At 64.7% G+C, this 57,162-nt stretch carries 51 protein-coding genes and 1 pseudogene (1 of these 52 running past the window's edge); 25 read left to right on the plus strand and 27 right to left on the minus strand.

What is annotated here, in order from left to right:
- The 5 genes from MF134_RS12895 to MF134_RS12915 all read right to left on the minus strand — a co-directional run.
- Positions 1 to 29, minus strand: partial view of a GNAT family N-acetyltransferase gene (locus tag MF134_RS12895; RefSeq protein WP_255339873.1) — the 5' portion only. Its footprint begins 445 nt before the window's first position; only the first 29 of its 474 coding nucleotides appear in the window; its start codon is at positions 27 to 29; its stop codon lies beyond the left edge, outside the window.
- Between the two features lie 68 nt (positions 30 to 97).
- Positions 98 to 235 (minus strand): hypothetical protein, encoded by a 138-nt coding sequence (locus MF134_RS12900; protein ID WP_255339874.1) that lies wholly within the window; start codon positions 233 to 235, stop codon positions 98 to 100.
- A 149-nt stretch (positions 236 to 384) separates the two neighbouring features.
- Positions 385 to 531 (minus strand): hypothetical protein, encoded by a 147-nt coding sequence (locus tag MF134_RS12905; protein WP_255339875.1) that lies wholly within the window; start codon positions 529 to 531, stop codon positions 385 to 387.
- Between the two features lie 174 nt (positions 532 to 705).
- Positions 706 to 1,047 (minus strand): hypothetical protein, encoded by a 342-nt coding sequence (locus tag MF134_RS12910; protein WP_255339876.1) that lies wholly within the window; start codon positions 1,045 to 1,047, stop codon positions 706 to 708.
- A gap of 140 nt (positions 1,048 to 1,187) precedes the next feature.
- Complete coding sequence (locus MF134_RS12915) at positions 1,188 to 1,808, minus strand: hypothetical protein (protein WP_255339877.1); 621 nt, start codon at positions 1,806 to 1,808, stop codon at positions 1,188 to 1,190.
- 167 nt (positions 1,809 to 1,975) lie between these two features.
- On the opposite strand from MF134_RS12915, the gene MF134_RS12920 reads away from it, so the two are divergent.
- Entirely contained in the window at positions 1,976 to 3,325 is a 1,350-nt protein-coding gene (locus tag MF134_RS12920) for a DUF2252 family protein (protein WP_255339878.1), read from the plus strand.
- Between the two features lie 39 nt (positions 3,326 to 3,364).
- On the opposite strand, the gene MF134_RS12925 is transcribed toward MF134_RS12920, so the two are convergent.
- Together MF134_RS12925 and MF134_RS12930 are read right to left on the minus strand one after the other, a co-directional pair.
- On the minus strand, positions 3,365 to 4,396 hold the full coding sequence (locus MF134_RS12925; protein ID WP_255339879.1) for a glycosyltransferase family 4 protein: 1,032 nt from the start codon (positions 4,394 to 4,396) through the stop codon (positions 3,365 to 3,367).
- A complete protein-coding gene (locus MF134_RS12930; RefSeq protein ID WP_255339942.1) occupies positions 4,397 to 5,233 on the minus strand; it encodes a UDP-2,3-diacylglucosamine diphosphatase in 837 nt (278 codons plus the stop codon).
- A 218-nt stretch (positions 5,234 to 5,451) separates the two neighbouring features.
- On the opposite strand from MF134_RS12930, the gene MF134_RS12935 reads away from it, so the two are divergent.
- Positions 5,452 to 7,758, plus strand: a complete 2,307-nt coding sequence (locus MF134_RS12935) for an NADP-dependent malic enzyme (protein ID WP_255339880.1) — start codon at positions 5,452 to 5,454, stop codon at positions 7,756 to 7,758.
- Between the two features lie 151 nt (positions 7,759 to 7,909).
- On the opposite strand, the gene MF134_RS12940 is transcribed toward MF134_RS12935, so the two are convergent.
- The 4 genes from MF134_RS12940 to guaB form a co-directional block, all read right to left on the minus strand.
- Complete coding sequence (locus MF134_RS12940; protein WP_255339881.1) at positions 7,910 to 10,090, minus strand: methyl-accepting chemotaxis protein; 2,181 nt, start codon at positions 10,088 to 10,090, stop codon at positions 7,910 to 7,912.
- A 199-nt stretch (positions 10,091 to 10,289) separates the two neighbouring features.
- Entirely contained in the window at positions 10,290 to 10,907 is a 618-nt protein-coding gene (locus tag MF134_RS12945; RefSeq protein WP_255339882.1) for an MliC family protein, read from the minus strand.
- 111 nt (positions 10,908 to 11,018) lie between these two features.
- A complete protein-coding gene (gltX, locus tag MF134_RS12950; RefSeq protein WP_255339883.1) occupies positions 11,019 to 12,392 on the minus strand; it encodes a glutamate--tRNA ligase in 1,374 nt (457 codons plus the stop codon).
- Between the two features lie 132 nt (positions 12,393 to 12,524).
- On the minus strand, positions 12,525 to 14,024 hold the full coding sequence (gene guaB / locus MF134_RS12955) for an IMP dehydrogenase (protein ID WP_255339884.1): 1,500 nt from the start codon (positions 14,022 to 14,024) through the stop codon (positions 12,525 to 12,527).
- Positions 14,025 to 14,380: 356 nt separating this feature from the next.
- Here guaB and MF134_RS12960 point away from each other — a divergent pair, with 356 nt between their 5' ends.
- Positions 14,381 to 15,088 carry a hypothetical protein gene (locus MF134_RS12960; RefSeq protein WP_255339885.1) on the plus strand — a complete coding sequence of 236 codons (708 nt, stop codon included), beginning with the start codon at positions 14,381 to 14,383 and terminating at the stop codon, positions 15,086 to 15,088.
- A 163-nt stretch (positions 15,089 to 15,251) separates the two neighbouring features.
- Here the strand turns inward: MF134_RS12960 and MF134_RS12965 are convergent, their stop codons facing one another.
- Genes MF134_RS12965 through MF134_RS12975 form a run of 3 tightly spaced genes read right to left on the minus strand, consistent with a single transcriptional unit; the run spans position 15,252 to position 19,226 of the window.
- Complete coding sequence (locus tag MF134_RS12965; protein WP_255339886.1) at positions 15,252 to 16,763, minus strand: cytochrome P450; 1,512 nt, start codon at positions 16,761 to 16,763, stop codon at positions 15,252 to 15,254.
- Entirely contained in the window at positions 16,760 to 18,004 is a 1,245-nt protein-coding gene (locus MF134_RS12970) for a hypothetical protein (RefSeq protein ID WP_255339887.1), read from the minus strand. Before MF134_RS12970 ends, MF134_RS12965 begins: the two co-directional genes overlap by 4 nt.
- Before the next feature lies 1 nt (position 18,005).
- Positions 18,006 to 19,226 (minus strand): hypothetical protein, encoded by a 1,221-nt coding sequence (locus tag MF134_RS12975; RefSeq protein WP_255339888.1) that lies wholly within the window; start codon positions 19,224 to 19,226, stop codon positions 18,006 to 18,008.
- Between the two features lie 469 nt (positions 19,227 to 19,695).
- On the opposite strand from MF134_RS12975, the gene MF134_RS12980 reads away from it, so the two are divergent.
- Complete coding sequence (locus tag MF134_RS12980) at positions 19,696 to 19,992, plus strand: hypothetical protein (RefSeq protein ID WP_255339889.1); 297 nt, start codon at positions 19,696 to 19,698, stop codon at positions 19,990 to 19,992.
- 104 nt (positions 19,993 to 20,096) lie between these two features.
- Here MF134_RS12980 and gyrB read toward each other — a convergent pair whose 3' ends face one another.
- Positions 20,097 to 22,535, minus strand: a complete 2,439-nt coding sequence (gene gyrB, locus MF134_RS12985; RefSeq protein WP_255339890.1) for a DNA topoisomerase (ATP-hydrolyzing) subunit B — start codon at positions 22,533 to 22,535, stop codon at positions 20,097 to 20,099.
- Positions 22,536 to 22,830: 295 nt separating this feature from the next.
- On the opposite strand from gyrB, the gene MF134_RS12990 reads away from it, so the two are divergent.
- The 4 genes from MF134_RS12990 to MF134_RS13005 all read left to right on the plus strand — a co-directional run bounded on the left by MF134_RS12990 (position 22,831) and on the right by MF134_RS13005 (position 28,140).
- The gene (locus MF134_RS12990; protein WP_255339891.1) at positions 22,831 to 24,237 is read left to right on the plus strand and encodes a cytochrome P450; all 1,407 of its coding nucleotides are present in this window, start codon (positions 22,831 to 22,833) and stop codon (positions 24,235 to 24,237) included.
- Between the two features lie 564 nt (positions 24,238 to 24,801).
- Positions 24,802 to 25,038, plus strand: coding sequence for a 30S ribosomal protein S21 (gene rpsU, locus MF134_RS12995; RefSeq protein WP_255339943.1), 237 nt, complete (start codon positions 24,802 to 24,804; stop codon positions 25,036 to 25,038).
- A gap of 429 nt (positions 25,039 to 25,467) precedes the next feature.
- The gene (locus MF134_RS13000) at positions 25,468 to 26,271 is read left to right on the plus strand and encodes an HpcH/HpaI aldolase family protein (RefSeq protein WP_255339892.1); all 804 of its coding nucleotides are present in this window, start codon (positions 25,468 to 25,470) and stop codon (positions 26,269 to 26,271) included.
- A 336-nt stretch (positions 26,272 to 26,607) separates the two neighbouring features.
- Positions 26,608 to 28,140 carry a YifB family Mg chelatase-like AAA ATPase gene (locus tag MF134_RS13005; RefSeq protein WP_255339893.1) on the plus strand — a complete coding sequence of 511 codons (1,533 nt, stop codon included), beginning with the start codon at positions 26,608 to 26,610 and terminating at the stop codon, positions 28,138 to 28,140.
- Between the two features lie 179 nt (positions 28,141 to 28,319).
- On the opposite strand, the gene pheT is transcribed toward MF134_RS13005, so the two are convergent.
- The 5 genes from pheT to rpmI all read right to left on the minus strand — a co-directional run bounded on the left by pheT (position 28,320) and on the right by rpmI (position 33,584).
- Positions 28,320 to 30,734, minus strand: a complete 2,415-nt coding sequence (pheT, locus tag MF134_RS13010; RefSeq protein ID WP_255339894.1) for a phenylalanine--tRNA ligase subunit beta — start codon at positions 30,732 to 30,734, stop codon at positions 28,320 to 28,322.
- A gap of 234 nt (positions 30,735 to 30,968) precedes the next feature.
- Positions 30,969 to 31,337: a hypothetical protein gene (locus tag MF134_RS13015; RefSeq protein ID WP_255339895.1), complete on the minus strand. Its 369-nt coding sequence runs from the start codon at positions 31,335 to 31,337 to the stop codon at positions 30,969 to 30,971.
- Positions 31,338 to 31,712: 375 nt separating this feature from the next.
- On the minus strand, positions 31,713 to 32,795 hold the full coding sequence (gene pheS, locus MF134_RS13020) for a phenylalanine--tRNA ligase subunit alpha (RefSeq protein ID WP_255339896.1): 1,083 nt from the start codon (positions 32,793 to 32,795) through the stop codon (positions 31,713 to 31,715).
- 124 nt (positions 32,796 to 32,919) lie between these two features.
- Positions 32,920 to 33,339 carry a 50S ribosomal protein L20 gene (rplT, locus tag MF134_RS13025; protein WP_255339897.1) on the minus strand — a complete coding sequence of 140 codons (420 nt, stop codon included), beginning with the start codon at positions 33,337 to 33,339 and terminating at the stop codon, positions 32,920 to 32,922.
- Between the two features lie 44 nt (positions 33,340 to 33,383).
- A complete protein-coding gene (gene rpmI, locus MF134_RS13030; protein WP_255339898.1) occupies positions 33,384 to 33,584 on the minus strand; it encodes a 50S ribosomal protein L35 in 201 nt (66 codons plus the stop codon).
- A gap of 302 nt (positions 33,585 to 33,886) precedes the next feature.
- On the opposite strand from rpmI, the gene trpS reads away from it, so the two are divergent.
- The 16 genes from trpS (at position 33,887) to trmB (ending at position 48,344) form a co-directional block, all read left to right on the plus strand.
- The gene (gene trpS, locus MF134_RS13035; RefSeq protein WP_255339899.1) at positions 33,887 to 34,951 is read left to right on the plus strand and encodes a tryptophan--tRNA ligase; all 1,065 of its coding nucleotides are present in this window, start codon (positions 33,887 to 33,889) and stop codon (positions 34,949 to 34,951) included.
- 73 nt (positions 34,952 to 35,024) lie between these two features.
- Positions 35,025 to 35,516: a universal stress protein gene (locus tag MF134_RS13040; protein ID WP_255339900.1), complete on the plus strand. Its 492-nt coding sequence runs from the start codon at positions 35,025 to 35,027 to the stop codon at positions 35,514 to 35,516.
- Positions 35,517 to 35,631: 115 nt separating this feature from the next.
- The gene (locus MF134_RS13045; protein ID WP_255339901.1) at positions 35,632 to 36,204 is read left to right on the plus strand and encodes a NifU family protein; all 573 of its coding nucleotides are present in this window, start codon (positions 35,632 to 35,634) and stop codon (positions 36,202 to 36,204) included.
- Between the two features lie 63 nt (positions 36,205 to 36,267).
- Positions 36,268 to 36,519 (plus strand): type II toxin-antitoxin system Phd/YefM family antitoxin, encoded by a 252-nt coding sequence (locus MF134_RS13050; protein ID WP_255339944.1) that lies wholly within the window; start codon positions 36,268 to 36,270, stop codon positions 36,517 to 36,519.
- Positions 36,516 to 36,914 (plus strand): type II toxin-antitoxin system VapC family toxin, encoded by a 399-nt coding sequence (locus tag MF134_RS13055; RefSeq protein WP_255339902.1) that lies wholly within the window; start codon positions 36,516 to 36,518, stop codon positions 36,912 to 36,914. Before MF134_RS13050 ends, MF134_RS13055 begins: the two co-directional genes overlap by 4 nt.
- Positions 36,915 to 36,969: 55 nt before the next feature.
- Positions 36,970 to 37,689, plus strand: a complete 720-nt coding sequence (gene tsaB, locus MF134_RS13060; RefSeq protein ID WP_255339903.1) for a tRNA (adenosine(37)-N6)-threonylcarbamoyltransferase complex dimerization subunit type 1 TsaB — start codon at positions 36,970 to 36,972, stop codon at positions 37,687 to 37,689.
- A gap of 130 nt (positions 37,690 to 37,819) precedes the next feature.
- Positions 37,820 to 38,344 carry a GNAT family N-acetyltransferase gene (locus MF134_RS13065; RefSeq protein WP_255339904.1) on the plus strand — a complete coding sequence of 175 codons (525 nt, stop codon included), beginning with the start codon at positions 37,820 to 37,822 and terminating at the stop codon, positions 38,342 to 38,344.
- A gap of 57 nt (positions 38,345 to 38,401) precedes the next feature.
- The gene (olsA, locus tag MF134_RS13070) at positions 38,402 to 39,178 is read left to right on the plus strand and encodes a lyso-ornithine lipid O-acyltransferase (RefSeq protein WP_255339905.1); all 777 of its coding nucleotides are present in this window, start codon (positions 38,402 to 38,404) and stop codon (positions 39,176 to 39,178) included.
- 112 nt (positions 39,179 to 39,290) lie between these two features.
- Entirely contained in the window at positions 39,291 to 40,706 is a 1,416-nt protein-coding gene (gene miaB / locus MF134_RS13075; RefSeq protein WP_255339906.1) for a tRNA (N6-isopentenyl adenosine(37)-C2)-methylthiotransferase MiaB, read from the plus strand.
- A gap of 41 nt (positions 40,707 to 40,747) precedes the next feature.
- Positions 40,748 to 41,746: a PhoH family protein gene (locus MF134_RS13080; protein WP_255339945.1), complete on the plus strand. Its 999-nt coding sequence runs from the start codon at positions 40,748 to 40,750 to the stop codon at positions 41,744 to 41,746.
- A gap of 2 nt (positions 41,747 to 41,748) precedes the next feature.
- Positions 41,749 to 42,288 (plus strand): rRNA maturation RNase YbeY, encoded by a 540-nt coding sequence (gene ybeY, locus MF134_RS13085; protein ID WP_255339907.1) that lies wholly within the window; start codon positions 41,749 to 41,751, stop codon positions 42,286 to 42,288.
- A 128-nt stretch (positions 42,289 to 42,416) separates the two neighbouring features.
- Positions 42,417 to 43,514 carry a hemolysin family protein gene (locus MF134_RS13090; protein ID WP_457589984.1) on the plus strand — a complete coding sequence of 366 codons (1,098 nt, stop codon included), beginning with the start codon at positions 42,417 to 42,419 and terminating at the stop codon, positions 43,512 to 43,514.
- Positions 43,515 to 43,686: 172 nt separating this feature from the next.
- Positions 43,687 to 45,393 (plus strand): apolipoprotein N-acyltransferase, encoded by a 1,707-nt coding sequence (gene lnt / locus MF134_RS13095; RefSeq protein ID WP_255339908.1) that lies wholly within the window; start codon positions 43,687 to 43,689, stop codon positions 45,391 to 45,393.
- Positions 45,394 to 45,651: 258 nt separating this feature from the next.
- Positions 45,652 to 46,077: a helix-turn-helix domain-containing protein gene (locus MF134_RS13100; protein WP_255339947.1), complete on the plus strand. Its 426-nt coding sequence runs from the start codon at positions 45,652 to 45,654 to the stop codon at positions 46,075 to 46,077.
- A 195-nt stretch (positions 46,078 to 46,272) separates the two neighbouring features.
- Entirely contained in the window at positions 46,273 to 47,541 is a 1,269-nt protein-coding gene (metK, locus tag MF134_RS13105) for a methionine adenosyltransferase (protein WP_255339909.1), read from the plus strand.
- Between the two features lie 101 nt (positions 47,542 to 47,642).
- Complete coding sequence (gene trmB / locus MF134_RS13110; protein ID WP_255339910.1) at positions 47,643 to 48,344, plus strand: tRNA (guanine(46)-N(7))-methyltransferase TrmB; 702 nt, start codon at positions 47,643 to 47,645, stop codon at positions 48,342 to 48,344.
- Between the two features lie 8 nt (positions 48,345 to 48,352).
- Here trmB and MF134_RS13115 read toward each other — a convergent pair whose 3' ends face one another.
- Both MF134_RS13115 and MF134_RS13120 read right to left on the minus strand, forming a co-directional pair.
- Positions 48,353 to 49,231: a GNAT family N-acetyltransferase gene (locus MF134_RS13115; protein ID WP_255339911.1), complete on the minus strand. Its 879-nt coding sequence runs from the start codon at positions 49,229 to 49,231 to the stop codon at positions 48,353 to 48,355.
- Positions 49,228 to 50,040, minus strand: coding sequence for a polysaccharide deacetylase family protein (locus MF134_RS13120; RefSeq protein WP_255339912.1), 813 nt, complete (start codon positions 50,038 to 50,040; stop codon positions 49,228 to 49,230). The genes MF134_RS13115 and MF134_RS13120 overlap by 4 nt, the downstream gene beginning before the upstream one ends.
- Positions 50,041 to 50,304: 264 nt before the next feature.
- Between MF134_RS13120 and MF134_RS13125 the strand changes: the two genes are divergently transcribed.
- Entirely contained in the window at positions 50,305 to 50,619 is a 315-nt protein-coding gene (locus MF134_RS13125; RefSeq protein ID WP_255339913.1) for a hypothetical protein, read from the plus strand.
- A 114-nt stretch (positions 50,620 to 50,733) separates the two neighbouring features.
- On the opposite strand, the gene infB is transcribed toward MF134_RS13125, so the two are convergent.
- The 5 genes and pseudogenes from infB to rimP form a co-directional block, all read right to left on the minus strand.
- Positions 50,734 to 53,640 (minus strand): translation initiation factor IF-2, encoded by a 2,907-nt coding sequence (infB, locus tag MF134_RS13130; RefSeq protein WP_457589987.1) that lies wholly within the window; start codon positions 53,638 to 53,640, stop codon positions 50,734 to 50,736.
- Between the two features lie 150 nt (positions 53,641 to 53,790).
- Positions 53,791 to 53,937, minus strand: a pseudogene (locus MF134_RS24020) (translation initiation factor IF-2 associated domain-containing protein); the annotation flags it as partial.
- 95 nt (positions 53,938 to 54,032) lie between these two features.
- A complete protein-coding gene (locus MF134_RS13135; protein ID WP_255339915.1) occupies positions 54,033 to 54,692 on the minus strand; it encodes an RNA-binding protein in 660 nt (219 codons plus the stop codon).
- A 49-nt stretch (positions 54,693 to 54,741) separates the two neighbouring features.
- Positions 54,742 to 56,352: a transcription termination factor NusA gene (gene nusA, locus MF134_RS13140; RefSeq protein WP_255339916.1), complete on the minus strand. Its 1,611-nt coding sequence runs from the start codon at positions 56,350 to 56,352 to the stop codon at positions 54,742 to 54,744.
- A 115-nt stretch (positions 56,353 to 56,467) separates the two neighbouring features.
- The gene (gene rimP / locus MF134_RS13145; RefSeq protein WP_255339948.1) at positions 56,468 to 57,079 is read right to left on the minus strand and encodes a ribosome maturation factor RimP; all 612 of its coding nucleotides are present in this window, start codon (positions 57,077 to 57,079) and stop codon (positions 56,468 to 56,470) included.
- Between the last annotated feature and the right edge of the window lie 83 nt (positions 57,080 to 57,162).

Here is a 57,162-nt window from a genome sequence, read left to right on the forward strand (position 1 = left end):
GTGAAGTCGGACACGATCAGCGTTCCCATGACACGTCTTGGAGGTTCATGGCCGCGCGGTCTTGCACGGACTGACCGCACCCTTCAACCGCCAGGACTCAATAGAACAGGGAATTGTCCATCATCTCGGCCTGCTTGGCCCATTTGCCGCCTGGATCGTGCGGCGGCGTCGATGCACAGGCACCGAGGAAAACGGTAGCGAGACCAAAGATCAGGATTTTCATATATGTCGCCAAGCAAGTCCATCCTTCTGTTCGCTGCGAACCTGAGAGAGGGATTGGCGGGGCGAGATGGCACTTTCAAGACACGTGCCGATATGAAAAGCCCGCCCGCCTCCCCATTGGGGGCCGGCGGGCGGGCAATCGATCGAGAGAGAGTTTCAGGCTTATTCGGGCGTCTGGCCGTCGATGATCCCGTTGGAGGGCGTGGTTCCGGTGTCGGTGCTATTGGCAGCAGCGAATTCGCTGTTCGAGGCGCAGCCTGCGAATGCGAGGGTCGACAGGATCATGCTGAGGCCGAGGAAATATTTCATGGAGAACCAACTCTTTTCGTTCACGTGTGACATACAAGCCGGTTCAACACGATGAACTCGCAAATCGTTGCTGCAGGTGCTCACACGAAATCGTGACGTCCCTTCAAGGAGTTGGCTGAGGCTCACCGCGAGCTGCTCATCCCTGACCGGACTGCAGCCCGAATGCGGCGCTCCTCAGCGCGGATCCTGGCCCGGAATGATCCCGCCCGACGGGGTCGAAGCAAGGACGGAGGGCGTCGCGCCATTGACCAGGGGCAGGCCCGAAGCCTTGCCATAGACGTCACCGAGGCCGAACAGCCAGGTGATCCCCCCGTTGCCGGCCCGCTCGACCACACGCCCGTTCGGCAGCCGAACCGAATAGGACTCACGCCGCTCCCGGTCGGAAAGGATCACGCCCTGGCCGCGCACACCGGTGCGGTAATCCTGAGCGCTCGCGGATGATGGAACGAGGCCCGCCGTCAGCGCGAAGGCCGTGGCGCAAAGAAGGCTGGCGGTCGAAAATCTCTGCAGCGTCATTGGCTGATCTCCTCATGTTCATCCGTCGGAACGGGTGAACGAGGCTCCAGTTGCGCCCTCGATCTTCAAGCTCTTGCGAGAAAACGCAAAGCGGCCGCCGCGGACAGGCAAGCCCCCAAGTCCGATCTCATGCAGATCGATCAGGACTCGTCGGCGTCCTCGGATTCTTCAGGCCGAAGATATTGCAGCAGGGCACCGATCTGCGGTCTGGCCTGGCGGGCAACCTCGACGGACGGGGCGTGAACGCAGAACATGACGGCCAACCGGCCCTTCACCGTCCAGAAATAAGCCGGCAGCATGTAGCTGTTCCGCTTCGACACGATGCCGTAGCTACGGGTGACGTACTCGCCGCTCTCCAGATCGACCGCCGTCGCCGGCGTACGGCGCGCGAAGCGATCGCTGCGCACCAGCGGATCGTCGGCGAGCACCGGGCGCAGAGCCTTTGCCTTCGCGACCAACCAGAATTCGAAGTCCGACCACGGCATCTTCTCCTCGTCGAGCATGAATTCCGTGGTCACCGGCCAGGAGCCCGGCGGCCGGTTCGGCCCCAGGGCGTAGAGGCAGGACAGGCCGGTCGGACAGTCGGGACCGACACAGTCGAAGCGCTGGCCAATCTCCATGACCGCATCGTCGCTGGGCCCGGCGCGCCAGTCCTTCAGATCTTCGGTCTGCGCCCTCGCCATACTACCGGCCGAAAGCCCGATCGCGGCGGTCACCGCCACGAGAATGCCGATCACCGATCGCCGCCAGTTCCCGCCCATGCGCAAAACCCCTCTTGCCTCGAATCGTCCTCCTTCCGCTGCACAGCGCGGAAATCGCCCCATCATGCCAAAAACGGCTTGCCACGCGCTGACCTCTCTGTTCGTCGGCCAGCTTGGCAGCGCCAGCCGATCTTGCCGCAAGCATCGACTGGCACACTTGCTTGTCCATGACCCAGTCGACCCACGATCGCACCGAACTGATCGCCAGCGAATTGGAGCGCATCGACGGCGCCCGGCCCGGCAGGGACGCCCCGGGCCGAAAGCATCGCAAGATGGAAGGCAACCCGTTCCACTTCTTCCGAGGCTCGGCCCAGCTCTTCTACACCGATCTTCACGACGGAGTGCTGACGCTGCCGAAGGGCTTCACCGACTGGGTCAAGCCGACGGCGATCATGGGCGACTGCCACATGTCGAATTTCGGCTTCGTCACCGAAAAGGGCTTGCACGGCAATCTCATCGTCTTCGTGCCGAACGATTTCGACGATGCCTGCATCGGCCACGCCGTCTGGGATATCGCCCGTTACCTGACGAGCATCTTCCTTGCTTCCCACTACGCCCATGGCGTCTTGGACGGTCAGTACGAGACCGATGAGGTGGACGACCTGTCGGGGCTCTCGGCTCCCTCGGAAAAGGACCAGGTCAAGGCCGCACGCGCCTTCCTGAAGTGCTATCGCAAGACCGCAGAGGCGATCGTGGCCGACCCACGCGAGAGACGGCGCGTACTCAGTGGTTTTCCCAAGCATCACCTCCTGCACAAGGGCATCAAGAAGGCCCAGAAGCGCGCGATCGGCGGATCCAAATTCCAGTCGAAGAGCACTCTCGGCAAGGCGGTCACCATCACCGACGAGGGCCTGCGATTCCGAGACCGCCCTGGTCGCTACAAGCGCCTCGATGCGGCCACGGCCGCGCGAATTCAGTCCGAATTCCGGCCCTATGTGGATGACGAGATCCTGGACGTGGTCGAGCGGCTGGGGGCCGGCACGGGCTCGGTCAATGTCGAGCGCTACTATCTCCTGGTCGGGCCCAAAGGAGCGTCCACCTACGCCGAACTCGCCATGTGCCACATCGTCGAGGTGAAGCAGCAGCGCCATGCCGCGCCCCTGCACCATTTCGCCGAAATCGATCCGCGCAACCGCCTCTCCCCGGCGCACCTGACCGTCGACCTGCAGCGTCTCATGCAGCGCGAGCCGGACCTTCTTCTCGACGAGGTGTCATGGGAGGGCGCCCAGTGGCTGGTTCGCTCGCGCCATCATGCCCGAGTCTGTCTCGATCCCGAAGAAATCTGTCTGCGCAAGAAGCGCCCCGGCAAGGCCCTGCGCCAATATGCCGAAGCCTGCGGCGAGACCCTGGCGCTGGCCCACGGCCGCACCGACCATCGCTCCACCGCCTTCGAAACGGCCATCGCCGCGCGCATTGCCGATTCAGGTGAGGCCCTGGTGGAAGATACGATGCGTTACGCCGAGCGGGTGATCGAGGATCACGCGCTGTTGCGCGATCTCGTCGCGCAAGCGGGCTGAGTCTTTCTGCCCGACGGTTCCAGACAGAAGAGTGCTGACTCAGGCCGCGACGTCGACCATGTTCTCTTCGCTCCGCCCCTCGAAGGCATGCTCGAGGAAGATGTCGGCGCAGGCCTCCCAGTTGAAATCGAGCGATCGGCGATAGGCGTCCTGCCGGTCGAGGGACAGCGCGGCGAGACAGGCCTCGCGCAGATCCTCGGAGATCACGCCCGACCGCGAATCGGCGATGACGTCAATCGGGCCGGGCTCCGGATAGGCCGCCAGCGGCACGCCACAGGCGAGCGCTTCGATCAGCACATTGCCGAACGTGTCGGTCTTCGAAGGAAAGACGAAGACGTCGGCCGAGGAATAATAGCGCGCCAGAGCTTCGCCCGTCTGAAGGCCGGCGAAATGAGCTTGCGGATAACGGCGCAGGAGCTCCGGCATCGAAGGTCCGTCTCCCACGACGAGCTTCGAGCCAGGCAGGTCGAGATCGAGGAAAGCCTCGAGGTTCTTTTCCGGAGCAAGCCGGGAGACGGTCAGGAAGATCGGACGCGGCAGGTCAAGAACGATCGGCTCCAGCGGCCTGAACACCTTCCGGTCGATGCCGCGCGTCCAACTGACGAGGCCGCCGAAACCCAAGGGCTCGAGCTGCCGGCGCATGGATTCCGTCGGGACGAGACAGGCCGTCGCCGGCTCGTGAAACCAGCGCAGCACATTGTAGGTGAGGCGTTCGGGAATCGGTGCGCGCTTGCGCAGATATTCCGGGAAGCGGGTATGCAGGCTGGTGGTGAAGGAGCGTCCTTCGCGCAGGCAGGCGCGTCGCGCTGCGAAGCCGAGCGGCCCCTCAGTCGCGATGTGGATCGCATCGGGCCGGAATTCGGCAAAGATGCGCGCCATGGCGTCGGCGCTTGCCAGGGCCAGGCGGATTTCCGGATAGGTCGGACAAGGCAGAGAGCGAAAATCCTGAGGTCCCACCACCTTCGTGACGACGCCGCGATCCGCCAGTTCCGACACCAGACATTCCAGCGTCCGCACGACCCCATTGATCTGAGGATGCCAGGCATCGGAAATGATCAGAACACGACGCATTCACGCAGCCTCCGTTGGCCGGACCAGTCGCGACCGTTCCGGCACCTTGCGAGCCGTCCCGAGTTTGGCGAGCGCCCGCTCCCTGACGACCTCGCTCCACCGGATCAGTTCGAAGGAGCCGTCGTAGCGCTCGGCGATCGCGGTACAGCTTTCGACCCAGTCGCCCGTATTCACATAGCTTACCGTTTCATACTCGGCCAGTTGCGCGTGGTGAATATGTCCGCAGATCACGCCGTCGCAGCCGGCTTTGGCGGCTTCCTCGGCGAGCGCCGTCTCGAACGCCCCGATGAAGTTGACGGCGTTCTTCACCTTCAGCTTCGCCCAGGAAGAGAACGACCAATAGGGAAAGCCGAGCCGCCGGCGCACCTTGTTGAAGACGAGGTTGATCGCGATCGCCGCGTCATAGGCCCAGTCGCCGAGATAGGCGATGATCCGGGCGTTGCGGACGACGACGTCGAACTCGTCGCCGTGGATCACCAGAAAGCGGCGTCCATCGGCGGTGATATGCACATCGCGCAGCTTCACCTCCACGCCGCCGAAATGGCGCCCGACGAAGTCGCGCAGGAATTCGTCGTGATTGCCCGGGACGTAGATGATGGTGGCCCCCTTGCGCGCCTTCCGCAAGAGTTTCTGCACCACGTCATTGTGGTTCTGTGGCCAGTTCCAAGACCGTTTCAGCCGCCATCCGTCGACGATGTCGCCGACGAGATAGATCTTCTCCGCGTCGTGGAAGCGAAGAAAATCGATCAGCATGTCGGCCTGGGCCGCCTTCGATCCGAGGTGGATATCGGAAAGGAACAGCGTCCTGAAATGGCGCGTCGCCGCCTGATCGTCCATAGTCGCAGCCTCGCGCTCGTTCTCGTCTGCCTCGATCACCACGCGTCGCAAATGCCTGAATCGCATTGCAATCATGTGACGGAGCGCAATTTAGCCGTCTCTCGAATGTCACACTCCACAGGTCGTTGCCGGTTTGCCGAAGCGACAGCATTGGCTATGACTTTTCGCGCCAGGGCAAGGCCCATGCGCCAAGAGAGACGGGATAAAGGGGGGCACCCATGTCGACGAACGAAGCCAAGGACGGCGAGGGCAAGAAGAGCGATCTCGACGAACAGGCGCTGTTCTTCCATCATTATCCGCAACCGGGAAAGCTGGCGATCCGGCCGACGAAACCTCTCGGCAACCAGCGCGACCTGGCGCTGGCCTATTCCCCGGGCGTCGCGGCGCCCTGCCTCGAGATCGCCCGCGACCCGAAGCTCGCCGCCGACTACACCAGCCGCTCCAATCTCGTCGCCGTGGTATCCAACGGAACGGCCGTTCTCGGCCTCGGCGATATCGGTCCCCTCGCTTCCAAGCCGGTGATGGAAGGCAAGGCGGTCCTGTTCAAGAAGTTCGCCGACATCGACGTCTTCGACATCGAGATAGACGCCCGGGAGATCGACCATGTCTGCGACGTGGTGGCGGCGCTGGAGCCAACTTTCGGCGGCATCAATCTGGAAGACATCAAGGCGCCGGAATGCTTCGAGATCGAGACGCGGCTGCGCGAGCGCATGGGCATCCCGGTCTTTCATGATGACCAGCATGGCACGGCGATCATAGCGGCGGCGGCCATCAGAAACGGGTTGCGGCTGGCCGGCAAGAAGCTCGAAGACGTCAAGATCGTCGCGTCTGGAGCCGGCGCCGCTTCGCTGGCCTGTCTCAACCTGCTCGTCTCGCTCGGCGCGAAGACCGAGAACATCCTCGTCACCGATCGCGAGGGCGTCGTCTATGAGGGCCGCAACACCGGCATGGACCGCTGGAAGTCGATCTACGCTCGCAAGACCGACAAGCGCACGCTAGAGGAAGCGTGCGAAGGCGCCGACATCTTCCTGGGGCTTTCGGCCGCTGGCGTTTTGAAGCCCGACTATCTGAAGTCTATGGCCGAGCGGCCGATGATTCTGGCGCTGGCAAACCCGGTCCCGGAGATCATGCCCGACCTTGCCAAGGAGGTTCGGCCGGACGCGATGATCTGCACCGGACGTTCGGACTTTCCGAACCAGGTCAACAACGTCCTCTGCTTCCCCTTCATCTTCCGCGGTGCGCTGGACTGCGGCGCGACGCATATCACCGAGCGGATGAAACAGGCGGCGACCGACGCCATCGCCGAGCTTGCCCGCGAGGAGGTGTCGGAGGTCGCGGCCAAGGCCTACGGTTCCGAGACGCCGGTCTTCGGGCCGGACTATCTGATCCCCTCCCCCTTCGATCCGCGCCTGATCCTCAAGATCGCGCCAGCGGTCGCCGAAGCAGCGCGAGCGGATGGCGTCGCCTCCCGCCCGATCGAGGACATGAACGCCTATATGGAGCGGCTGAACCGCTTCGTATTCCGCTCCGGCCTGATCATGAAGCCGATCTTCCAGATCGCCAAGGATTCGGCCAAGCGCGTCATCTTCTCCGATGGCGAAGACGAGCGCGTGCTGCGCGCCACCCAGGTGCTGCTCGAAGACAAGACCTGCGTGCCGATCCTGATCGGCCGTCCAGGCGTCATCGAGACCCGGCTTGAGCGCTTCGGCCTCAAGATCCGGCCTGGCAAGGATTTCGAGGTTGTGAACCCGGAGGACGATCCGCGCTACCGCGACTATGTCGACCACTATTTCGAGAAGGTCGGCCGCAAGGGCGTCAATCCCGACACCGCCCGCACCATCGTTCGCACCAACACGACGGTGATCGGCGCCATCGCCGTCTCGCGCGGCGAAGCCGACGCGCTGATCTGCGGGCTGGAAGGGCGCCTTCCCAAGCATGTCCGCGACATCAGCCAGGTGATCGGCATGCGGCCCGGCGTCAACAAGCTCGCCGCGATGAGCATCCTCTTGATGCAGGGCGTCACGAAATTCTTCGTCGACACCTATGTGCAGCGCGATCCGAACGCCGAGGAGCTGGCGGAAATGACCCGGCTCGCGGTGGCCGAACTGCTTCGTTTCGGCATCGACCCGAAGGTGGCGCTGGTCTCCCACTCCAATTTCGGCAGCGACGACACCGACGCCACGATCAAGCTGCGCGAGGCCTTGGCGATCATTCGCGCAGAGATGCCCGATCTCGAGATCGACGGCGAGATGCACGGCGATGCCGCCCTGAACGAGGCGATGCGCAAGCGGACGATGCCGAACTCGACGCTGTCGGGCGAAGCCAATCTCTTGGTGTTCCCCACTCTGGACGCCGCCAACATCACGCTGAACGTCGTCAAGAGCATGACCGACGCGCTGCATGTCGGCCCGATCCTGCTCGGCGCCGCGTCGCCGGCGCATGTGATGACGCCGTCGGTCACTTCCCGCGGCGTCGTCAATATTGCGGCCATCGCCTCGGCGCAGGCGGTGGGGCTCGAAGAATAAGAATCGGTCGCAGAGGAAGACCCCTCTGCGACCGATCCAGGCCCTTTGCGGCCAGAGCATGAGACCCGACTTCGCAGTCGGGGCTCATGCTCCAGTCTCTTGTTTTCGCATCGGATAGTCCGAAAACCGGGTCCACCTTTCGTCCGATGCGTCAGGCCGCCCTGGAAACAGGCATTTGGCGGCTGGAGTTGAGCGTGAAGGCGGCAATCTGCTCGCCCAGCACTTGAGCTTCCTTCGAGAGGCTGTGAGTGGCGGCCGTCGCCTCTTCCACCATGGCGGCGTTCTGCTGCGTGGCCGTATCCATCTGGCTCAGCGTATCGTTGACATGCGAGATGGATTCGGCCTGTTCACGCGAAGCGTCGACAATGGCCGTCACTTCCGCGCGGACCGTTTCGACCTTTTCGCGAATGCCGGCGAGCGCACCGCCGGTCCGCTCGAAAAGGGCGACGCCATTGTCGAGGGAAGAAACCGAGCGGTCGATCAGGCTGCGGATCTCGTGGGCCGCGGTGCCCGAACGCTGGGCGAGATCGCGGACCTCCTGGGCGACCACGGCAAAGCCCTTTCCGGCCTCTCCGGCCCGCGCCGCTTCGACCCCCGCGTTGAGGGCGAGAAGGTTGGTCTGGAAGGCGATCTCGTCGATGACGGAAACGATCTGCGAAATCTCCCGCGAGGAGTCGGCGATCTTTTCGATCACGGCGACGGACTCGTCGACCAGAGCGCCGGAGGACCGCGCATATTCCGAGGCTTCGGTCACGTATTTGCCGGCCAGACCGGCGCGCGATGCCGAGGACTGCACCGCAGTCGAGACCTCCGACATCGAAGCGGAGGTGGTTTCGAGCGCCGCCGCCTGCTGTTCGGTTCGACGAGCGAGGTCGTCGGACGCGACCTGCAGTTCGGCGACGCCGCGCTCGACACTCTCGGCCACGTCCTTGACGGCGTGGATCGTCTGCTCAAGCATTTCCACCGACCCGTTGTAGTCGCGGCGCAGGGCATCGAGGCTACCCGGCAGAACGCTCTGAATGCGGTAGGAGACATCGCCGCTCGAGAGCCGACGCAGGGCGCCTCCGACCTCGGCCATGGCCGCTTCCAGCTCCCGCGCCCGCTCTGCCCGTTCGGCTTCGATCTCCCTCTGCTGGAATTCCCGCTCGCGCATCCGCTCCTTTTCGGTTCGCAACCGCTCTTCAGCAGTCTGTTCGGTCGTGACGACGAAGGCCGAGACCGCTCGCGCCATCTGCGCGATCTCGTCCTCGCCGGACGTGTCGACCAGATCCATGTTCGTCTGGCCCTTGGCGAGATTGTTCATGCACTGGGTCAGGCGGCGCAGCGGACTGGTCACCGATCGCGCCAGCGAGATGGACGATCCGACGACGACGAGCACGGTCAGGAAAATGACCAAGGTCGCAGCCAGGAAGTACAACCAGCTCGTCGTGCTCTCGGCCTGGGCAATCTCGCCGATTTCATCGAGGAGTTCGTGTTCCATGTCGTTCATGACATTGATGACGCGGGTGGTCATCGCATACCACTCGCCGGCATCGAGGCCGGACAGGTCGGCGCCCACGCCGCCGCGCATGATGCGCGCGCGGATCGCCTTGGCGTCGCCTGCGCCGGCGGATTCAAGCCGCTCGGAAAGCTCTGCCATGCGGCTCATCGGCTGAAGATGCAGGAAGCGCTCGAAATAGGCCTTCGACCCGCCTGCGAGTTCCCAGAACCGATCGAAATGCACCTGGTCGGCATGGCCGGCTGCGATCATGCCCGCGCCCTCGCCCCGCTCGCGACCGGCCAGTTCCTTGGCCTGAACGATATTGTTGTAGGCGAAGATCAGGCTGGCGAGATGCACGGCCGCTTCCGAAATGCTCATGTCGTTCATGAGATCGGTAAGATTTTCGACCGCATGGTTGTAGTAGTCGAAAGCCTCCTCCCGGCCGATGGTCTGAGTGTCGATCTCATTGCGTCGCGAGTTCAGAACCTGCAAGGCCTTGGTCACGGCGGAAAGATGCGCCTGCAGGCGCTCGTCATCGACTGTCATAAGGGCCGCGGCTTCGGCCTCGAACCTGTCGAGGGCTGCATCGGTCGCCTCGCGGCTCGCCACCATCTCCTCCCGCATCTCGCTCCCGCGCGAGCCGAGAAAGCCTGCCGAACGGGCCCGCTCCACCTGGAGCGCGTCGACGACGTTGGTGACGATCTTCAGATCGGAACTCGTGCGGACGAGCGCGTCCATGCGGCGATACTCGTTGTAACTGTGCAGGATCTCGAGATCGCTCAGTACCGCGATCAAGACGATCGGCAGGAGCAAGGCCGCCGCAAGTCGCTTGTTGATGGAGAATCTGTTCATCTTCATGTCGTCTGCCCCGATTGCGGCCAGCGGCGCGCACATTGCCGCGGATTCACAATGAGCAATTGCATTCGGGAGGTTAACGAGGAATGAAGGCTTTACAGAATATGTGGGTAAGCCATTAAAAGCGATATATTTTACGACTTGAAAGCCACATCGCGAAACAGTTGCATAACTGACTTTCTCTTCGAAGGCCTTCTCAGTTCAGCGCGTAGCAAGTGTCTTCGATTCCGCCGAAATTGATGGAGACCTCGCCACCCTTGCCGCCCATCCAGTTGCGTCCCGACTGGAATTGCACACCCGAACCGGACGGAATCTGGACGAGGCGAACCTCGGGATAGGAATCGTGCGAGACATAGGCCACGAAGTCCCGCCCTTCGTTGCGATAGCGCACGTTCAGGGGAATGCCTTCGTTGCAGCTATAGGCCACGTCGCTTTCCGGCGCGCCGCTCGGCTGTGGTTGTTGCTGGCGGGGACGCAGGCCGGAGAGTTCCGCGTCCTGCTGCGAGCCGCAAATGGTGAGAATGCCGGTCTCCTCGCCGTCGGCACACATCAGACCGCCCCACTGAAAGCCCGTGCGCCCATTCGGCATCTCGATCAGGAACCAGTCATAACCATCCATCCGCACCGAACGCTCCAGGAGGATGATCCGGTCGTTCAGCCGCGTGGAGCCGATCTGGGAGTGGTTGAGGCCCGGTCCTGCCCGCACCTTGCCGCCATAGGACCGGCCCGGCAGGTCGAGCCGCTCAGCCAGCGCCGAGGACGCCGAAAGGCCAAGCATGGCCGCGACAAGGATTGCGCTTCTGAACAACGACATCGAACGACCTCCCGGAATCTTCCCTTAAGGAAGATGCATGGCAGTCGCCCGACCGCAAGCAATTTCGCCGAACGCACGGAAGGGTGATCGGACCGCTTGGCCCGCCGGGCCTTACTGCAACCGCGCGAGAAGGCGCTCACGACCGATCAGCGGCAGAAGAGGCCCCAGTTCGGGTCCATGGTCGAGGCCGGTGATCGCCCGGCGCAGGGGCAGGAACAGCGCCTTGCCCTTCACACCCGTCTCGCTCTTGATCCGCGCCGTCCACTCTTTGAAGGTCTCGGCGCCGATCTCGCCTTCCGGCAGAAGCCGCGCCGCCGAGGCGCGGAAGGTCGCTTCCCCGTCATCCTGCAGGGGCGGGGTTTCGATCGTGCCGAAGACGATTTCGGCCCAGGCCCAGGCGTCCCCCACCTTGTCGCAATTGGCCCGAACCGCGAGCCAGAACGCCTCGGCGTGTTCGGGGGAAATGTCCATGGTGGCGATACGCGTTGCCACGGCCTCGAATTCGAGACCATGCACGATCTCCCGATTCAGCCGGTCGAGTTCGGCCGGGTCAAATTTCGAGGCCGAGGCCGAGACCTCGCGGAAATTCAGCCGTTCGGACAGACGCTCGAGATCGGACACGGGCTCGATCGAACCGGACATGCCGACGAGGACCGCAAGCGACGCCACCGCCATCGGCTCGAAGCCTTCGTCGCGCAAGGTTTCGAGGGACAGCGCGCCAGAACGCTTGGAAAGCCCCTCTCCGCCCACTGTGGTCAGAAGATTGTGGTGGCCGAAAACCGGCGCCTTGGCACCCAACGCTTCGAAGAGCGCGTATTGGACGGCGGTATTGGTCACGTGATCGTCGCCGCGAATGATGTGGGTGACACCCATCTCCGCGTCGTCCACCACCGAAGGCAGGGTGTAGAGATAGCTGCCGTCGCCGCGGATGAGGACGGGATCGGAGAGCGAGGCCAGATCGATGGTCTGCGGCCCCTTGATCAGGTCGTCGAAGGTCACGTCGGTGCGCTTCGGCGCGAAGGGATCGCCCTTGAAGTTCGGCAGCAGAAAGCGCCAGTGCGGCTTGCGGCCTTCGGCCTCGAGCGCCGCACGCTCCTCGGGCGAAAGCTTGAGCGCCTCCCGGCCATAGACCGGCGGCAGACCGCGCGCCGCCTGCCGCTTGCGTCTGCGGTCGAGCTCGTCCGGCGTCTCGTAGCAGGGATAGAGGAGGCCCTTGGCCTTGAGCGTCTCGGCGGCGGCGTCATAGAGCGCGATCCGCTCCGACTGCCGGGCGACGCGATGAGGCTCGATCCCGATCCAGCGAAGATCGGTCTCGATCAGATCCGCATATTCCCGGCGCGAGCGCTCCCGGTCGGTATCGTCGAAGCGCAGAATGAACTGCCCGCCCTCCCGCATGGCGAACAGCCAGTTGAAGAGCGCGGTCCTCAGATTTCCGATGTGAAGCCGCCCGGTGGGCGACGGCGCGAAGCGAAGAATGGCAGACATGGGCCAGCGACCTACAGCAAAGCGTCCGCGGCGAGAAGAGGCGGGGCGATTGCTATCCCGCCGCTGGGAAGAGAGGCCGAGCCAGTACCTTGCCGCTCCCGGCGTGGCGGGGCCAATCGGCGCTGACGACGATCAATTGCCGGGATAGTTCGGGCTCTCACGGGTGATCGTGACGTCATGCGGGTGATTTTCCCGAAGACCCGCATTGGATATCCGGACGAAACAGGCCTTCTGGCGAAATTCCTCGAGATTCGCCGCGCCCACATATCCCATCGCCGCCCGCAGGCCGCCCGCGAGCTGGTGCAGCACCCCGGCGACCGGCCCCTTGTAGGCAACCTGGCCCTCGATCCCTTCCGGCACGAGTTTCAGCGTATCGCGCACTTCCGCCTGGAAGTAGCGATCGGCCGAGCCGCGCGCCATCGCTCCGACCGAGCCCATGCCGCGATAGGATTTGTAGGAGCGGCCCTGGTGGAGATAGATCTCGCCCGGGCTTTCGTCCGTGCCGGCAAGGAGCGAGCCGATCATGGCCGCGGCGGCGCCACCGGCGAGCGCCTTGGCAATGTCACCGGAAAACTTGATGCCGCCATCGGCGATGACCGGGATGCCCGACCGTGCGGCTTCCTCCGCGGCGCCCATGACTGCCGCGAGCTGCGGCATGCCGACGCCGGCCACCACGCGCGTGGTGCAGATCGAGCCCGGCCCGATGCCGACCTTGACGCCATCGGCGCCCGCGTCGATCAGCGCCCGCGTCCCGTCGGGGGTGGCGACGTTGCCGGCGATCACCTGAACATGGTTCGACAGGCGCTTGGCGCGGCCGACGGCATCGAGCACCTTCTGGGAATGACCATGGGCCGTGTCGATCACCAGAAGGTCGACCCCGGCATCGATCAGCCGCTCGGCGCGTTCGAACCCGTCGTCGCCGACCGTGGTCGCCGCAGCGGCCAGAAGCCGTCCATGCGGATCCTTGGCGGCGACAGGGTGAAGCTGCGACTTCTCGATATCCTTGACGGTAATGAGACCGATGCACTGGTCGTTGTCGTCCACCACGACCAGCTTCTCGATGCGGTGATGGTGAAGCAGGCGCTTGGCCTCCTCCTGATCGACCGACTCGCGCACGGTCACGAGGCCCTGCCGGGTCATCAGTTCGGCGATCGGCTGGCTGTCATCGGAGGCAAAGCGCACGTCGCGATTGGTCAGGATGCCGACCAGCCGGCCTCTCGTGTGTCCGCCACGACCGCCATTTTCCACGACCGGGATGCCGGAAATGTGATGAGCAGCCATCAGGGCGCGCGCATCGCCCAGCGTCGCTTCCGGCCCGATGGTCACCGGATTGACGACCATGCCGCTTTCGAACTTCTTCACCTGCCGGACTTCTTCGGCCTGTTCGGCAGGTGTCAGATTGCGGTGGATGACGCCAATGCCGCCGGCCTGGGCCATGGCGATGGCGAGCCGGGATTCGGTCACCGTGTCCATCGCAGCCGAGAGGATGGGCAGGTTCAGTTCGAGAGACTTGGTGATCCGCGTGCGGATATTGGTCTGGCCGGGCAACACTTCCGAGTGCCCCGGCTGCAGCAGGACGTCGTCGAAGGTGAGCGCCATGGCGCCCGTAGCGGTTTCGAGGATGCGGGCCATGGCTTGCCTCCGGAAAGTGCTGGCGCTGTTGCAGCGCGGCAAACGGGATGGCACGGGCTGCTACCACGCCCGTGTCGTAATGGGAAGCATGCCGCGTGAACGGATGCGGGCCTTGTCCGCGTCGTGCACAGGCGGGACGGACCGCCGAGCACCGCGGCAATCCGACGTGAAGCGACAGGGAACCTGCTGCCTGCTCTTGAACCTGGTGGCGGAGGCATGGCGCTGGCCCCTGTACTCCGTTGCGAAAAGCAAGGTGAGCACGGCTTCTTTCCATCGGTCGAATATCTGCATTGCTGTCGGAACCCAAACATAGTCGCGGCGTTTTTCTTGTTATTAATCAAAAAGAAAGACATGAGATGAAACGCCTGTCCTACCTTCTGGCGGGAGCCGCTCTTTGCGCGTTCCCCGCGACGATTGCCAATGCCGACTGCCGCCAGGAACTCGCCAGCCTTTCGGACGACAGTGCGGTGACCGCCTCGACGAGTGGCGGGGCAGCGACCAGTTCCGCGGCAACCGGCACGACGACCAATTTCGAGACGAATGAGGTCAGCGGCGCTGATGCCGGGGATGCCACGCAGTCCGCCGAGGTTTCGAAAGACGGGAGCCTGGCACCGCTGGAGAGTTCCAGCGAAGCCAGTTCCGCAGGCGGCCAGTCGGCCGACGCGCAGGCCGATTCCTCCCAGCAATCTTCGATGAGTGGATCCTCCGATGATACCGCCTCGAATGCGAGCTCCGAAGGCGTCGGAACCGGCGAAGTCTCGAAGGACGGCCAGACGATGCCGATGGCGAGCAGCCAGGGCGGAGGCGAGGAGAACATGGCGATGTCGGGCCAGGACGCGAACGCGCAGCAAGCCGGCAATGAAACGGCGATGGCCAGCACCGGCCAAGGGACGGACAACCCGTCCGATGCCTCGTCAAGCGCAACCGATGGCGGAAGCTATCAGATGGCTCTGAACAGGGCTCAGACCGCCCTTGACGAGGGCAATGAAGAAGCCTGCCTTGCCGCAGTCGAGGAAGCGCGCAACATGCAGGCCGAGGGCGCTTCCAACCAGTCTTCGCAGTAACGCTGCAAAACTCAGACACTGTGTTCAGCGGGCGCCGCATGACAGCGCCCGCTGAAGTCGTGTCGTAATCGTCAATCGCCGCAGCATCATATGTTTCACGGCGAGCGACGCGTGCCGCCACCGCTTTTCCTACCCGGCTCGATTCCAAGCAGCGGTTGACGCCTCAGGCGTGCGGCCTCCCGGATGCCTCAATCGGCTCCAGATAGAGGCGGATCCCGTTCTCCGAGCGAACCGTCAGGCGGGAGACCGGCTTGGGCACATGATCCGGGTCGGGTTTCACCACGAACCGCCGCAGGATCTCGGCGAGCACCAGCGTCGCCTCCTGCATGGCGAAGGACGCGCCGACGCAGACCCGCGCCCCCATCGAGAAGGGCATGTAGACCTGGCGGACGGTCTCGCGCGCCTCCGGGTCGGAAAAGCGGGCCGGCTCGAAGCGGTCGGGCCGCGGCCAGTAGGCCTCATGGCGGTGCATCAGCCACACCGGCACGCTGACGGCATGATCGCAGGGCACGGTAAGATCGCCGAGCGTTTCCTCGGCCACCGTCTCGCGCGGATAGAAGGCGATCGGTGGGTAGAGCCGCATCGCTTCCCGAAAGACGTTTCGGGTCTTCTCGAGGCGCTTGATGGTGGCGAATACGACCGGCCCCCCTTGGGTGGCGAGTTCGACTTCGGCGCGCAACTCTCTCTGCATCTCGGGATGGTGGGCGAGGAGGTAGAGCGTCCAGCCGAGAGCGGCCGCCGCCGTCTCGTGGCCCGCCAAGAAGAAGACGGCGATCTGGTCGAGGAGTTCTTCGTGGTCGAGCCGGGTACCGGTGACGGGATCGCGCGCCACAAGCAGCGACGAGAGGATGTCGCGGTCCGGCACCGGATCACCGGCCGCAATCGCCTTCAGGCGCTTGCGAAGCGGCATGTCCAGCGCCCGGCGGATCAAACGCGCCATGCGCCTCGACCTGGCGCTCGACCACATATAGGTCGGAGACAGGCCTGTCAGCGCGTTGATCGCCTGCTGCCGGAAGACAAGCTCCTGGAATATCTCGAAGGCCTCGAAGATCGGCTGTGCGACCTCGGAGGGCAGGCGCTCGGAATAGATCGTGCGGAAGATGATGTCGCCCGCATAGTGGTTCATCTCGCGGTCGATCGCGATCGGTCGCCCGTTCGCGGCCTCCGCGCCGAGCCTCTCGACAAGTTCGAGCGCTGCGCCGCTCATCAAGGGAAAGACATCGCGGACCCCTGCCGTTGTAAAGGCCTGATCGACGATCCGCCGTTGCCGCTTCCAGACCTCGCCGTTGGAGGCGAAGATGCCGTTGCCGATCAGGGGTGCCATCACGGCTGCGAAGCGGCGAGGCTTGGGAAAGGCGTCGGGCCGGCGCACCAGGACTTCGCGGATCAGCGCCGGGTCGCGCAGGAAATGCAGGACCTGCCGGGGGGCCGTGGGCAGCGCCGGCAGGGAATGCCGGCTGATGCCCACGAACTGATAGCTCTGACGCGTGTAGAGCCCGAGGGCCGAATATCGCAGCACCGCCTTCAACCAGACGAGGCGATTGGCCTTCCGATCGACGATCGGGGGCGCCGGAGCGACGAAATCGTCGCGGCCGCGCATCGCCGAGCGGACCGGGCATGTCTCGCCCGCCATCGGGGGGCCGCGGGGGGACTCGGCCGATCCGTTGCCGGTCATGGCGCCTCTCTCACAGCGCTCGTGAGCCGCTCCGGCCGGGAAAGCAGCTCGAAATAATCGAAGCGAAAGCCCCGCTCGGACGGCTTGAGATACTGAAAGTGGAAGTCGAGCGGATGCATGCGGATGTAGTCGAAGCTGTCGGGCTCCAGCATGTCGTGGAAATCGGGCTCGCGCTGGATGATCCTCACCTCTTCCTCCGGCACACCGAGATCCTGCAGGATCGGCACGCGGCAGGAGGAACAGGGATCGGAGCCGGATGTCACGTCGAAGAAGGTGAGCCGATCGGTGGTGCCGAGAAGGCGGAGATCCTCGCGAAACGCCGCATCATCGCCGAGCACATTGTAGAAGGGGATCGTCTGGCCGAGGGTCAGGATCACCACCCGCGGGCCGCGACGGCCGATCTCCGGTTCCTCGCGCAGCGCCCGCGCCATCATGCGCACCAGGAGAAGCGCACCGAAACTGTGGCCGACGACGACGATCTCCTCGGAGTCCGTCGCGCGCCACCGCTCGACGAAGCGGTCGGCGAAGAGGTTCGTGCGCTCGACCCCGAGATCGCGTTCGCCCTGCGCCGTCGCGAACTGGTGGTCGAGGCTCCGCAGGAGCCACAGGAGGTTCGTACGCCCCGCCGCAAAGCGCCAGAAGGCGACAGCGCCCGCGAGCGCACCGGCGACCGCGGCGAGACCGAAAGCCGTCTGCAATGCTCCGCCGCCACCGAGTGAAGCGACGAGTGCCGAGACCAGCGCATAGGCTGCCCAGCTTCCGAGGGTGGCGATCAGCGCACAGATCAGGATCGTGCAGGGCAGAACAATAATGGCACCCAGCCCTGACAGGCCCTGGCGACCGAACCGGCGAAGCTGTTCCCGGCGGTGCGCCAATATGAAGGCGAAGACGCGAAAGCCGGAGCGCAAAAGATCGATGGGCCCGATGGAGGTCCACAGCTTGCGGACGAGGTCGTCCCAGCGCAGGATGACGTAGTCGATCGACGCCGGGCGTCCGGTCTTTACGTCCTCGGCCCTGATCTCCAGACGAGAGGCGTGTTGGCCGGCTTTCCTGCGCGGCGACAGCGTGAGCCGACGTCCGACGCGTTCTTCGCTCTTCTGCGCGCCCTCCTTCAGGAGGGCCTCGTAGACCCTGGGCCCGCGCGGATCGAGCCCGTGAATGTAGAAGACGTCGCGTCGAATTCCTGTGTCCGCCTCGATCGTTTCGCTCCCGAACGTCCCCGATCTCGTTTCCACCGTCATGTCAGGCCGCCCGGGCCTGGAGGCCGCTGGCCGGCAAGGGCTCCGGCCGCGTGACGAGTTCGAAATAGTCGAAGCCGCTCCCCCGCTCCGAGGGCTTCAGGTATTGGAAATGGAACTCCAGCGGCCGCGCCCGGATGTGCCGGAACGTCTCGGGTTCGAGGATATCGTGAAAGTCAGGCTCGCGTTGAATGACGCGCGATTCCTCCTCCGGCACGCCCAAGCCATGCAGCATCCTGAGCCGGCAGGCCGAACCCGGATCGGACCCGGAGGTCACATCGAAGAAGGTCAGGCGCGAACTGGTGCCGAGCAGAACGAGATCGTCGCGCAGGTCCTGTGCGTCGTCGAGCATGTCGTAGAAGGGGATGGTCTGGCCGCAGGTCAGGAGGACGAGCGGGGGACCTGTGTGCCCGATCTCCGGCTCGCGCCGCAGCGCATCGGCCACCATGCGCACGGTCAGAAGCGCGCCGAGGCTGTGCCCGACGACCAGAATTTCGTCGGCCTCGCCCCGTCTCCAGGTTTCGATCAGCCGGTCCGCAAAGAGTTTCGACCGCTCGACCGACCGGTCGGTGCGCCCCTGCGCCGTGCCGAGCAGATAGTCCAGGCAGCGCGTCAACCACCAGATGTTACCCGCCCGCTCGGCTGAGCGCCAAAGCAGGAATGCGCCCGCGAGGACGATGCAGGCGGCCAGAAGGCCGGCGACCAGAGCGATCGTCTCGCTGGCGCCGAGAGCCCCCGCGAGTGCACTCGCCCCCCAATAGGCCAGGAGCGTCCCACCGACGGCGAGCAATGCGACGATGGAGATGATCGCGGGCGGTGTGACGATGGCGAGGAAGCCGGCCCAGGCCGGTTTTCGATGCGTGCGCAGGATGCCTCGCCGCCATGTCACGAGGAATACGTGAAAGGCCTCGATGACGAGGCGATAGGGCGGCTTGTCCGCCCAAAGCCGGCGTACGATGTCGTCCCAGTGCAGGACCTCGTACCGTGTCGTGGTATGACGGCCGCTGGCACGATCGTCGGCCTCCAGCGTGAACAGAGACGCATGTTGTCCCGACTTCCGCCGGGAGGAGACGGATATCTCGCGGGACCAGCGCGCGCCGGCGACCTTGGCCCCATCGCGAAAAAAGCCGTGATAGACCCGCGCACCGCGCGGATCGAAACCGTGCACGTACATGACGTGGCGGCGAAAAACCCCGCCGCCGGCGTCGCCGTGCATGTTCGACACGAACAGACCCTCCTCCAATGTCTCGGCTCCGCCATCTCTCCCCGACGACGGCGGAGGCCCGAATACGCGGCCTCGCAGCTTCTCCCGAGGTGAGGTCCTTCATAATCTCCAGCCGCTTGCCTGTTCAAGGCCCGGCTCACCGCCAATCGTGTGAACAGGATGCGGGATCCGCGCCGATGAGCCCCGGCAACCGACACGTGGGCAACGCCGCCGCCCAGGCCATCAGACGGACCAGGGATCGGCCCAGCAGCCAATCACCAATCGCAGAATGGTCCTTCTGCCGGACTTCCCGCTGCCCGCGAAATCGAGACCAGGCTGTGACGAAGACAGGAATCACGAACGAACCGACCGCCCGGAGCAGGCCGATCAGTCACTGTGATGTCCGACACAGCGGGCGGTCCAGGCAGAGAGTAGCTTCTGGTCATCGGCGGTCGAAACGAGCCGCTCCAAACCGAAGGAAGCCCTGACCATGATCCGCAAGACCATCCTCTCCGCCCTGACCATCACCATGATCGCCGGCGCCGCTCCGGCAAAGGCCTCCGACTACGGCGTCGAGGTTCCGCCCGTCCGTCACGGCGGCAAGCACTACAACCGCGACGCTGCGATCGCCGGCGCCGTCATCGGCCTCATCGGGGCTATCGCCGGTGCCGACGGGGGCCACCGCGCCCGGAAGTCCTATCGCGACTGCTTCGAGAAGCCGATCAAACGCTACGATCCCTATTACGGCCGCCGCGTCATCGTCGACTACAAGCTCGTGTGCCGCTGATACGCATCTTCCGATGCAAATCGCCCCCGGTTCGCTCCGAATCGGGGGCTTTCGCGTAAAGAAGGCGCGGCAGCAGAACCTCTGATCCTGCCGGACCGGGGACCTCAAATATCCAGATTCGCCACCTGGAGCGCATTGTCCTGGATGAATTCGCGGCGGGGCTCGACCTCGTCGCCCATCAGGCGCGAAAAAAGCTGGTCGGCGTCGGTCGCGTCGGAGACCTTGACACGCACCAGGGTGCGAGCTTCCGGATCGAGCGTGGTTTCCCAGAGCTGCTCGGGATTCATCTCGCCCAGGCCCTTGTAGCGCTGGGTGGCGATGCCCTTGCGACCGACCTCGAACACCGCCATCAGGAGTTCCAGCGGCCCGGCGATCAGGCGCTCGGTTTCCTTGCGCTTCAGGACCGGGACGCCGCCGTCATAGACCTCTTTCAGGCGCGGCGCGTGGCGCATCAGCTGCAACGCATCGCCCGAGTTCAGGAGTGCCGCGTCGACGATGCGCAGTTCGGTCACGCCGCGCACCGTGCGGGTGAAGCGATAGCCGCCATCCGCCGCCTCGCCGGCCCAGCCGCGCTCGGTCTCTTCTGCGATCAGGTCGAGACGCTCGGCGATGCGCCGCGCCGTCTCCGGCCCGTTCTGCGGGTCTTCCGCCACGTCCGGCGAGAGCGCGCCCAGGATCGCCGCCTGCTCGACGACGGAGCGGTCGTAGCGCGAATGCAGGCCCGACAGCGTCTGGCGCACGGCGAGCGCATCGTCGACCACGGCGCGCAGATCGCGGCCGGTGCGCACCTCGCCATTGGGAAGCGTCAGCGAAGCGTCGTCCAGACCGCCCTCGATCAGATAGTTCTCGAGCGCCTTCTCGTCCTTCAGATACTGGCTCTGCTTGCCGCGCGTCACCTTGTAGAGCGGCGGCTGCGCGATGAAGACGTGGCCGCGCTCGATCAGCTCCGGCATCTGCCGGAAGAAGAAGGTGAGGAGCAGCGTGCGGATATGAGCGCCGTCGACGTCGGCGTCCGTCATGATGATGATCTTGTGGTAGCGCAGCTTGTCGGCGTTGAACTCGTCCTTGCCGATCGACGTGCCGAGCGCGGTGATCAGCGTGCCGATCTGGTCGGAGCCGAGCATGCGGTCGAAACGGGCGCGCTCGACGTTCAGGATCTTGCCGCGGAGCGGCAGGATCGCCTGGTTCTGGCGCGAGCGCGCCCCTTTGGCCGAACCACCAGCGGAATCACCCTCGACGATGAAGATCTCCGACTTCGCCGGATCGCGCTCCTGGCAATCGGCGAGCTTGCCGGGCAACGAGGTGATGTCGAGCGCACCCTTGCGCCGCGTCAGCTCGCGGGCCTTCCGCGCCGCCTCGCGCGCGGACGCCGCCTCGACCACCTTGGAGACGAGCACCTTGGCTTCCTGCGGATGCTCCTCGAACCAGGTGGACAGCGCCTCGTTGACGAGGCTTTCGACCACCGGCCGCACCTCGGAGGAGACCAGCTTGTCCTTGGTCTGGGAGGAGAATTTCGGATCCGGCACCTTGACCGAGAGGACGCAGGTCAGCCCCTCGCGGCAATCGTCGCCGGTGAGGGAGACCTTTTCCTTCTTCAGGATGCCCGACGCATCGGCATAGCCTGTCATCTGCCGGGTCAGCGCACCGCGAAAGCCGGCGAGATGGGTGCCGCCATCGCGCTGGGGAATGTTGTTGGTGAAGCAGAGGACGCCTTCATTGTAGGAGTCGTTCCACCACATGGCCGCCTCGACGGTCACCCCGTCGCGCTCGCCATAGATCGCGATCGGCTCCGGGATCAGCGGCTTCCGCGAGCGGTCGATATAGCGCACGAAGGCTTCGAGGCCGCCCTCGTAGAAAAGCTCGACCTTCTTCTCGTCGGCCGGCCGCTTGTCGGTGAGGACGATGCGCACGCCGGAATTCAGGAAGGCGAGTTCGCGCAGCCGGTGTTCCAGCGTGTTGTAGTCGAAGCTGGTCACGCCCTTGAAGGTGTCGAAGGACGGCATGAAGGAGATCGCCGTGCCGGTTTCGCCGCCCGAATCGCCGGTGACCGCCAGCGGCGCATCCGGCACACCGTGGGAAAAGGCCATCTCGTGGACCTGCCCCTTGCGCTTGATGCGCATCTTCAGCCAGCTCGACAGCGCGTTGACCACCGAGACGCCGACGCCATGGAGACCGCCGGAGACCTTGTAGGAATTCTGGTCGAACTTTCCGCCGGCGTGCAGCTGGGTCATGATGACCTCGGCCGCCGAGACGCCTTCGCCCGTGTGGATATCCGTCGGAATGCCGCGACCGTTGTCCGTCACGGTGCAGGATCCGTCGGCGTTCAGCGTGACGGTGACGAGCGTCGCGTGGCCGGCGAGCGCCTCGTCAATGGCGTTGTCCACCACCTCGTAGACCATGTGGTGAAGACCCGACCCGTCATCGGTATCGCCGATATACATGCCGGGGCGCTTGCGCACCGCATCGAGGCCCTTGAGGACCTTGATCGATTCGGCGCCATATTCGGCATTGGCGAGCGGGTTCGTCTCTTCGGTGGCGGACATGAGCTTCCTTCGGTCGGTGATGCTGCCCGGGAGGACGGCGAATCGCCTGTGTCAGGGCCCGTATATAAGGTGTCGCGAGGGTGGATGAAAGCGCCGCGCCGGCCGCGCAGTCGAGCGTTTCCACCAATGATGCGAAGATGTTGCATTGCTGACGACGCCGGGCCGCTCGGAGCGTTCCTGCGCCTCCCGATGAGTCGGCACGCCAGCGCCCGCGGCGTTCTGCCCGTCGACGGGGCAGGAACCGCTTCCCATATCATGGAGAGGATAAACGCAATTTTTCAATGAGTTCCCCGCCATGTCCGTCACGTCGGAGCATCCGCCAGCCGCAAGGCGCGCCTTTCGCGCGCCGGCTCCCGTGCCCCATTCCGAGCCGCTGGGCTTTGCGAGCTTCATCCAGACCGCCTCACGCAACCCGATCGAGATCTGGGGGACGCGGGCCTTCAAGGAGCCCTATATCCGCGGCTCATGGCTCGGCGTTCCGAACATCGTCGTCAACGATCCGGCCGGTGTGCGCCACTGCCTCGTCGAGAACGCCAAGAACTATGTCATGCAGCCCCTGCGCCAGCGGATTTTGCGTCCGCTGCTGCGCGACGGCCTCTTGACCGCGGAAGGTCCGCTCTGGAAGCGCACCCGCAAGGCGATCGCCCCGGTCTTCACGCCGCGCCACATTTCCGGCTTCACCGAAGCCATGCAGACGCGCTCCGCCCTCTTCGCAGAGGGGCTGGACAAGCGCGCTGGCGAGACAGTCGACATCTCCCACGAGATGACACTCCTGACCTTCGATATCCTGCAGGAGACCCTGTTTTCCGGCGACATCGCTTCGGAGCCGGAGGGCTTTGCCCCCTCGACCCGCGACTTTCTGGGCTCGGTGGGACGGGTGGACCCGCTCGACCTGTTGAACGCCCCGGCCTTCCTGCCGCGGCTGCGGCGTCTCAGGGGCCGCAAGTCCATGGCTTTCTTCCGCGGCCTGATTGCCGACACGATCGCCAAACGGCGCGGCACGCTGGAGCGCGACCCCGATGGCACGCCGAACGATCTTCTGACGCTGCTGATCAAGGCTGACGGCCTGTCGAGCGAGGAGATCGAGGACAACATCATCACCTTCATCGGTGCCGGCCACGAGACGACCGCCCGTTCGCTGGCCTGGACGCTCTATCTGTTGAGCCAGGCGCCGGAGGAACGCGAGCTGGTCGAACGCGAGATCGACGAGGTGCTGCCGACGCTCGGCCATCCGAGCGAATGGGTGGAGAGGCTCGTCCACACGAAGGCCGCCTTCGAGGAGGCGATGCGGCTTTATCCACCGGCCCCGTCGCTCAACCGCACCGCCCTCAAGCCGGACAAGGCGGGCGACGTGGACATTCCGGCCGGCTCCACCGTCCTCGTCATGCCCTGGCTGATCCATCGCCACGAAATGCTCTGGGACCGGCCGGATCATTTCATCCCGAGCCGCTTCCTGCCGGAGAACCGCGACAAGATCGACCGCTATCAGTATCTGCCCTTCGGCGTGGGGCCGCGGGTCTGCATCGGCGCCAGCTTTGCCCTGCAGGAGGGGGTGATCGCCCTCGCCTTGCTCTTGAAGGATCTGCGTTTCGACTATACCCGGACCACGGCGCCGGAAGTGGTTCAACGCATCACCGTCCAGCCGAATGGCGGACTTCCCATGCGTGTCGTCAGACGTCATGAGGGCGCCAGATCGGCGTGACGCTCGATGAGCCAAGGCGGCGCCGGGTCGCCTCGCGAAAACTCGTGCTTTGCTAAAGGGTCGTTTTGCCCTATATGAGTGTCTCTTCGCGCGCCATGGCGCTGTCGCAGGATGTTGCGGCACGCGCCCGGCTTACCCATGCCGCGCCTCGTCTGTTCGATCATCGATCGGGTTATCGCACCCCTTGATCCTTCGCACCGACCGCCGGCATGGCCGAATGCACCGTTGATCAGACGGGGTTCGAACAGCCGGCGGGCGAGAATCGACTTGGCTTTGCCGCCCGGGTCTTCGGACCGCAGGGCGGCGTGCGCCAGGTGCTCTCCTGCATGAGGCAGAGCGAGCGACATCGTCAGCCGGCCTTTGCGCTCGATCGTCAAAGGCGGCCCGGCAATGCGAAGGCGTCCTGACGATCGGGCCGCCCCCGTGATTTGCCACATTGAGCATGGCGTGGAAGGCAGGCAGCTTCGCGGCTCGCCGAGCTTCACGCCGTATCGCAAGCTGGGACGGGCAGATCGCAAGATCCTGCGGCGTTTCCACACTGGACCTGAGAAAGAGGGAGTCGTTTTGAAAGTCGACGTTCGAGACAACAATGTAGACCAGGCCCTTCGCGCGCTGAAGAAGAAGCTGCAGCGCGAGGGTGTTTTCCGCGAGATGAAGGCGCGCCGCGCCTATGAGAAGCCTTCGGAGCGCCGCGCGCGCGAGAAGCAGCAGGCGATCCGCCGCTCCCGCAAGCTGGCGCGCAAGCAGGCGCAGCGCGAGGGCCTGATCCCCGGCGCAAAGCGCAAGGTCGCTGGCCGCTAAGGCTTCTCGGCCACGACCCGGCTCGGAAAAGGGCGACTGCGCATCAATCACGTGCGCCCTTCGCCAGCCGCATCAGGATGATGCGCGAAGGCTCTCCGCCTAAGTGGCGAAGAGCCTTTTATTTTGCGCGGCACATGAGCAAGCGAAAGACTCACCGCCCCTGCTTCAGGGTGCGAGAACGTGCTCCGAGTCGAATCAACCGCCCATTGACCGACATCCGACGTGCAAGCGGCCCGACCGAGAAGCCCCGCAGAAAAACGCACGCGAGCTGACATGTCGGCTCTTCCTGCGCTGGTCGGTCTCTTCTATAAGCCTTTCGACATGATGGACGACGGATCACTGCCGCGATCCGGATGTCGACCAACTCAATTCTTCCAGACCGTGCACACCCGGTCCGCATGCCCCTCAACACGTTCCAGGACCTGCCCCATGAACACGCTGAAGCAGAGACTGAAAGCTGGCGAGTTCGTTGCGGCAGCATGGGCCGAGCTCGGCAGCCCGGACGTGGCGGAAATCCTCGTACGACACGGCTGGCCGGTTATCGTCATCGACGGCGAACACGGCATCGGGGAACTCGAAACCTGGGTCGCCATGGCCCGGGCCATCGAGGCGGCGGGCGGCGAAGTGGTTCTGCGGGTGCCCGAGGGGAGCGAAACCGTCCTCAAGCGCGTCCTCGACCGGGGTTTCCGGTCGATCATCGTGCCGATGGTTCATACGCCGGAACAGGCCCGTGCGGTCGCGGATTTCTGCCGCTATCCACCACGCGGGCAGCGCGGTTATGCCGCCCCGATCGTGCGCGCCTCCCAGTTCGGCGTCCAGGCCGACTATGCCCGAGATCGCGCCCATGAAGACACCCTCCTCATGGTCCAGTGCGAACACCACATCGCGGTCGACAATCTCAGAGAGATTGCTGCCGTCGAGGGAATCGACGCGATCTTTCTCGGCCCCAACGATCTGTCCGCCTCGATCGGCCATCTGGAGCGGATGGAAGAGCCCGAGCCCCAGGCCCTCTTCGCGCGGGTCGAAAGCGAGGCTGCTGCGAGCGGCACGCTTTTGGCCACGATCCAGGGCGCGGGTCGCAACTGGCAGGAATTGCGGTCGCTCGGCTATCGGTTCGTCGTGGGTCCCAACGACATCTCTCTCCTCATTGCTTCGGCGCGCCAGGCCGTCACCGACCGCGATCAGGAATTGACCGGTCGAACGGCCGAAACGTCGGCCCAGCCGCGCTACTGAGCGCCCTTCAAGCGAAGACTGTGTCCTCGGTGTCCGCCTCGCATCTGCCTGGCGCGAGATCAGCGTTCACAATTCGGCAATGATTCCGACTCAAGCGAGAGCGAGTCCGATTCGGCGCGGCTTTGTTCCGTTCTCGTTCTTGTTTTGATCTGAAAACTATGTTTGATTGTGAGACGTCATTCGGCAACTCTCTCGAGAGGGGCCGCTGGCGGATGCATGAGCGGACCGGTTTGCCCCCATTTGCGGCGAATCTGCATTCGACCGCCGGTAATTGCCGCAGCGGTCGGGTTGCCGGAGAGGCTGGAACCGCTTTGGGCAAATGGAGGGTCGGCAGGCATGGTTTCGCGCGTCAAGACCGTCGCATTCCAGGGCATCGAGGCCGTTCCGGTCGACGTCCAGGTCATGGTGGCGCCGGGAAAGGTGGGTATCCAGATCGTCGGCCTGCCGGACAAGGCGGTCGCGGAAAGCCGCGAGCGCGTCCAGGCCGCGCTCCACGCCTCGGGCCTGTCGATGCCGCCCAAGAAGGTGACGGTCAATCTCGCGCCCGCCGATCTGCCGAAGGAGGGCAGCCATTACGACCTGCCGATCGCGCTCGGCCTGATGGCGGCGCTTGGCGCCCTGCCCTCGGACGCTCTCGCCGAATATTGCGTGCTCGGCGAATTGTCGCTCGACGGCATGATCACACCGGTCGCCGGCGTGCTGCCAGCCGCCATGCGCGCCAATGCCATCGATCTCGGTCTGATCTGCCCGGCCGAATGCGGGCCGGAGGCCGCCTGGGCCAGCGGCGACATGACCATCGTCGCCGCCCGCAGCCTGATCCAGATCGCCAATCATTTTCGGGGCACGCAGGTGATTGCCCGGCCTGAACCCGCCATTCGCACCGCCCCCGCCAATCTTCCCGATCTCGCCGAGATCAAGGGGCAGGTGGTCGCCAAGCGCGCGCTCGAAATCGCTGCGGCCGGCGGCCACAACCTTCTGATGGTCGGCCCGCCGGGTTCCGGCAAGTCGATGCTCGCCCAGCGGCTGCCGTCGATCCTGCCGTCCCTCTCACCGCGCGAACTGCTGGAAGTCTCGATGGTCGCTTCGATCGCCGGCGAACTCTCCGGCGGCAAGCTGTCCGACAGACGCCCCTTCCGTGCCCCGCATCATTCCGCATCCATGGCGGCCATGGTCGGTGGTGGCATCAGAGCGCGCCCTGGCGAAGTCTCGCTCGCACACCGCGGAATCCTGTTTCTTGACGAATTTCCGGAATTCGCGCCAGTTGTGCTCGATTCGCTGCGGCAGCCGCTTGAAGGCGGCGAGAGCGTGATCGCGCGGGCCAATCACCGGGTATCCTACCCGGCGAAATTCCAGCTCGTCGCCGCCATGAACCCGTGTCGTTGCGGCATGGCCGGCGAACCGGGCCACCGGTGCGCCCGCGGCCCGCGATGTGCCTCGGAGTACCAGGCACGGCTGTCAGGGCCGCTGCTCGATCGCATCGATCTGAGGGTCGACGTGCCTGCGGTGACGGCTTCCGATCTGATCCGCCCGGCCCAGGCGGAATGCTCCGAGACCGTGAAGGCCCGCGTCGCCGCGGCGCGCGACCGACAGGCCGCGCGGTTCAAAGCACTGGGGCTGCCGGCCGAGACCCTCAACGCCCATTGCTCGGCCAATCTCGTGGAGACGATCGCCGAGCCGGACGAAGCCGGCGCGCGCCTTCTGAGCGACGCCGCCGAGCAGATGAAGTTCTCCGCGCGCGCCTATCACCGCATCCTCAAGGTCGCCCGCACCCTCGCCGATCTCGACGGCGCGGACATCGTCCAGCGCATTCATCTGGCCGAGGCGATTTCCTACCGGGTGGCGGGAGAGCGGCTGCCCGCGGCGGCGTAGGCCGAAGAGAACACCTCAGCCGCGGCTCGCGGCGCCTGCCGTTGCGAGCGTTGGCGGTCAGCGCCAAGACACACGGGCTGTCGCCTCCGGGCCGGCGGCCGCCAAGAAGTAGGCCGCCGGTTCCTCTCCATCTGGAGGGCGAAACCATTGAAGGAGAAGTCTCGAACGAGCAGCTGCGTTTACCCGCGCAGCGTTGCGCCGGTCGCCTTTTCGACCTGCCCGACGATCCTCGCGGAAACCGCTTCGAGTTCGTCGTCGGTGAGCGTGTGATCGGTGGGCGCGAGGGTCACCTCGATCGCCACCGATTTCCGCCCCTCGCCCAGCGCAGCGCCGGCAAAGACGTCGAAGACGCGGACCTCGCGCACCAGCGCCTTGTCGGCCGTCTCCGCCGCCTTGACGATCCGCCCGGCCTCGACGGCCGCGTCGACGACGAAGGCGAAGTCGCGACGCACCGGCTGGAAGGCCGAAAGAGTCAGCACCGGCTTGGTGCGCGTTGCCTTCTTCTTCGGCTCCGGCACCCGGTCAAGGTGGATCTCGAATCCACAGAGCGGGCCGGACACGTCGAGCGTCTTCAGGACGCGCGGATGGAACTCGCCGAACTCGGCCAGCACCACTTTGGGCCCGAGCTTGATCCGACCCGAGCGGCCCGGATGATACCAGTCGCTGGCCGGCGTCTCGATCATCAGCCCGTCGGCCGGGAACCCGATCGCGTCGAGGGCTGCGAAGACGTCGGCCTTGGCGTCAAAGACCGTCACTGCCTCCGCATTGCCCGACCAGAAGCGGCCCGGCCCGTCCATGCCAGCCGTCCCCCGGCGAATGCCGCCGGCAACACGCCGCTGGCCGTCCGGCTTGTCGGAAAGATAGGTCGCCGCCACCTCGAACAGGGCGGTATCGCCATAGCCGCGCGCGGCGTTGCGCCCGGCGGCGGCGATCAGCCCCGGCAGGAGCGACGGCCGCATGTCGGAGAGATCGGCCGAAATCGGATTGGCAAGCTTCAGCGCGGACGCGCCGCCGCCAAAAGCCTTGGCCTCCGCCTCGGAGACGAAGCTGTAGGAGACGCATTCGACCATTCCGCGCGCCGCCAGCGCCCGCCGGGCCGCACGGTTGCGGGTCTGGGCGCTCGTCAGGATCTTGCCGTTGACCGCCATGTGCGAGGACAGCGGCGCCGGCCTGATCTCGTTCACGCCCTTGAGCCGCATGACCTCTTCGACGAGATCCGCCTTGCCTTCGACGTCCGGCCGCCAGCTCGGCACCGTCGTGACGAGCGCCTCGCCCTCGCGGCGCGGCGAAAAGCCAAGAACGCCGAGGATGGCTTCCTGTTCGTCTGGCTCGACGGCGAGCCCCGTCAGCCGCTCGACCTCGCTCCATGGAAGCGTGATTTCCTTGGCCTGATGGGGCTTCACGCCCTCGACCAGACGCGCCGACGGCGTGCCGCCGCACAGGTCGAGAACCATCTGGGTCGCCAGATCGAGCCCCGGCTCCATGAAGGCCGGATCGACGCCGCGCTCGAAGCGATAGCGCGCATCGGTGATGATACCCAGCGTGCGGCCGGTGCGGGCGATGTCGAGCGGCTCCCACAGCGCCGATTCAATCAGCACCTCGGTGGTCGTCTCGTCGCAGCCCGAATGCTCCCCGCCCATGATGCCGGCGATCGATTCGACGCCCTTGTCGTCGGCGATCACGCAGGTGCCCGCCGGCAGCGTGTATTCGCGCTGGTCGAGCGCCAGCACCGTCTCGCCCTCGGTCGCATCGCGCACGGTCAGCCCGCCGGCGACCTTTGCCGCATCGAACACGTGCAGCGGCCGGCCGCGATCGAAGGTGACATAGTTGGTGATGTCGACAAGCGCATTGATCGGGCGCAGGCCGATCGCCTTCAGGCGCTTCTGCATCCATTCCGGCGACGGCCCGTTCTTGACGCCGGACACCCTGCGGAGCGCAAAGCCGAGGCAGGTCTCGCTCGTGACCGTCAGGCCGACCCCGCACTCGCCTTCGCCTTCGATCCTTGCGGGCTCGGCGGTCTTCAACTGACCCAGGCCCGAGGCCGCAAGATCGCGCGCAATACCGGCGACGCCGGTGGCGTCAGGCCGGTTCGGGGTGAGGTTGATCTCGATCACCGGATCGATCAGCCCGGCATAATCGGCAAAGCGCGTCCCAACCGGCGCATCGCCCGGCAGGTCGATGATCCCCTCATGGGCCTCGGACAATTCGAGCTCGCGTTCCGAACACATCATGCCGAAGGATTCGACGCCGCGGATCTTTCCGACCGCAAGGGTCGTGTCGATCCCTGGCACATAGGTGCCGGGCAGAGCGAGCACGCCGACCAGGCCTTCGCGCGCATTCGGTGCGCCGCAGACGATCTGCAGCGGCTTGCCCTCATTCACCTGCGGCCCGGCCTCGACCGAGAGCAATTTCAGCCGATCGGCGTCCGGATGCTGGCCGGCCGAGACGACTCGGGCAATCACGAAGGGCTCGAACACCGCCCGATCGTCGACGGATTCGACCTCGAGGCCGATCATCGTCAAACGCTCGCAGATTTCTGTGAGGGTGGCATCGGTTTCGAGATGCTCTTTGAGCCAGGAGAGTGTGAACTTCATCGCTCTAGTCGCTTGCTACGCGGCTCGCTGGCCGCCGTGAGAAACATTCGTTTGTCCGTCGCCCGGGTAGATGGCGCCAAGGGCATCGCCAAACCGTACAGGGCCGTGGCACGCTTAACTTGCCATGCCTAGGGAGATCGAGTCAGACAGGCGAAGGGCATTCTCTCGCTGAGAAACGCCTGATGCGTCGAGAGCAGTCCAACTGTCCGGTCAAATCTGATGCCAAATCATTTCTCAGTTCGATCCCTCTATATGAAAAGCGGACGAACCTAACTTGATGCCTGTCAACGAGAGAATTTCTGAGTCAAATTTTGCCTTTATTCTCTCAAGTATCTCGCTCTGACCGACCGGATTTCTTCTTTGACGATTAGCTGTCGGATTGTAACGCTGAATCAGATATCGCTCTGCTTCAGCAAGTTCCTCATCGTCGAGCGTAGGCGTTGTCACCCATAAAATGAAATCCGAATCGACCTTCGCTTCGTGCCGAGGCAGGCTTCTCTCACCATATGATGGATTGATCTTTTCGTACTGGCGGCACACTTCCTCCCTCCCATGAGAACGAATCCATAAGAAGGCCCGCTCGTCCTTGAGGGTCTCGGTCAAGCGAGCGCGAAGCGACGATGTCTTGTTCTTTCCAGTCTTACCAACATATACGGACTTCCATTCGTCACGATTGGCGGCCCCCCACAAATATAGTCCCTTCTCTAGTGGCGTTGGCTCCATGACAGTTCGAACTAGATTTGAAAACTCTGGAAAACCTCCAAATTTTTTTGTTGGAACGTCGTGACACTTTTTCGCGTATTCGAATAGCTCATTCAGAGCTATGCTGCCAGACTCAGACAAATCACCCCCCATAAGTCTACTAGCCAAAATTCAGAAGATCCACTTCAATACGTGATAGAGCAATGATCTCAGTATCAATCGCGAAGATAAAGTGAAAACAATTTTCACATTTATTGCTCCATTGCCATCACGCAGTTACTGGCTCAAGCCCCCGAACAGCGTCGGCATGTCGAGCGGGCGGAAGCCGTAGTGCTCCAGCCAGCGGACGTCCGCATCGAAGAAGGCGCGCAGGTCCGGCATGCCGTATTTCAGCATGGCGATGCGGTCGATGCCCATGCCCCAGGCAAAGCCCTGATAGACATCCGGGTCGAGGCCAACACCGCGCAGAACGTTCGGGTGAACCATGCCGCAGCCGAGGATCTCCATCCAGTCATTGCCCTCGCCGAACCGCACCTCGGAGCCCGAGCGGTCACACTGGATGTCGACTTCGAGGCTCGGTTCCGTGAAGGGGAAGAAGGACGGGCGGAATCGCATGTTGAGCGACGGCACCTCGAAGAACGCCTTGCAGAACTCTTCGAGCACCCACTTCATGTTGGCGATGTTCGACGTCGTGTCGACCACCAGCCCTTCGAGCTGATGGAACATCGGCGTGTGGGTCGCGTCGGAATCCTGGCGATAGGTCTTGCCCGGAATGACGATGCGGATCGGCGGCTGTTGCGCCTCCATGGTGCGGACCTGCACCGGGGAGGTATGGGTGCGCAGCACCTTGCGCTCGCCATTCTCGTCCGGCTGCAGGAAGAAGGTGTCGTGCATCTCGCGGGCCGGATGGCCCTCCGGGAAGTTCAGCGCCGTGAAATTGTAGTAGTCGGTCTCGATGTCCGGCCCCTCGGCGATCTGGAAGCCGAGATCGCCGAAGATCGCGGAGATCTCGTCGATCACCTGGGAGATCGGATGGATCCGGCCGCGCCCCGCAGGCCCCGCCCTCACGGGCAGGGTCACGTCCAGCCGCTCGGCCTGAAGCCGCGCTTCGATCGCCTTTTCGGCCAGGACTTCGCGCTTGGCGCCGATCGCGCCCTGCACGCGATCGCGCAGGCCGTTCAGCCTCGGACCGGCTTCCTTCCGCTCCTCGGGGCTCATCTTGCCGAGCCCCTTCATCATGTCGGAGATCCGCCCCTTCTTGCCGAGTTCGGCGATGCGGATCGCTTCGAGCGCCGCTTCGTCCTCAGCCTGGTCGATCGCGGTGAGAAGTTCTTTCTCCAGCGCGTCTGTGTCGCTCACCCTGTCACCTCTTCCTCTTTGGCAGCGCCTTGTCGCATCCGCCGAAAGCGTCCTCATGACGCAAAAAGGCCCGCTGCGGCTTTTCCCGCGCGGGCCTTTCCTCGAATTGAAAGCGCAAGCTCGATTAGGCTGCGCGCTTTTCTCCGACCGCCCGCTCATAGGCGCCGGTAAACTCGCTGTCCTTGAGATAGGCGAGCGCCGCCTTGGACTGCTCGCACAGCGCGGCGAAAGCCTCCGGCTCGTGGATCGCGATGTCGGACAGAACCTTGCGGTCGACCTCGATACCGGCCTTGTTGAGACCGTCGATGAAGCGGCCATAGGTCAGGCCATGCTCGCGGACGGCAGCGTTTATGCGCTGGATCCAGAGAGCGCGGAAATTCCGCTTCTTCACCTTGCGGTCGCGCGTCGCATACTGCTTCGACTTGTCGACGGCCGCCTTGGCGGTGCGGATGGTGTTCTTGCGGCGGCCGTAGAAACCCTTGGCCTGCTTCAGAACCTTCTTGTGCTTCGCGTGGGCGGTAACGCCCCTCTTGACGCGTGCCATGATCTAACTCCTGAAATCTTTTTCGATGCCTTAATACGCGCCGCTCAGCGGTCGTAGGGCATGTAGGTCTTGACGATCCGCTCGTCGGGCTTCGACAGAATCATCGTGCCGCGCGCGTCGCGAATGAAGTCGTTGGAGCGTTTGATCATGCCGTGGCGCTTGCCGGCGGGCTGCGCCTTGACACGGCCGGTGGCCGTCATCTTGAAGCGCTTCTTGGCGCTCGACTTGGTCTTCATCTTGGGCATTTTGCTCTCCTTCAAGGGATCGCGATCTCGCAGGCAAGCACCTTTCAGTGCCCTGAGCCTGCCTTCTCGATGACGGAAGTGTCGCGACAGCATTTGGAGCCGCCACGGCATGCCCTGCCGGCCGGCTCTTCAAAACGCGGCTTCCATACGCGAGAGAGACGCGCGACGCAAGGCCTTGCGCGACGGGTTTGAAACCGTGGCTTGATTGCGGGCGCACCCTCCGCCATAAGGCGCCGCAAAATCGGCACCCTTACCGAAGCTTGAACCTGCCGGATCTTACAGCCTTTCTGGAGCCGCCGCCCATGAGCGCTTTCGCCCCCCGTGTGTTTTCCGGCGTTCAACCGACCGGCAATCTGCATCTCGGCAATTATCTCGGCGCAATCCGCAAGTTCGTCGCTCTGCAGGAAAGCCAGGATTGCATCTACTGCGTGGTCGATCTCCATGCGATCACTGCGCAACTCGTCCATGAGGACCTGAAGAGCCAGATCCGCTCGATCACCGCGGCGTTCCTGGCCGCAGGTATCGACCCCAAGCGCCATATCGTCTTCAACCAGAGCCGGGTCTCCGGCCATGCCGAGCTCGCCTGGATCTTCAATTGCGTCGCCCGCATCGGCTGGATGAACCGGATGACCCAGTTCAAGGAGAAGGCCGGCAAGGACCGCGAGAACGCCTCGTTGGGTCTTCTCGCCTATCCCAGCCTGATGGCCGCCGACATCCTTCTTTATCGCGCGACGCACGTCCCCGTGGGCGACGATCAGAAGCAGCATCTGGAGCTGACCCGCGACATCGCGATCAAGTTCAACAATGACTTCTCGGAGCGGATCGCGGCGGCTGGTGTCGGCACGCCGGTCCAGATGGGCGAGGAGACGGTGAACGGCTATTTCCCGATTACCGAGCCCTTGATCGAAGGTCCGGCCACCCGCGTGATGAGCCTGAAGGACGGTGCGAAGAAGATGTCGAAGTCCGACCCGTCGGACCTGTCCCGCATCAATCTCACCGACGACGCCGACCAGATCGCCCGCAAGATCAAGAAGGCCAAGACCGATCCCGACGCCCTGCCCTCGGAGCCGGCCGGTCTCGCAGGCAGGGCAGAGGCGGACAATCTCGTCGGCATCTTCGCGGCTCTTTCCGAACGGTCGAAGGCCGACGTCTTGTCGGAGTTCGGCGGCCGGAACTTCTCCGAGTTCAAGCCGGCGCTCGCCGAGCTGGCTGTCACCTCGCTCGGCCCCGTCACCGGCGAAATGCGGCGTCTTCTGGCCGAGCCGGCGCATATCGACGCGGTTCTGAAGGATGGCGGGGACCGCGCCAACGAGATCGCCGAGCAGACCATGCGCGACGTGAAGGAGATCGTCGGCTTTTTGCAATAAGTTTGCGCGAGAGGCTTGGCGGCGGGAACAAAGCCACCTTGCCGCGGATGCCCGTGGCTGGCATTTTCTACCCATGGTCTCAAAACGCATCAGCCGGGATGCCGGCGGCAAACGAAAATTCCTCGCGATCATCGACGGCACGCCCGAATGCGGGCGGGCGGCGTCCTATGCCGCTTATCGGGCGAAAGCCTCGGGTGGCGGCGCGGTGCTGCTCTTCGTCATCGAGCCGGGTGACTTCCAGCATTGGCTCGGCGTCGAGAAGCTGATGCGCGCCGAGGCGGAGGAGGAGGCCGAGAACGCCCTCGCCAAGGTCGCCGAGGACCTGCGCGAGAGGGTGGGCATCGAGCCGGAGACGGTCATTCGCGAAGGCACGATCATCGACGAGATCCACGCCCAGATCGAAGCGGACCGCGAGATCGCGATTCTGGTGCTCGCCGCAGGCGAGGCGGGCGAAGGCCCTGGCCCGCTGATCTCTTCCATCGCCGGCAAGAGCGCGGCCTTTCCCATTCCCGTGACGATCGTGCCGGCAACGCTGACGGACGAAGAGATCGTCAGCCTTTGCTGATCTGATGGGGCATCACCATCTGTGTGTTGCGCGGTATCGCCCCAGGCGATAGATTTAGAACGATTCCAAAGAAGTTTCCGGCGCCGTCATGGCGGCCGGCGAAAGGCCAAGTCCGATGTTCATCCAGACCGAAGTCACGCCGAACCCGGCGACCCTGAAGTTTCTCCCCGGCCGCGTCGTGCTTTCGAGCGGGACGGCGGAATTCGCCAACCGCGAACAGGCCGAAGCGCGTTCCCCGCTCGCGGCCAAGCTGATGACCGTTCCCGGCGTGACCGGCGTGTTCTTCGGCTACGACTTCGTGACCGTGACCCGCGACGGCTCCGACTGGCAGCATCTGAAGCCGGCGATCCTCGCCAGTTTGATGGAGCACTTCATGGCCGACGAACCGGTCATGGCCGCTTCAAGCGATACGGTGTCGAGCGAGGGCGAGGAGTTCTTCGAGCCGGCCGACGAGACGACCGTCGCGACGATCAAGGAGCTTCTGGAGACCCGGGTCCGTCCTGCCGTCGCCCAGGATGGCGGGGACATCACCTTCCGCGGCTTCAAGGACGGCACGGTCTATCTCAACATGCGTGGCGCCTGCGCCGGCTGCCCGTCCTCCACGGCAACGCTGAAGCACGGTATCCAGAATCTTCTGCGCCATTTCGTGCCGGAAGTGGAATCGGTCGAGGCGGTCGAAGCGGCTTGAGTTGAAGTCTGGCTGCCATTTAGGATCGAATGGCGGCTGTTGCTGGCCGAGGAGGCGGGAGTGATGGAGATCTCGATATCGGAAGCGAAAGATCAACTCATCGAACTGGTCAAGCTCGCAGAATCCGGTCAGGAAGTCGTTCTTACGCATGATGGACACGCCACCGCACGCATCGTTTCCTTGGCCGGTCAGGTTAGCAAAGCGGAACGTGCCAGGCTTTTGGACGAATTGCGCGGCGCCGGGCGGCGGGAGGGCGTCGAGAGCGCGGCGAGAAGCCAGGATTTTCTCTATGGTGACGACGGCCTGCCAAAGTGATTGCCGTCGACACGTCGGCTCTTATCGCGATTTTGCAGGACGAGCCCAGCGCCGCTGAATGTCTCAATGTTCTCAAGATGGCGGAGTCTGTATGCATTTCGGCGGGAACGGTGGCAGAGTCGTTGATCATTGCGGATCGGCGAGCCATGGGAAATGCAATGAGGCGCCTCATCTTCGAGTCCGGCTTCGAGGTCGTCGTCGTTACCGCGGCAAGATCGCAACTCATTGCTGAAGCCTACGATCGATTCGGAAAGGGCATTCATCCCGCCGGGCTCAATCTTGGTGATTGCTTCGCCTATGCCCTTGCTAACGAACGTAACTGCCCTCTGCTCTTCATCGGGAACGATTTCGCAAGAACCGACATCGAGCCGGCTATTGGCCATCCGCTTGCCTGATGCAGGAGCCTGCCTTTGGCCTCAGCTTCTTCTTCGGTTGGGGACCGAGACCTAAATGCCATCCCTGATCCTCGCCATCGACACCGCGTTCGAACGCTGCACGGCCGCGCTTTATGATCCCGAGGGCGCGGGCAGATTGCTCGCCGCCACGGAACCCGACATCGGCAAGGGTCATGCCGAACGGCTGATGGGCGTCGTCGACGAGGTTCTGTCGGAAGCCGGCAAATTCTATGGCGACCTCGCCCGGATTGGCGTCACTGTGGGCCCCGGCTCGTTTACCGGCGTGCGGGTCGGTGTCGCGGCAGCACGCGGGCTGGCGCTGGCTCTCGATATCCCCGCCGTCGGCATCGGCACATTGCCGGCACTGGCCGCATCGGCTCAGGCGACCGGCCCCGATCGGAGAAGTCCCGTTCTCGCGGTGATCGATGCGCGCCGTGGCGAGGTCTATGCGGCGCACTACTCGCCGACAGGTGCTGTCCTGCGCGAGCCGGCCGCTCTGGCACCCGAGGCCCTGCCGGAATTTCTCGGTAACCGTGCAGCGTGTTCGGGCCTCGGTCTGATCGGCAGCGGCGCCAAGCTTGCGGCGGAAGCAATTCCAGATGTCGCGACGAAAATCGTCAGCGAAGCCAATCGCATCGATCCGCTGGTTCTCGCCCGCCTCGCCGGTTCGGCCGACCCTGACACGCCCCCGAAGCCGCTCTATCTTCGTGGTGCCGACGCCAAGCCGTCCACGGCGAAATCGCTGCGCGCCCCCGTCACGGAAATCATTCCCTAAGCTCCCCCGCGCTAGGATAGACTTGCGCGACAGGATCTCTCTCTGGAATGGAAGAGCGACGACAGCGCCGTTTCATCGCCGCGGCCGGTCGCGGCTTCGTCGTTGAGATCATCGCAAGCGGGAGGGAGCGATGTACTGGTTTCTGCCCTGGGTCTGGACGACCACCTGGCTCGAGAGCTTTCTCGGCCATGTCCAGCCCGTGGTCGACGAGCTGACCGACGACGATCTGGACGCGGCCGCGGAACTGCATAGCGAGGCCTTCGATCAGCCATGGTCGGGGGACGAACTCGGAACGCTCCTCGCCCAGCGCGGCAGCTTCGGCTACGTGGTCCGCCAGTTGGGCCAGCCGCACGCAGCGCCGCTCGGCTTCGTGCTGGCGCGCAACGTTTCGGGCGAAGCCGAAATCCTGACGATCACCGTGTCCCGGCGCTGCCGAAATCTCGGCCTCGGTCGACTGCTGATGGACCGGGTGCTGGAGCGGCTCCACACCGACCGCGCAAATTCCCTGTTCCTCGAAGTGGACGAGGAGAATGTCGCCGCCCTGAAGCTCTACAAACGGCTGCGGTTCGAGGAAGTCGGCCGGCGGCCTGCTTATTACCAGCATCCGGACGGCCGCCGCACCAGCGCACTGACCCTGAAACGGACCTTCAAATAGTCCCGTGACGTTCAGACCATCGTTCCACAGACCGGGTTCGGCGCGATGATCGCATGGATGCGAATCGGCTTCATCACGACGGTGCTCGTCGCGATGACGCTCCTTCTCTGGCCGCTCCAGGCGATCGCCATGCGGCGGCGCTGGCCGCTTCGCAGGAAGCTCCCGCATCTGTGGCATCAGGTCGCCTGCTACATCACTGGCATCCGCGTTCATGTCATTGGCCGGCCCTCTCCCGCCCATCCGTTGCTTCTGGTCGCGAACCACCAGTCCTGGTCGGACATCATGGTGCTCGGATCGGTGATGCCGCTATCCTTCATCGCCAAGGCCGAGGTGAGGGACTGGCCGGCCTTCGGCCTGCTCGCGAAGCTCCAGCGCACAGTCTTTGTCGAACGCGAGGCCCGAGGGCGAACAGGCCGGCACGCCTCGGCGATCGCCGACAGGCTGTCGGAAGGCGACGTCATGGTGCTGTTTGCCGAAGGCACCACGTCCGACGGCAACGAGGTGCTGCCCTTCAAGACCGCGCTGTTCGGCGCGGCGCAGATGGCCTTGCGTGATTCCCACACCGGGTCCACAGCCGTCCAGCCGGTGGCGATCGCCTACACTCATGCCAACGGGCTGCCCCTTGGCCGCTTCTTCCGTCCCCTCGCCGCATGGCCCGGCGACGTGACGCTGGGGCCACATCTCCTGGCTTTCTTGAAAGAGGGGGCGATCGATGTCACGGTGACGTTTGGCGAAACGCTGACCTTTACGGAGACGTCGAACCGCAAGGACCTGGCGCGCCGTGCCGAGGACGATGTCCGCCGGATGATGGCCGAAAGCCTCGCCGGTCGGTGACAATCGGGACAAAACACCCGGCCGACCCGCTTGCACTGCGTCACGATGCCGTCGATATAGGGGCATATGCCTGAAAAGCGCGACGAAAACCGAAGCCTGAACTGAAGGGCGCATGAGCGAAACCAGCCCAGCGACGATGCCGCCGGCGAACACTGCCGCTTCGCGGAAGGTCTTCATCAAGACATATGGCTGCCAGATGAACGTCTACGACTCCCAGCGCATGGGCGATGCGCTGGCGAGCGGCGGCTATGTGGCGACCGATGCGATCGAGGACGCGGACCTTGTCCTCCTCAACACCTGCCACATTCGCGAAAAGGCGGCCGAGAAGATCTATTCGGAGCTTGGCCGGATCCGGCGGATGAAGGCCGACCGTGCGGAAGCCGGCAAGGACCTGACCGTCGCGGTCGCGGGCTGCGTCGCCCAGGCCGAGGGCGAGGAGATCATCGCCCGTGCTCCGGTCGTCGATCTGGTGATCGGGCCGCAGACCTACCACCGTCTGCCCGAAGCCCTCTCCCGCGTTGCCAAGGGCGAACGCGTGGTCGAGACCGACTATGCGGTGGAGGACAAGTTCGAGCACCTACCGCAGGCCTCCGCCCGGCAGGTTCGCTCGCGCGGGGTAACCGCCTTTCTGACCGTGCAGGAAGGTTGCGACAAGTTCTGCACCTTCTGCGTCGTGCCTTATACGCGTGGCGCCGAGGTCTCCCGCCCTTTCGCGCAAATCGTCGCAGAGGCGAAATCGCTCGCGGAAGCCGGTGTGCGCGAAGTCACGCTGCTCGGCCAAAACGTCAATGCCTGGACCGGCGAGGATGCGGCCGGACGAGCCGTCGGGCTCGGCGGTCTTCTGTTCGCGCTCGCCGAGATCCCGGGGCTGACGCGGCTGCGCTACACAACCTCGCATCCCCGCGACATGGATGACGAACTGATCGCCGCCCATCGCGATCTTGGCGGTCTCATGCCCTACCTCCACCTGCCGGTGCAGTCGGGATCGGACAAGATCCTGAAAGCCATGAACCGCCGGCATACGGCGGCCGACTATGTCGCACTGATCGAACGCATTCGTGCCGCGCGGCCCGATATTGCGCTTTCGGGCGACTTCATCGTCGGCTTTCCCGGCGAAACCGATGCCGATTTCGAGGACACGATGCGCCTCGTCGAGACGGTCGGATACGCCTCGGCCTTCTCGTTCAAGTACTCCGCCCGACCCGGAACGCCCGGCGCCGAGATGGGCGGCCATGTCGAGGAATCGGTCAAGACGGAACGTCTCGCCCGGCTTCAGGCGCTCCTGCGCGACCAGCAAATGGCTTTCGCCAAAGGGCTCGTCGGCGAGACGCTGAGCGTTCTCGTCGAAAAGCCGGGCCGCCATCCCGGCCAGCTTGTCGGACGCTCGCCCTATCTTCAGCCCGTGGTGATGCCGGAATCTGTGGGTGAAATCGGCGACGTGGTGGAGATCGAGATCGCTGACGCTGTCGCCAATTCGCTGATCGGTCGGGGGACACCCGCCACGCAATCATTCGGGATGGTCGCGTGAAGACCTCCCGCGGGGGAGCGCCGGCGTCCGGCGCGTCGGACATGGCCCATATCGTCCTGACCTTCGAGGATAACCGGCTGGCAAGCGCATTGTTCGGTCAGTTCGACGAGCATCTTGCGCTGATCGAGCAGAAGCTCGGGGTCGATGCGCGGGCGCGCGGCAACAAGGTCGAGATCCGCGGCGATCAGGCGGCGGCGGAACAGGCGCGCCGGGCCTTGGATCACCTTTACGAACGCCTTCAGGGCGGAAGCGAGATCGGATCGAAGGACGTCGACGGCGCGGTGCGCATGGCGATCGCCCAGGATGACCAGCTCTATCTGCCGACGCTGGAAAAGAAGGGCCGCATGGCTCTCGCCCAGATTTCCACGCGCCGGCGGACCATCCATGCCCGCACGCCCACCCAGGACGCCTATATCCGGGCGCTCGATCGGGCCGAACTCGTCTTCGGCGTCGGGCCGGCCGGCACCGGCAAGACCTATCTCGCCGTCGCCCATGCCGCGCAGCTTCTGGAGCGGGGCCAGGTCGACCGCATCATCCTGACCCGCCCGGCCGTCGAAGCCGGCGAACGGCTGGGCTTCCTGCCCGGCGATATGAAGGAGAAGGTCGACCCGTATCTGCGGCCGCTCTACGACGCGCTCTACGACATGATCCCGGCGGAAAAGGTCGAACGGGCGCTCGCCGCCGGCGCGATCGAGATCGCGCCGCTGGCCTTCATGCGCGGCCGCACGCTCGCCAACGCCGCCGTCATTCTCGACGAGGCGCAGAACACGACGTCGATGCAGATGAAGATGTTTCTCACCCGTCTCGGGGAGAACGCCCGCATGGCGGTGACCGGCGATCCTTCGCAGATCGATCTGCCGCCGGGCCAGAAGTCCGGCCTCGTCGAAGCCTTGCGCGTGCTGAAGGACGTATCGAACGTCGTCACGGTGCGTTTCGAGGCCAAGGACGTGGTGCGCCATCCCCTCGTCCAGGCGATCGTCGAAGCCTATGAGGCAGAGGCGACGCGGCAACGGGAAGCGGGGCCGCCTCTGGATCGCTGATGATGTCCCGACCGGACCAGCATTTGCCCGCTCATCCCGCCCCGGACTATTCCGGCCTGACGATCGCCCTCGCCATCGAAACCGAGGCTTGGGAAACGGCCGGACTCGGCGACCTCGAGGCGACCATCCTCCATGTCCTGCGCGCGGCCGCCCGCGCTCTCGCGCTTCCGGCCGACTTGACGAGCGAAGTTGCGGTGACGCTCGCCGACGACGCGACGGTTCGCAAGGCAAACCGCGAATGGCGCGGCAAGGACAAGCCGACGAATATCCTGTCCTTTCCAATGATGGATCTCGCTCCCGGCGATGCGCCCGGACCACTCGCCGGCGACCTGCTTCTGGCCTTCGAGACGGTGAAGGCGGAAGCCGAGGCCGAGAACAAACGCCTGCACGACCATTTCAGCCATCTTTTGGTCCACGGCTTCCTGCATCTTCTGGGCTACGACCATGAGGACGATCAGGACGCCGAAGAGATGGAAAGCTGCGAAATCGCCATTCTCGACGGCTTGGGAATCGCCAATCCCTACGAGGAAACGGCCCCGTGAAACAGCCGCCCGGTGCCCGCCGGCAAGACGAGGCGACCAACCGAAAATCGCGATGCAGAGATCTTCCAGCCTCGCAACCGGGTTTGAAATAAACTATGTACGCATCTGCCAGATATTCGAGTGAGACGATGCCAAGCGAGGAATACGCTGCGGAACGTCCGCCTTCCCCGGCGGACGACAAGGACGGCGATACGAGCGGCGACGACCGAAGTCGCCAGTCCTATCAGTCCAACGGACATCAGCCGGGTCCAAGCCAATCGAGCCAGGGCCGAGGCTTTTTCGACAGTTTCGTTGAACGCCTGCGGCCGCGCATGCCGCGGATCATGCGCGAGGATCTGACGAAAGCGCTGTCGACCCAGGAGCCTGGGGAAGACGCCTTCTCGCCCGCCGAACGGGCGATGCTCAACAACATCCTCCGCCTTCGCGAAGTTCGCGTGGAGGACATCATGGTGCCCCGCGCCGACATCCGGGCCGTGGAGATTTCCACCACCCTCGGCGAACTCATGAAGCAGTTCGAGGCGAGCGGCCATTCGCGCATGCCGGTCTATGGCGAGAGCCTCGACGATCCGCGTGGCATGGTCCACATCCGCGACGTCGTCGGCCATATCACCCGCGTCGCCCGTCCCGCCAAGCAGCAGAACGGCAATGGTGGGCAGCCCCGCAAACCCCGCGCCGGGCTCGACCTGCGCCAGATCAATCTGGCCCGCAAGGTCGAAGACATGGGTATCGTGCGCAAGGTGCTCTTCGTCCCGCCCTCGATGCTCGCTACCGACCTGATGGCCAAGATGCAGGCCGCTCGAACCCAGATGGCCCTCGTCATCGACGAATATGGCGGCACGGACGGCCTCGTCTCGCTGGAAGACGTCATCGAGATGGTCGTCGGCAATATCGAGGACGAGCATGACGACGAAGCGCCGATGATCATCGAGCGCGGTGACGGCATCTTTTACGCCGATGCCAGGGCCGACCTCGAAGAGGTCAAGCGGGCCGTCGGCGAGGATTTCGACATTTCCGAGTATGAAGAGGAAGCCGATACGATCGGCGGCCTCCTGTTCTCCGAACTCGGACGGGTTCCGGCCCGCGGCGAAGTCGTGCAGGCCGTGCCGGGATTCGAGTTTCAGGTGCTGGAAGCCGATCCCCGCCGCGTCCGGCGGGTGCGGATCGTCCGTTTCCGTCAGGGCGAGAAGCGGCGCCGTATCGTCGAAGGCCTGGCCGAACAACCGTGATCCTGCCGCACAGTTCCGTCTCTCGGTCCGCTGATGTCGCTGCGTCAGCTTGGCGAAAGGCGCATTGTGTCCAATGCCGTCCTCCAGGAAGACTGCCGGGTTCGGCCGCCTGTCATCGGCGGCTGACAGTGTGGGGCCAACGGAACGGATGGCACTCAGCGAGCAAAACACCTTGAATACGACGCTGCGCCAGGACCATGGGGACGCCGGCTCCTTCATGGAGCGCCTTGCCGGCCGCATCGTGTTGCTCGAAGGGCTGCCACGCGTCGCCCTGACCGTGCTCGCCGGGGCCGTCGCCGCGCTGGCCCTGCCGCCGCTGGATTTTCCCGCCGCCGCGCTGATTGCCTTTCCATGCCTCGTCTGGCTGCTCGACGGCGTCGGCGCGCGCCGGTCACTGCTTGCCACCATGGGCGCCGAGTTCGCCACCGGCTGGCTGTTCGGCTTTGGCTATTTCGTCGCCGGGCTCTGGTGGATGGGCAGCGCCATGCTGGTCGACGCGGCCGCCTTCGCCGTGTTCATCCCCTTTGCCGTTCTCGGCCTGCCGGCCATCCTGGGCATCTATTTCGGTCTGGCGGCCGTTCTCGCCCGCCGCTTCTGGGGCGACAATGCCTGGCGCATCCTGTCGCTCGCAGCCTCGCTGGCGCTGTTCGAGTATCTGCGTTCCTTCCTCTTCACCGGCTTTCCCTGGAACGAGATTGGCGTCCTCGCCGCGCCGACGCCCATGCTGATGCAGTCGACGAGCCTGGTCGGCGTCCATGGTCTGACGCTGGTCGCGGTCATCGTCTTTGCGAGCCCCGCAGCGCTCGCCGACCGGAGCGGACGGTTTCCGGTGCTGCTCCTCGCCCTTATCCTCGCCGCAGCGCATGTGGGTTATGGCGCCTACCGGCTCGACGCCCACCCGACGGTCTTTGCCGAGGAAGACGTCCATGTCAGCGTCGTTCAGGCGAACATTCCGCAGGCCGCCAAATTCGACGAGGCGCAGGCCGAGACGATCTTCGCCAAGCAGATCGAATTGTCGAATGCCGGCCGAAGGAGCCGCAAGGCTGCGACAGGAGGCGACGGCTCTCAGGCGGGTTCGACGAACGGGCCAGCCATCATCGACGCGCAGCCTCCCGGGCGCACGCTGATCGTCTGGCCGGAATCGTCCCTCCCCTTCATCCTGACCGAACGCCCTGAAGCGATCGCACGGCTGGCGGACATGATACAGCCGGGTGAGACGCTGATCGCCGGCGCGCCGCGCCTCGAAATCGTCGCTCCCGGCGACGAGCGGATCTACAATTCCGTCCTCGTCATCAACGACCAGGGCGAGATCATCGACGCGCGAGACAAGGTGCATCTCGTCCCGTTCGGAGAATATATGCCTTATGGTAAATTCTTTGATCAGCTCGGGATCATGAATCTCTCTCAAATGCCGGGCGGTTTCTCGGCCGGAACTTTGCAGACCAAAGTTGCACTCGATGGGGCCCCGGGTTTTCTGGCCCTGATCTGCTACGAGGCGATCTTCCCGGCCGAGATCGCAGCCGCCGTAAGTGCCGACAGGCCCGACTTTATCGTCAACGACACCAATGATGGCTGGTTCGGCCGCACCTCCGGTCCCTACCAGCATCTGCGGCTGGCGAAGCTCTCCTCGGTGGCCCTCGGCCTGCCACTCGTGCGTGCGGCCAATACCGGCATTTCGGTGGTTACCGACGGCTATGGCCGCGAGATCGATGCCCTCGCACTCGGGGCAACCGGCACCATCGAGGCGAAACTTCCCGCGGCCGCTCCCCCCACGCCTTATTCCCGCCTTCGTAATCTTCCCTTCTTCGCCATGTTGATTGCGACTTTCGTCGTGGCGATCATCGGCTGTTCCCTGCTGGCGCGGCGCCGCGCGGATTGACTCGTCATCCGTTCTGCGCCACGCCGAAAGGAAATCCGTAAGAAGAGGGGAACCGGCGCTCCGCCCGGATTGCCGGAGATGACGTCACGAACCGCGCGAGACCCGATCGCAGTCATCGCGAAATGTCGTTCGCCAATGGGACAGCCGCTTCGGATATCCATCGGAGCCGCGTCCCATCGTCAGTTTTGGTGTGTGCGCCCGGCGCCGGTCTGCGAGTGCGGCCGCGGGTGAGAGCAAGAAGGCTTGAGGGCTTTGTCGATCCAGCCGAACAAGAAAAAACCCAATCCCATCGACACCCATGTCGGCTCCCGCGTCCGGTTGCGCCGGACCATGTTGGGAATGAGTCAGGAAAAGCTCGGCGACTCGCTGGGAATCACCTTTCAGCAGGTTCAGAAGTACGAAAAGGGCTCGAACCGCATCGGCGCGAGCCGCTTGCAGCATATTTCCGAGATCCTCGGCGTGCCCGTCTCCTTCTTCTTCGAGGACGCTCCAGGCTCGGGCGGTCAGAAGGCGGCCGGCCTCGAGGAGCATGGCTCCGACTATGTCGTTGACTTTCTATCGACTTCCGAAGGGCTGCAGCTCAACCGCGCCTTTGTGAGGATCGCCGATCCGAAGGTTCGCAGGCGTGTCATCGAACTGATAAAGACCCTCGCCGACGCCGAAAATGCCACCGAGGAAGGCTGAAAACCGGCGAAAAGGTCGGCTTTCGTGGCGGTTTGCGACTTGACGTCAGGTCGCCCTTGGCGCAAACCCCGCTGCGGATAAGAGGGTAAAGCAACCGCCCCTGACAATCTGCCACGAGACGGTGCGCCAATCGAAAGTCGCGCGGCCCCGGCTGCGTTCGCTCGTTTGTGCCCGTCCAACAAGGGAATATCGTATATGCCACGCATGAACTATCTGTTCACCAGCGAAAGCGTCTCCGAGGGTCATCCCGACAAGGTCTGCGACCGCATTTCCGACGAGATCGTCGATCTCGTCTACCGGGAAGCCAAGAAGCAAGGCGTCGATCCCTGGTCTGTACGGATTGCATGCGAGACGCTGGCAACGACCAACCGCGTCGTCATCGCCGGCGAAGTCCGCCTGCCCGCGTCCCTCATGAAGACCGACAAGAACGGCAATGAGGTCATCAACCCCTCGCGCTTCAAGTCGGCCGCACGCCGCGCGATCCGCGACATCGGCTATGAGCAGGACGGCTTCCACTGGAAGACCTGCAAGATCGACGTGCTCCTGCACTCCCAGTCGGCCGACATCGCCCAGGGCGTCGACAAGTCTCACGAGACGCGCGATCAGGAAGGCGCCAACGACATCGACGAGGGTGCCGGCGACCAGGGCATCATGTTCGGCTATGCCTGCAAGGAGACGCCGGACCTGATGCCGGCGCCGATCTTCTACTCCCACAAGATCCTCGAACTGCTCGCAGCCGCCCGCAAGTCGGGCGAAGGTGACGCGGCCAAGCTCGGTCCGGACGCCAAGAGCCAGGTCACGATCCGCTATGAGGACGACAAGCCGGTCGAAGTGACGTCGATCGTACTTTCGACCCAACACGTCGATCCGAGCTGGGATTCGAACAAGGTTCGCCAGGTCGTTGAGCCCTATATCCGCGAAGCTATGGGCGATCTTCCGATCGCCGACGACTGCGTCTGGTACATCAACCCGACCGGCAAGTTCGTCATTGGCGGACCGGATGGCGATGCGGGCCTCACCGGCCGCAAGATCATCGTCGACACCTATGGCGGCGCGGCGCCCCATGGCGGCGGCGCCTTCTCCGGCAAGGACACGACCAAGGTCGACCGTTCCGCGGCCTATGCCGCCCGCTATCTCGCCAAGAACGTCGTTGCGGCCAATCTGGCCGAAAAGTGCACGATCCAGCTCGCCTACGCCATCGGCGTCGCCCAGCCGGTTTCGGTCTATGTGAACCTGCACGACACCGGCAAGAACGGCGTTTCCGAGGTCGAGGTCGAGAAGGCGATCCGCGCGACGATGGACCTTTCGCCGACGGGCATCCGCAAACACCTCGATCTCAACAAGCCGATCTACGCCAAGACGGCCGCCTACGGTCATTTCGGCCGCAAGGCCGGCCGCGACGGTTCCTTCTCCTGGGAGAAGACGGATCTGGCCTCCAAGCTCAAGGCCGCGCTCAAGAACTGACCGGCTCTTCAAGTTCTCTTCCGCCTCTCGGCCCCACGGGCCGGGAGGCTTTGCTTTTTCAAGACCATCAACAACGCAAGAACCGATCGGAGCCCGACGCCATGGTCGACAGCGGCCATCCCGAACGCCGCCGCGAAGCATTCTTCGGCCGGCTCAAGGGACCGAAGCTCCGGCCTCGGCAGGCCGCTCTGCTTGAAGATCGTCTTCCGACCCTCGCCATAGATCCCACCGGACCGGCACCGGCCGATCTGACGGAGCTCTTTCCTGTGCCGGTCGAGGCGACGCGCCTGGAGATCGGCTTCGGTGGCGGCGAACATCTGCTGCATCGCAGCGGCGAAGAGCCGGAGACCGGCTTCATCGGCGTGGAGCCCTTCGTCAACGGCATGGCGAAGCTTCTCTCGGCTCTCGACGATCAGCCGCGGCCCAATCTTCGCCTGTTTCAGGACGATGCCACGATTCTCCTGGACTGGCTGCCGGATGCCTCGCTGGCAAGTGTCGATCTGCTCTATCCCGACCCCTGGCCGAAGAAGCGGCATTTCAAGCGCCGCTTCGTGAACCGGCGCAATCTGGACAGGCTCGCCCGGGTGCTCGAGCCGGGTGGGCTCTTCCGCTTCGCCTCCGACATCGACACCTATGTCAACTGGACGCTCCGCCACGCGGCCGAGCATCCGGAATTCAACTGGACAGCCGAACGTGCCGAGGACTGGCACACGCCCTTCGCCGGCTGGCCCGGCACGCGCTATGAGGCGAAAGCCATCCGCGAGGGCCGCACGCCGGCCTATCTCACCTTCCGGCGCGCCTGAGGGCGCTGCTACGGCAGCTTCTGATCGAGCAGCAGGACTTCCGAGTAAAGGTGACCGACCTCTCGCGGGCCGAGATCGGGCGAGCGATACCAGCGCGGCAGCGGGATCGTCTCGACCTCGCCGGGGTCGTCGGCGGGGTTCATCCAGCGACTGTCTACCGCCAGAACCGCCTTTTCCCCGACGCAGATCGTTTCAGCGATTGCGGACGCATGCGCCGATAGAAAGTCGTAGTTCGAAGCGTGAAGGATCTCGTGATAGGCGACCCCCTCGCCCTTCAGCTTGCGCTGCCAGACCAGCCAGACCGTATTGCCGCCATCGCGATCGAGAGGGTCGGTTCCCACGATCGCGTGGTGGATGTCGAAATCCCGGTGGAGATCGAGCATCACCCGCTCCTCTTCGGTCAGGCGTTCGCTGATTTCGGCGGGATCATAGATGCGCGAAAGCCCGCTTCCTGTCTGGGCCGGGCGAAACAGGCTGCGCGTCGCGTCGAGGATTGAAAAGCCGAGCGCGCGGATCTTGCGCCCGGTGGCGCGGCGCGCCGTCATGGTCTGGTAGGTGACATCGGGTTTGTCCATCCCGGAGCGCAGGAGCCGGTCCCCCGTACCATCGCCGCGATAGTCGGCGAGCAGGTACCATGACGAGAGATCGCAGAAACGCCGCACGCCCCGACTGGTCTGCCGATCACTGTAGATCGTGCCCATGAATCCGACAATGCGGCCGCGATCCTCGACCAGCCAGCCTCGCTCCACATCTGCAGGCCGCCAGGGGTAGTCCAACAGAAGCCGCCACTGCTCGATCGGAATGCGGGCATCCATCCATTCATGGAGCAGTCCCGCCACCGGATCGATGTCCTCCGCCCCGGCGGGGCGCACGATCGCCCCCGTCATCGGGCCGAGGGCGCTTGAGTGAGGAGCGCGGTGATCGACTGGAAGCGTATCGCCGGATGGGAGCCGAGACGGCCCAGAAGCTCTTCCAGAAACGACCAGGTTGCTTCGTCGTGAACGCGATGGTGGGTGAGAATACCGAACGGCTCGTCCGGATCCGTACGCCCCTCGCGCCGATCGGCCAGCCGTTCGGCGGCCAGCCGGATCAGCTTCTCGCGACCGGCGAAGGCGGCCCCGCCCTTCCATGTGAGAAGGTCGAGATGCGCGTTGATCACCGCGAGTCGGGCCGGCGGAAAGAACGGTGCATCCTCGGTCGAGCCGGCGCCTCCCGTGCAGCCATAGGCGCGGGGGCCGAAACAGGAGAGTCCGAAATAGCCCTGTTGTGGCAGCATGGCCGCGACCCTGGGATCGATGCGGTTCCAGGGCGGCACGAGGAAGGGCAGGAAACTCGCCCCGAAGGAACGCATCAGGTCACGCATGCCCTCTGACAGTTCGGCGATCACGGTCTCGACGGGCCGCTCCCCGCCGCATTCGACCGCGCGCCGGCCGGTGCCGGCATGGTTCTTGTGCGCAAAGCCGTGCTGGAGAACCGTGATCCCCGGGGCCGCGAGTGCGCCGACAAGCGCCTCTTCCATCGGCGACGGGACCGCGGCGATCGCGATTGGCAGCCGGTTGCGACGTGCCGCACCGATGAGACGGGTCAGTTCCGCCGTCGGGGCAACCGCATCATCGTCGCGCCACCAGATGGAAACCGTCCGGCCCGCCGCGGCCCACCGATCGAGTTCCTGATCGAGTTCATCGAACGCGTTCATGCCTCATCCCCTCCGGCTGCCCCTCGGTTCCCTCGTGCTTGCCGCCGCTTCCAGCCGGGAATCCGGACTCGTAACAGGCTCAAGCCCAAGGACCGAACGTCTCGGCCTTCCGCCGCGTGGCGGCGCGCACTCCCCGCCATACTCGAAACATGCCTGAAACCAAATCGTCTCTTTGAGAAAAACGGCGGAAACTGATCGGGATTACGAGGCCGTCTTCCAGGAAACCGCCGTCGGGGCTCGGCAGAAAACATCGAGGATAAGCAGATGAAAGCCCATTCACATCCGTCCGCCAGCGAGCGGACCCGACGCCTCGCCGGCTTCGTCAACGGAGCGTTCGGTCGCTTCCGCGGCGTGTTACCCCCGCAGCGCTCGCGCCGGCTCCAGTCGGTCAGCGAGCTGAACGACCGGCTCTTGGCCGATCTCGGCCTGGCTCCGCTCGACTTGATCGGCGACAGCCGCACCCTGATCTCGACCCATGAGCGCCTCCAGGCCATCCGGGCCGCCGAATATCGCCACGCGCTCGCCGACACGGACCAACCGCGAGGGCCGCAGGCCATGGAGCGCGGCGACCAGAACTGATCGCCGGGAACACCGACCGCCAGGCGAGTTGCCTCACTTGAGAACCCCTAGACGAACAAAACCCGGCGCAGCCACGCTGCGCCGGGTTTTGTCGTTTCCCTGTCTCGCCGCTCCCTAGAGCGTACGTGCCACGTGCTCGACGCGGAAGCACTCGATGACATCGCCCTGGCGGATGTCCTCGTAACGCTCGAAGGCCATGCCGCATTCCTGGCCGCTGATGACCTTGGACACTTCGTCCTTGAAGCGCTTGAGGGTCTTGAGCGTACCTTCGTGAATGACGACGTCGTCGCGCAGCAGGCGTACGCCCGCACCACGCTCGACCTCGCCCTCGGTGACGAGACAGCCTGCGACCTTGCCGACCTTGGTGATGTTGAACACCTCCCGGATCTCGGCGTAGCCGATGAAGGTCTCGCGGCGCTCCGGCGACAACAGGCCGGACATGGCGTCCTTCACGTCATCCACGAGATCGTAGATGATGTTGTAGTAGCGGATCTCGATGCCCTCGCGGGCGGCCGCCTCGCGGGCCTGCTTGTTGGCCCGGACGTTGAAGCCGATGATCGCGGCGTTCGACGCGGCGGCCAGCGAGATGTCGGATTCGGTGATCGCACCGGCGCCCGAATGAACGATGTTGGCGCGAACCTCGTCGGTCGAGATCTTCTCGAGCGAGCCGGCGATCGCCTCGATCGAGCCCTGGACGTCGCCCTTGATGAGCAGCGGGAACTCCTTGAGGCCCGTATCCTGCAGCTGCGACATCATCTGCTCGAGCGAGCCGCGCTGGCCGGCGGACTTCGCCACCTGCTTCTCGCGGGCGAGACGCTGGCGGTACTCGGCGATCTCGCGCGCCTTGCCCTCGTTCTCGACCACGGCAAAGCGGTCGCCCGCCTGCGGCGTGCCCTGCATGCCGAGGACTTCCACAGGCATCGACGGCGGGGCTTCCTTGAGCTGCTCGCCCTTGTCGTTGACGAGCGCGCGGACGCGGCCCCATTCGTCGCCGGCGACGACGATGTCGCCCACCTTGAGCGTCCCGGTCTGGACGAGGACGGTCGCGACCGAACCACGGCCCTTGTCGAGCTGCGCCTCGATGACCACACCCTCGGCCGTCCGCTCCGGATCGGCCTTCAGGTCGAGAATTTCGGCCTGGAGCAGGATCGCTTCGAGCAGCTTTTCGAGATTGGTGCCCTTGGCGGCCGAGACCTCCACGTCGAGCACCTCGCCACCCAGGGATTCGACGAACACCTCGTGCTGGAGGAGCCCCTGGCGAACCTTGTTGGCGTCGGCTTCCGGCTTGTCGATCTTGTTGATCGCCACGATGATCGGAACACCCGCCGCCTTGGCGTGATTGATGGACTCGATCGTCTGCGGCATCACGCTGTCGTCGGCCGCCACCACGAGAACCGCGATGTCGGTCGCCTGCGCACCACGGGCACGCATGGCGGTGAAGGCGGCGTGGCCGGGCGTGTCGATGAACGAGATCTTCTGCCCGTTCTGCTCGACCTGATAGGCGCCGATATGCTGGGTGATGCCGCCGGCTTCGCCGGAAACCACCTTGGTCTTGCGGATCGCGTCGAGCAGCGACGTCTTGCCGTGGTCGACGTGGCCCATGATGGTGACGACCGGCGGACGCGAGACGAGGTGTTCCGGATTGTCCTTCACGTCGAAGATACCGGATTCGACGTCGGATTCGGCGACACGGTTCACGGTGTGACCGAATTCGGTGGCGATCAGCTCGGCGAGATCAGCATCGATGATGTCGCCCGGCTTCATCATCTGTCCCTCCTTCATGAGGAACTTGATGACGTCCACCGACCTCTCCGACATGCGGTTTGCGAGTTCCTGGATGGTGATCGTCTCTGGCAGTATCACTTCGCGCGCAATCTTCTCTCGCGGCTGGCTCTGCTGCGAGCGTTTGAATTTCTCCTGACGGCGGCGGATCGACGAGAGCGAACGTCCACGAGCGCCCTCATCGCCCGAAAGGGCCTTGTCGAGGGTCAGCTTGCCCCGGCGACGACCCTCGTCGCGATCGGGCCGCGCGGGCTTCGGTGCCTCGCCGGCCGCACCGCCACGCGTGGAACGACGGGGCCCGCCGGCAGTGCGGCGTGCGCTGTCGTCGTCCTCGCCAACGGGCCGGCGCCGACCTTCGCCACGCTCCGCACGCGCTGCCGCGACTTCCGCATCGGCGGGCGACATCGGCGCTGCTTCGGTCTTGGCCGTGGCCTTCGGCTTGTTGCTGCGGCGGGTTTCGGCCTCAGCCTCGGCCTTGCGACGTGCTTCGGCCTCGGCCTCGAGACGCGCCTGCTCCTCGGCCTGACGACGCTCGGATTCCTCGCGTTCGGCACGGCGGCGCTCGTCTTCGGCGATGCGGCGCGCTTCCTCTTCCTGGAAGACGCGGCGAGCCTCGACCTCACGCTGCTTGGCGATTTCGAGCGCCCGGCGGCGTGCGTCCATCTCCCGTGACGAGAGGTCCGAAAGCACGGCCCCGCGCGGCTGGCGCTGGCCCTGGCCGGCGTTCTGGCCACCGCCGCGGCGATCATCGCGCGAGCCGCCACGGTCACCCGGGCGACCACCGCCCTGCTGACCGCGCTGTCCGCCACGCTGATTGTCATCGCGCCCACGCGGCTGGCGCGTCTGGGCGGGCGTCGAAGCCTGTGCCTCGCGCGCAGCGGGCCTGGCGGCCGGAGCCGCAGCCTTGGGTGCCTCGGGCTCGGCCTGCGCCGGGGCCGAGGCCTTGGACACAGCCTCCGGGGCTTCCGGTTCGGCCTTTGCGGCCGGGCTCGGCGTCTCCTCGGCGGGCGCCGGCGGCGCCTGCTTCTCGGCTTCAGCCGGTGCCGATACGGCTTCCGGCTCGGGCGCAGCTGCCGGGGCCTTCGCCTCGACGGCCGGGCTCTCCGCGCCTTCGGGTGCCGCCGTCTGGGGCGCCTCGGCTTCGGGCTCCTGCGGAGCGGCTGTCTGGGCCGGCTTGCTGCCGAACTCGATCTGCTTCGGGCGTCCGCCGCTGTAGAGCGGCGGTGGCGGCGGCGTCACCTTCGACGTGCCGGCAGGCTTCGCCGAGGTCTGTTCCGCCGAGGGCTCGGCGCGCTGCGGCTCGGCCGGCTGCGGTGCGCGCGGCTTCAGTCCGGCCGCCACATTGGGGGCCGCCGCCTCGCGCTCCTCCGGCTTGTGAATGCGCCGCTTCTTGGTCTCGACAACGACGTTCTTCGTCCGACCATGGCTGAAATTCTGACGCACCGTCGATTGCTCGACGCCGCGGGGCTTCAAGGTCAGGGTCTTCTTCGTGCTCACATGGAGCGTCTTGTCGTCGCCGGACTTGGTATCGCTCATCTACGCTTCCGCTTCCCGCGCGGGCAAAGTCCCGCACACTTCGTCTTGCCGGGAGCGTCGCTCGAAAGGCGCTCCCCGATCGTTCCAATCACGTCTCAACCCGCAAGGTCGCTATTCGTCGCGTCACTTGCAGTCGTCAAGGGGTTTAAGCCCCGGTATTTCGCCAACGCTTCCAAGCGTTTTCGTGCAGCCGAGCCCGCATCCCCGGCAAGGATGGCCGCATGTATCACATTCCCCCCACCCAACGCCAAACTCATTTCGTCAACGTCGAGCAATCGGTAGTTTCGCACATCCGTCGCCAGGTCCCCCAACCCGGCGCGTCGTGCCGCCTCGATCTTGCGCAGCCCGTTCTCGGCCGCATCCGTCGCCTGCACCAGGCAGGCCGCTTCTCCGGCCCTCAGGACTGCCTCGACCTTGGCCGAACCGGTGACCACCTGGCGGGCCTTGCGGGCCAGCCCGAGCGACCCGGTGACCTGTCGGACCAGAAGCCGGTCGACCATCGCACCCAGATCGTCCGGTGCCTCCACCGCCGATCGGAACGCCCGGGCAAAGAGCCGGCGCCGGACCGCTTCGTCCACCGCCGTCCGGCTGAGCGCCACATGCGCGCCTCGCCCCGGCAGTCTTCGAGCGAGATCGGGAACGACCCGTCCGTCGGGATCGCGCACGAAGCGGATGAGTTCATCCGCCTCCATCGCGCAACGCGATACGATGCATGTGCGTTCGTTCACCGCATCGTGCTCCGTTTGCCGCGCCATGCAACCACTCCGACCTGCCGGGAACAAGTCCGGCAGCCTCGTTCATGCCTCAGGCAGCGCCCTCGACCTCCTCTTCGTCGGCCTCTTCCTCGTCCTGCGGACCCGCCAGATCCGCCTCGGTGATCCAGCCTGCCTTCAGACGCGCGGCAATGATCATCTGCTCGGCGTCGGCACGCGACACATCAAAAGGCGACAGCGCCCCGGCGAACCGCTTCGTCTCGCCGTCCTTGCGTTCGGTCCAGCCGACCAGATCGTCGGCCGCGCAACCGGCGAAATCTTCCAGCGACTTCACGTCGTCCTCGCCGAGCGCCACGAGCATTTCCGTGGTCAGGCCGGGGATCTCCTTGAGATCGTCGGCAACCCCGAGATCCTTGCGGCGCTGGTCGAGTTCGGCTTCACGCCGCTCCAGATATTCGCGCGCACGCGCCTGGATCTCCGCGGCGGTGTCGTCGTCGAAGCCTTCGATCGACGCGACCTCGTCCTGATCGACATAGGCCACTTCCTCGACCGAGGTGAAGCCTTCCGAGGCGAGAAGCTGGCCGACCATCTCGTCGACGTTGAGCGCCTCCATGAAAGTGTCGGAACGCTCCTGGAATTCCTTCTGGCGGCGCTGGGATTCTTCCTCCTCGGTCAGGATGTCGATATCCCAGCCGGTGAGCTGCGAGGCAAGCCGCACGTTCTGACCGCGACGGCCGATCGCCAGAGACAACTGGTCATCCGGCACAACGACTTCAATCCGCTCGGCGTCCTCGTCGAGCACCACCTTGGCGACTTCCGCCGGCTGCAGAGCGTTGACGAGGAAGGAGGCGGCATCCGGCGACCAGGGGATGATGTCGATCTTCTCGCCCTGGAGTTCGCCGACCACCGCCTGGACGCGCGAGCCGCGCATGCCGACGCAGGCGCCGACCGGATCGACGGAGGAATCGGAGGAAACCACCGCGATCTTGGCGCGCGAGCCGGGATCGCGCGCCACTGCCTTGATGGTAATGATGCCGTCGTAGATTTCCGGCACTTCCATGGTGAACAGCTTCGCCATGAACTGCGGATGGGTCCGCGACAGGAAGATCTGCGGGCCGCGCTGCTCGCGGCGCACGTCATAGATGAAGGCGCGCACGCGGTCGCCATAGCGGAAGGCCTCGCGCGGAATCTGCTCGTCGCGACGGATGATGCCCTCGCCGCGCCCGAGATCGACAATCACATTGCCGTATTCGACGCGCTTGACCGTGCCGTTGACGATCTCGCCCACCCGGTCCTTGAACTCGTCATACTGCCGGTCGCGCTCGGCCTCGCGCACCTTCTGCACGATGACCTGCTTGGCCGACTGGGCCGCGATCCGGCCGAAATCCATCGGCGGCAGCTGCTCGGCGATGAAGTCGCCGGGTTCGGCGTCGGGGTTCTTGTCGCGGGCGAGTTCGAGATAGATCTGCGTCGCCGGGTTCTCCACGTCCTCGACCACTTCGAGAAGCCGCTGCAGCTTCATCTCGCCGGTCTTGGTGTTGATGTCGACGCGAATGTTCGTTTCCTGCCCGTAGCGCGAACGGGCGGCCTTCTGAATGGCGTCGGCCATGGCGCCGATGACGATCTCGCGATCGATCGATTTTTCCCGCGCAACGGCGTCCGCGATCTGCAGAAGCTCGAGCCGGTTCGCACTGACTGCCATTGTTTCTCTCCTCATTGGGGCTCTCGCCCTCACCCGTCCGGGGCGATCATCCGAGCCCTCGCGCCGGGCCGGCCTCAGCCGGAAAACCCGATGCGCATCGTTTGTTGTCGTCCGTTCAGTGGTGGCGGGTTCCCGCCGCCCCCTCGGTGCTGTCCGCCTGGTCGGCGTCTTCGAAATTCTCGCTCTCGCCGCGGCGCTTGCGCGCGGCCTTCTCCGCCTTCAACGCGGCCTCGATCAGATCGTCCGTCAAAATGAGCTTCGCTTCGCCGATGGCGTCGAAAGGGATCTCGACGCTCGCGGGCTCGCCATAGGCGGGCTGATCGCGCTCGATGCGGATCGCATCGTCGGAGACGGCCACGACCTTGCCGCGGAACCGCTTGCGCTCATTGATCAGTCGACTGGTCTCGACCTTCATCAAAAAGCCGGCCCAGGCCTCGAAATCGCCCTTGCGGACCAGAGGCCGATCGATGCCGGGAGACGAGATCTCCAGATGATAGGCGCGATCGACCGGGTCGGCGACATCGAGAACCGGCGACAGGGCCCGTGAAACCGCTTCGCAGTCATTGACCGTCATCGTCCCGTCGGGCCGCTCGGCCATGACCTGGACCGTCATTCCGTTCAGACCCGAGACCCGAATCCGCACCAGCCGGTAGCCAAGCTGCTCCACCGTCGGCTCGATGGCAGCGGCGATCTTGGCCTCCAGACCCTGTTCCTTGACGATGCGCATATCCGGTCGGTTCACGTTACCTCTGCGAGATCTTCATTCCAGTGCGCGCTTCGATGCCCTCACCTCTTCCGTGAAGGAGCCGC

Origin of the sequence: Jiella marina (genome assembly GCF_024359545.1) — a bacterium.
Taxonomy (GTDB): Bacteria; Pseudomonadota; Alphaproteobacteria; order Rhizobiales; family Rhizobiaceae; genus Jiella.

Excerpts from the sequence above, each read along its gene's own strand:
- MF134_RS12905 (WP_255339875.1), bottom strand. The coding sequence starts at position 531 with ATGAAATATTTCCTCGGCCTCAGCATGATCCTGTCGACCCTCGCATTC.
- MF134_RS12910 (WP_255339876.1), bottom strand. The coding sequence starts at position 1,047 with ATGACGCTGCAGAGATTTTCGACCGCCAGCCTTCTTTGCGCCACGGCC.
- MF134_RS12915 (WP_255339877.1), bottom strand. The coding sequence starts at position 1,808 with ATGGGCGGGAACTGGCGGCGATCGGTGATCGGCATTCTCGTGGCGGTG.
- MF134_RS12920 (WP_255339878.1), top strand. The coding sequence starts at position 1,976 with ATGACCCAGTCGACCCACGATCGCACCGAACTGATCGCCAGCGAATTG.
- MF134_RS12925 (WP_255339879.1), bottom strand. The coding sequence starts at position 4,396 with ATGCGTCGTGTTCTGATCATTTCCGATGCCTGGCATCCTCAGATCAAT.
- MF134_RS12930 (WP_255339942.1), bottom strand. The coding sequence starts at position 5,233 with ATGGACGATCAGGCGGCGACGCGCCATTTCAGGACGCTGTTCCTTTCC.
- MF134_RS12935 (WP_255339880.1), top strand. The coding sequence starts at position 5,452 with ATGTCGACGAACGAAGCCAAGGACGGCGAGGGCAAGAAGAGCGATCTC.
- MF134_RS12940 (WP_255339881.1), bottom strand. The coding sequence starts at position 10,090 with ATGAACAGATTCTCCATCAACAAGCGACTTGCGGCGGCCTTGCTCCTG.
- MF134_RS12945 (WP_255339882.1), bottom strand. The coding sequence starts at position 10,907 with ATGTCGTTGTTCAGAAGCGCAATCCTTGTCGCGGCCATGCTTGGCCTT.
- gltX (WP_255339883.1), bottom strand. The coding sequence starts at position 12,392 with ATGTCTGCCATTCTTCGCTTCGCGCCGTCGCCCACCGGGCGGCTTCAC.
- guaB (WP_255339884.1), bottom strand. The coding sequence starts at position 14,024 with ATGGCCCGCATCCTCGAAACCGCTACGGGCGCCATGGCGCTCACCTTC.
- MF134_RS12960 (WP_255339885.1), top strand. The coding sequence starts at position 14,381 with ATGAAACGCCTGTCCTACCTTCTGGCGGGAGCCGCTCTTTGCGCGTTC.
- MF134_RS12965 (WP_255339886.1), bottom strand. The coding sequence starts at position 16,763 with ATGACCGGCAACGGATCGGCCGAGTCCCCCCGCGGCCCCCCGATGGCG.
- MF134_RS12970 (WP_255339887.1), bottom strand. The coding sequence starts at position 18,004 with ATGACGGTGGAAACGAGATCGGGGACGTTCGGGAGCGAAACGATCGAG.
- MF134_RS12980 (WP_255339889.1), top strand. The coding sequence starts at position 19,696 with ATGATCCGCAAGACCATCCTCTCCGCCCTGACCATCACCATGATCGCC.
- gyrB (WP_255339890.1), bottom strand. The coding sequence starts at position 22,535 with ATGTCCGCCACCGAAGAGACGAACCCGCTCGCCAATGCCGAATATGGC.
- MF134_RS12990 (WP_255339891.1), top strand. The coding sequence starts at position 22,831 with ATGTCCGTCACGTCGGAGCATCCGCCAGCCGCAAGGCGCGCCTTTCGC.
- MF134_RS13000 (WP_255339892.1), top strand. The coding sequence starts at position 25,468 with ATGAACACGCTGAAGCAGAGACTGAAAGCTGGCGAGTTCGTTGCGGCA.
- MF134_RS13005 (WP_255339893.1), top strand. The coding sequence starts at position 26,608 with ATGGTTTCGCGCGTCAAGACCGTCGCATTCCAGGGCATCGAGGCCGTT.
- pheT (WP_255339894.1), bottom strand. The coding sequence starts at position 30,734 with ATGAAGTTCACACTCTCCTGGCTCAAAGAGCATCTCGAAACCGATGCC.
- rplT (WP_255339897.1), bottom strand. The coding sequence starts at position 33,339 with ATGGCACGCGTCAAGAGGGGCGTTACCGCCCACGCGAAGCACAAGAAG.
- rpmI (WP_255339898.1), bottom strand. The coding sequence starts at position 33,584 with ATGCCCAAGATGAAGACCAAGTCGAGCGCCAAGAAGCGCTTCAAGATG.
- trpS (WP_255339899.1), top strand. The coding sequence starts at position 33,887 with ATGAGCGCTTTCGCCCCCCGTGTGTTTTCCGGCGTTCAACCGACCGGC.
- MF134_RS13040 (WP_255339900.1), top strand. The coding sequence starts at position 35,025 with ATGGTCTCAAAACGCATCAGCCGGGATGCCGGCGGCAAACGAAAATTC.
- MF134_RS13045 (WP_255339901.1), top strand. The coding sequence starts at position 35,632 with ATGTTCATCCAGACCGAAGTCACGCCGAACCCGGCGACCCTGAAGTTT.
- MF134_RS13050 (WP_255339944.1), top strand. The coding sequence starts at position 36,268 with ATGGAGATCTCGATATCGGAAGCGAAAGATCAACTCATCGAACTGGTC.
- tsaB (WP_255339903.1), top strand. The coding sequence starts at position 36,970 with ATGCCATCCCTGATCCTCGCCATCGACACCGCGTTCGAACGCTGCACG.
- MF134_RS13065 (WP_255339904.1), top strand. The coding sequence starts at position 37,820 with ATGTACTGGTTTCTGCCCTGGGTCTGGACGACCACCTGGCTCGAGAGC.
- olsA (WP_255339905.1), top strand. The coding sequence starts at position 38,402 with ATGCGAATCGGCTTCATCACGACGGTGCTCGTCGCGATGACGCTCCTT.
- miaB (WP_255339906.1), top strand. The coding sequence starts at position 39,291 with ATGAGCGAAACCAGCCCAGCGACGATGCCGCCGGCGAACACTGCCGCT.
- MF134_RS13080 (WP_255339945.1), top strand. The coding sequence starts at position 40,748 with ATGGCCCATATCGTCCTGACCTTCGAGGATAACCGGCTGGCAAGCGCA.
- ybeY (WP_255339907.1), top strand. The coding sequence starts at position 41,749 with ATGTCCCGACCGGACCAGCATTTGCCCGCTCATCCCGCCCCGGACTAT.
- MF134_RS13090 (WP_457589984.1), top strand. The coding sequence starts at position 42,417 with ATGCCAAGCGAGGAATACGCTGCGGAACGTCCGCCTTCCCCGGCGGAC.
- metK (WP_255339909.1), top strand. The coding sequence starts at position 46,273 with ATGCCACGCATGAACTATCTGTTCACCAGCGAAAGCGTCTCCGAGGGT.
- trmB (WP_255339910.1), top strand. The coding sequence starts at position 47,643 with ATGGTCGACAGCGGCCATCCCGAACGCCGCCGCGAAGCATTCTTCGGC.
- MF134_RS13115 (WP_255339911.1), bottom strand. The coding sequence starts at position 49,231 with ATGACGGGGGCGATCGTGCGCCCCGCCGGGGCGGAGGACATCGATCCG.
- MF134_RS13120 (WP_255339912.1), bottom strand. The coding sequence starts at position 50,040 with ATGAACGCGTTCGATGAACTCGATCAGGAACTCGATCGGTGGGCCGCG.
- MF134_RS13125 (WP_255339913.1), top strand. The coding sequence starts at position 50,305 with ATGAAAGCCCATTCACATCCGTCCGCCAGCGAGCGGACCCGACGCCTC.
- MF134_RS13135 (WP_255339915.1), bottom strand. The coding sequence starts at position 54,692 with ATGGCGCGGCAAACGGAGCACGATGCGGTGAACGAACGCACATGCATC.
- nusA (WP_255339916.1), bottom strand. The coding sequence starts at position 56,352 with ATGGCAGTCAGTGCGAACCGGCTCGAGCTTCTGCAGATCGCGGACGCC.
- rimP (WP_255339948.1), bottom strand. The coding sequence starts at position 57,079 with ATGCGCATCGTCAAGGAACAGGGTCTGGAGGCCAAGATCGCCGCTGCC.